The organism is Aminobacter sp. UC22_36, from assembly GCF_044056035.1.
GTDB lineage: Bacteria > Pseudomonadota > Alphaproteobacteria > Rhizobiales > Rhizobiaceae > Aminobacter.
Window position 1 is genome coordinate 1566307 of record NZ_CP171996.1, and the last position, 56819, is coordinate 1623125.

General features: G+C 63.0%; 51 protein-coding genes, 2 pseudogenes and 1 riboswitch (2 of these 54 only partly in view). Of the genes and pseudogenes, 20 read left to right on the forward strand and 33 right to left on the reverse strand.

Going from position 1 to position 56819, the window contains the following annotated elements:
• Positions 1–30 carry the 5' end (the start) of an alpha/beta fold hydrolase gene (locus tag ACHMW7_RS10845; protein ID WP_395451309.1) on the reverse strand. Its footprint begins 930 nt before the window's first position, so only the first 30 of its 960 coding nucleotides appear in the window; it begins with the start codon at positions 28–30; the stop codon falls past the left edge of the window.
• A 453-nt stretch (positions 31–483) separates the two neighbouring features.
• Here ACHMW7_RS10845 and ACHMW7_RS10850 point away from each other — a divergent pair, with 453 nt between their 5' ends.
• On the forward strand, positions 484–954 hold the full coding sequence (locus ACHMW7_RS10850; protein ID WP_395450245.1) for an Hsp20 family protein: 471 nt from the start codon (positions 484–486) through the stop codon (positions 952–954).
• 75 nt (positions 955–1029) lie between these two features.
• Here the strand turns inward: ACHMW7_RS10850 and ACHMW7_RS10855 are convergent, their stop codons facing one another.
• Entirely contained in the window at positions 1030–2079 is a 1050-nt protein-coding gene (locus ACHMW7_RS10855) for a threonine aldolase family protein (RefSeq protein ID WP_395450246.1), read from the reverse strand.
• A 501-nt stretch (positions 2080–2580) separates the two neighbouring features.
• Here ACHMW7_RS10855 and gltB point away from each other — a divergent pair.
• Complete coding sequence (gltB, locus tag ACHMW7_RS10860; RefSeq protein ID WP_395450247.1) at positions 2581–7311, forward strand: glutamate synthase large subunit; 4731 nt, start codon at positions 2581–2583, stop codon at positions 7309–7311.
• Positions 7312–7432: 121 nt separating this feature from the next.
• The gene (locus ACHMW7_RS10865) at positions 7433–8887 is read left to right on the forward strand and encodes a glutamate synthase subunit beta (RefSeq protein WP_395450248.1); all 1455 of its coding nucleotides are present in this window, start codon (positions 7433–7435) and stop codon (positions 8885–8887) included.
• A gap of 64 nt (positions 8888–8951) precedes the next feature.
• On the opposite strand, the gene ACHMW7_RS10870 is transcribed toward ACHMW7_RS10865, so the two are convergent.
• Together ACHMW7_RS10870 and ACHMW7_RS10875 are read right to left on the reverse strand one after the other, a co-directional pair.
• Positions 8952–10193 carry a DUF459 domain-containing protein gene (locus ACHMW7_RS10870; RefSeq protein WP_395450249.1) on the reverse strand — a complete coding sequence of 414 codons (1242 nt, stop codon included), beginning with the start codon at positions 10191–10193 and terminating at the stop codon, positions 8952–8954.
• A gap of 16 nt (positions 10194–10209) precedes the next feature.
• The gene (locus ACHMW7_RS10875) at positions 10210–11436 is read right to left on the reverse strand and encodes a lytic murein transglycosylase (protein WP_395450250.1); all 1227 of its coding nucleotides are present in this window, start codon (positions 11434–11436) and stop codon (positions 10210–10212) included.
• 250 nt (positions 11437–11686) lie between these two features.
• Here ACHMW7_RS10875 and galU point away from each other — a divergent pair, with 250 nt between their 5' ends.
• Complete coding sequence (galU, locus tag ACHMW7_RS10880; protein WP_395450251.1) at positions 11687–12574, forward strand: UTP--glucose-1-phosphate uridylyltransferase GalU; 888 nt, start codon at positions 11687–11689, stop codon at positions 12572–12574.
• 64 nt (positions 12575–12638) lie between these two features.
• Positions 12639–12824: riboswitch (cobalamin riboswitch) on the forward strand.
• Between the two features lie 46 nt (positions 12825–12870).
• Entirely contained in the window at positions 12871–13605 is a 735-nt protein-coding gene (gene bluB / locus ACHMW7_RS10885; RefSeq protein WP_395450252.1) for a 5,6-dimethylbenzimidazole synthase, read from the forward strand.
• Here the strand turns inward: bluB and ACHMW7_RS10890 are convergent.
• Complete coding sequence (locus ACHMW7_RS10890; RefSeq protein WP_395450253.1) at positions 13602–15287, reverse strand: outer membrane beta-barrel protein; 1686 nt, start codon at positions 15285–15287, stop codon at positions 13602–13604. The two genes, bluB and ACHMW7_RS10890, sit on opposite strands and share 4 nt — an antisense overlap.
• Before the next feature lie 150 nt (positions 15288–15437).
• Between ACHMW7_RS10890 and ACHMW7_RS10895 the strand changes: the two genes are divergently transcribed.
• A complete protein-coding gene (locus ACHMW7_RS10895; protein WP_395450254.1) occupies positions 15438–16436 on the forward strand; it encodes an SIS domain-containing protein in 999 nt (332 codons plus the stop codon).
• Here ACHMW7_RS10895 and ACHMW7_RS10900 read toward each other — a convergent pair.
• The 8 genes and pseudogenes from ACHMW7_RS10900 to ACHMW7_RS10935 form a co-directional block, all read right to left on the reverse strand.
• Positions 16417–17691, reverse strand: a complete 1275-nt coding sequence (locus ACHMW7_RS10900) for an MFS transporter (protein WP_395450255.1) — start codon at positions 17689–17691, stop codon at positions 16417–16419. The two genes, ACHMW7_RS10895 and ACHMW7_RS10900, sit on opposite strands and share 20 nt — an antisense overlap.
• A 56-nt stretch (positions 17692–17747) precedes the next feature.
• Positions 17748–18389, reverse strand: coding sequence for a TetR/AcrR family transcriptional regulator (locus tag ACHMW7_RS10905; protein WP_395450256.1), 642 nt, complete (start codon positions 18387–18389; stop codon positions 17748–17750).
• Between the two features lie 131 nt (positions 18390–18520).
• Positions 18521–18984: pseudogene (locus ACHMW7_RS10910) on the reverse strand (NfeD family protein).
• Between the two features lie 30 nt (positions 18985–19014).
• Positions 19015–19965, reverse strand: a complete 951-nt coding sequence (locus tag ACHMW7_RS10915) for an SPFH domain-containing protein (RefSeq protein WP_395450257.1) — start codon at positions 19963–19965, stop codon at positions 19015–19017.
• A 116-nt stretch (positions 19966–20081) separates the two neighbouring features.
• On the reverse strand, positions 20082–21296 hold the full coding sequence (locus ACHMW7_RS10920; protein WP_395450258.1) for an NAD(P)/FAD-dependent oxidoreductase: 1215 nt from the start codon (positions 21294–21296) through the stop codon (positions 20082–20084).
• 65 nt (positions 21297–21361) lie between these two features.
• Positions 21362–22426 (reverse strand): ferrochelatase, encoded by a 1065-nt coding sequence (hemH, locus tag ACHMW7_RS10925; RefSeq protein WP_395450259.1) that lies wholly within the window; start codon positions 22424–22426, stop codon positions 21362–21364.
• Positions 22427–22551: 125 nt separating this feature from the next.
• Entirely contained in the window at positions 22552–24546 is a 1995-nt protein-coding gene (locus ACHMW7_RS10930; protein WP_395450260.1) for a 5'-nucleotidase C-terminal domain-containing protein, read from the reverse strand.
• A gap of 232 nt (positions 24547–24778) precedes the next feature.
• Positions 24779–25165, reverse strand: coding sequence for a hypothetical protein (locus ACHMW7_RS10935; RefSeq protein WP_395450261.1), 387 nt, complete (start codon positions 25163–25165; stop codon positions 24779–24781).
• A gap of 260 nt (positions 25166–25425) precedes the next feature.
• Here ACHMW7_RS10935 and ACHMW7_RS10940 point away from each other — a divergent pair, with 260 nt between their 5' ends.
• The 3 genes from ACHMW7_RS10940 to ACHMW7_RS10950 are packed head-to-tail and all read left to right on the forward strand — an operon-like array spanning position 25426 to position 27691.
• The gene (locus tag ACHMW7_RS10940; RefSeq protein ID WP_395450262.1) at positions 25426–26862 is read left to right on the forward strand and encodes a PTS galactitol transporter subunit IIC; all 1437 of its coding nucleotides are present in this window, start codon (positions 25426–25428) and stop codon (positions 26860–26862) included.
• Positions 26863–26920: 58 nt separating this feature from the next.
• Entirely contained in the window at positions 26921–27382 is a 462-nt protein-coding gene (locus tag ACHMW7_RS10945; RefSeq protein ID WP_395450263.1) for a PTS sugar transporter subunit IIA, read from the forward strand.
• A 21-nt stretch (positions 27383–27403) separates the two neighbouring features.
• Entirely contained in the window at positions 27404–27691 is a 288-nt protein-coding gene (locus ACHMW7_RS10950) for a PTS sugar transporter subunit IIB (RefSeq protein WP_395450264.1), read from the forward strand.
• A gap of 71 nt (positions 27692–27762) precedes the next feature.
• Here ACHMW7_RS10950 and ACHMW7_RS10955 read toward each other — a convergent pair whose 3' ends face one another.
• The 8 genes from ACHMW7_RS10955 to ACHMW7_RS10990 form a co-directional block, all read right to left on the reverse strand.
• The gene (locus tag ACHMW7_RS10955; RefSeq protein ID WP_395450265.1) at positions 27763–29208 is read right to left on the reverse strand and encodes a homospermidine synthase; all 1446 of its coding nucleotides are present in this window, start codon (positions 29206–29208) and stop codon (positions 27763–27765) included.
• 140 nt (positions 29209–29348) lie between these two features.
• Positions 29349–30281, reverse strand: coding sequence for a heme-dependent oxidative N-demethylase family protein (locus tag ACHMW7_RS10960; RefSeq protein ID WP_395450266.1), 933 nt, complete (start codon positions 30279–30281; stop codon positions 29349–29351).
• A complete protein-coding gene (locus ACHMW7_RS10965; RefSeq protein WP_395450267.1) occupies positions 30278–30778 on the reverse strand; it encodes a hypothetical protein in 501 nt (166 codons plus the stop codon). Before ACHMW7_RS10965 ends, ACHMW7_RS10960 begins: the two co-directional genes overlap by 4 nt.
• 59 nt (positions 30779–30837) lie before the next feature.
• Entirely contained in the window at positions 30838–31137 is a 300-nt protein-coding gene (locus tag ACHMW7_RS10970; RefSeq protein WP_395450268.1) for a type II toxin-antitoxin system RelE/ParE family toxin, read from the reverse strand.
• Positions 31134–31415 carry a CopG family ribbon-helix-helix protein gene (locus ACHMW7_RS10975; RefSeq protein WP_395450269.1) on the reverse strand — a complete coding sequence of 94 codons (282 nt, stop codon included), beginning with the start codon at positions 31413–31415 and terminating at the stop codon, positions 31134–31136. The genes ACHMW7_RS10970 and ACHMW7_RS10975 overlap by 4 nt, the downstream gene beginning before the upstream one ends.
• A 59-nt stretch (positions 31416–31474) precedes the next feature.
• Entirely contained in the window at positions 31475–32143 is a 669-nt protein-coding gene (locus ACHMW7_RS10980) for an aminotransferase class IV family protein (RefSeq protein ID WP_395450270.1), read from the reverse strand.
• Positions 32092–33246 carry an aminodeoxychorismate synthase component I gene (locus tag ACHMW7_RS10985; RefSeq protein WP_395450271.1) on the reverse strand — a complete coding sequence of 385 codons (1155 nt, stop codon included), beginning with the start codon at positions 33244–33246 and terminating at the stop codon, positions 32092–32094. The genes ACHMW7_RS10980 and ACHMW7_RS10985 overlap by 52 nt, the downstream gene beginning before the upstream one ends.
• Before the next feature lie 30 nt (positions 33247–33276).
• Entirely contained in the window at positions 33277–35112 is a 1836-nt protein-coding gene (locus ACHMW7_RS10990) for a M3 family oligoendopeptidase (RefSeq protein ID WP_395450272.1), read from the reverse strand.
• A 143-nt stretch (positions 35113–35255) separates the two neighbouring features.
• On the opposite strand from ACHMW7_RS10990, the gene ACHMW7_RS10995 reads away from it, so the two are divergent.
• Both ACHMW7_RS10995 and ACHMW7_RS11000 read left to right on the forward strand, forming a co-directional pair.
• Positions 35256–36761: a sigma-54-dependent transcriptional regulator gene (locus tag ACHMW7_RS10995; protein WP_395450273.1), complete on the forward strand. Its 1506-nt coding sequence runs from the start codon at positions 35256–35258 to the stop codon at positions 36759–36761.
• Between the two features lie 356 nt (positions 36762–37117).
• Positions 37118–38839, forward strand: a complete 1722-nt coding sequence (locus tag ACHMW7_RS11000; protein WP_395451310.1) for a DUF882 domain-containing protein — start codon at positions 37118–37120, stop codon at positions 38837–38839.
• A 109-nt stretch (positions 38840–38948) separates the two neighbouring features.
• Here ACHMW7_RS11000 and ACHMW7_RS11005 read toward each other — a convergent pair whose 3' ends face one another.
• The gene (locus ACHMW7_RS11005; RefSeq protein WP_395450274.1) at positions 38949–39590 is read right to left on the reverse strand and encodes a 2-dehydro-3-deoxy-phosphogluconate aldolase; all 642 of its coding nucleotides are present in this window, start codon (positions 39588–39590) and stop codon (positions 38949–38951) included.
• Between the two features lie 135 nt (positions 39591–39725).
• Positions 39726–40604 (reverse strand): N-acetylmuramidase domain-containing protein, encoded by an 879-nt coding sequence (locus ACHMW7_RS11010; protein ID WP_395450275.1) that lies wholly within the window; start codon positions 40602–40604, stop codon positions 39726–39728.
• Between the two features lie 174 nt (positions 40605–40778).
• Here ACHMW7_RS11010 and ACHMW7_RS11015 point away from each other — a divergent pair, with 174 nt between their 5' ends.
• From ACHMW7_RS11015 to ACHMW7_RS11035, 5 genes are all read left to right on the forward strand, one after another.
• Positions 40779–41705: a rhodanese-related sulfurtransferase gene (locus tag ACHMW7_RS11015; RefSeq protein WP_395450276.1), complete on the forward strand. Its 927-nt coding sequence runs from the start codon at positions 40779–40781 to the stop codon at positions 41703–41705.
• A gap of 103 nt (positions 41706–41808) precedes the next feature.
• Positions 41809–42558, forward strand: a complete 750-nt coding sequence (locus tag ACHMW7_RS11020; protein ID WP_395450277.1) for a tellurite resistance TerB family protein — start codon at positions 41809–41811, stop codon at positions 42556–42558.
• Between the two features lie 325 nt (positions 42559–42883).
• Positions 42884–43639, forward strand: coding sequence for an SDR family oxidoreductase (locus ACHMW7_RS11025; protein WP_395450278.1), 756 nt, complete (start codon positions 42884–42886; stop codon positions 43637–43639).
• A gap of 111 nt (positions 43640–43750) precedes the next feature.
• A complete protein-coding gene (locus ACHMW7_RS11030) occupies positions 43751–44569 on the forward strand; it encodes a sterol desaturase family protein (protein WP_395450279.1) in 819 nt (272 codons plus the stop codon).
• A 17-nt stretch (positions 44570–44586) separates the two neighbouring features.
• A complete protein-coding gene (locus ACHMW7_RS11035; protein WP_395450280.1) occupies positions 44587–45264 on the forward strand; it encodes a methyltransferase family protein in 678 nt (225 codons plus the stop codon).
• 16 nt (positions 45265–45280) lie between these two features.
• Here the strand turns inward: ACHMW7_RS11035 and ACHMW7_RS11040 are convergent, their stop codons facing one another.
• Positions 45281–46468 carry a pyridoxal phosphate-dependent aminotransferase gene (locus tag ACHMW7_RS11040; protein ID WP_395450281.1) on the reverse strand — a complete coding sequence of 396 codons (1188 nt, stop codon included), beginning with the start codon at positions 46466–46468 and terminating at the stop codon, positions 45281–45283.
• Positions 46469–46527: 59 nt separating this feature from the next.
• On the opposite strand from ACHMW7_RS11040, the pseudogene ACHMW7_RS11045 reads away from it, so the two are divergent.
• Positions 46528–47236: pseudogene (locus tag ACHMW7_RS11045) on the forward strand (GNAT family N-acetyltransferase).
• Positions 47237–47389: 153 nt separating this feature from the next.
• Complete coding sequence (locus tag ACHMW7_RS11050) at positions 47390–47596, forward strand: hypothetical protein (RefSeq protein ID WP_395450282.1); 207 nt, start codon at positions 47390–47392, stop codon at positions 47594–47596.
• Between the two features lie 10 nt (positions 47597–47606).
• On the opposite strand, the gene ACHMW7_RS11055 is transcribed toward ACHMW7_RS11050, so the two are convergent.
• On the reverse strand, positions 47607–49037 hold the full coding sequence (locus ACHMW7_RS11055; protein ID WP_395450283.1) for an ATP-binding protein: 1431 nt from the start codon (positions 49035–49037) through the stop codon (positions 47607–47609).
• On the reverse strand, positions 49034–49750 hold the full coding sequence (locus ACHMW7_RS11060; RefSeq protein WP_395450284.1) for a response regulator: 717 nt from the start codon (positions 49748–49750) through the stop codon (positions 49034–49036). The genes ACHMW7_RS11055 and ACHMW7_RS11060 overlap by 4 nt, the downstream gene beginning before the upstream one ends.
• A 235-nt stretch (positions 49751–49985) precedes the next feature.
• On the opposite strand from ACHMW7_RS11060, the gene ACHMW7_RS11065 reads away from it, so the two are divergent.
• Positions 49986–50255, forward strand: a complete 270-nt coding sequence (locus ACHMW7_RS11065; RefSeq protein WP_395450285.1) for a hypothetical protein — start codon at positions 49986–49988, stop codon at positions 50253–50255.
• A gap of 55 nt (positions 50256–50310) precedes the next feature.
• Positions 50311–50568 carry a hypothetical protein gene (locus tag ACHMW7_RS11070; protein WP_395450286.1) on the forward strand — a complete coding sequence of 86 codons (258 nt, stop codon included), beginning with the start codon at positions 50311–50313 and terminating at the stop codon, positions 50566–50568.
• 221 nt (positions 50569–50789) lie between these two features.
• Here the strand turns inward: ACHMW7_RS11070 and ACHMW7_RS11075 are convergent, their stop codons facing one another.
• The 7 genes from ACHMW7_RS11075 to ACHMW7_RS11105 form a co-directional block, all read right to left on the reverse strand.
• On the reverse strand, positions 50790–51260 hold the full coding sequence (locus ACHMW7_RS11075) for a nucleoside deaminase (RefSeq protein ID WP_395450287.1): 471 nt from the start codon (positions 51258–51260) through the stop codon (positions 50790–50792).
• Positions 51261–51423: 163 nt separating this feature from the next.
• Entirely contained in the window at positions 51424–52533 is a 1110-nt protein-coding gene (locus ACHMW7_RS11080; protein WP_395450288.1) for a nickel/cobalt transporter, read from the reverse strand.
• 4 nt (positions 52534–52537) lie between these two features.
• Positions 52538–53203: a DUF1007 family protein gene (locus ACHMW7_RS11085; RefSeq protein ID WP_395450289.1), complete on the reverse strand. Its 666-nt coding sequence runs from the start codon at positions 53201–53203 to the stop codon at positions 52538–52540.
• Between the two features lie 75 nt (positions 53204–53278).
• Positions 53279–54187: a LysR family transcriptional regulator gene (locus tag ACHMW7_RS11090; RefSeq protein ID WP_395450290.1), complete on the reverse strand. Its 909-nt coding sequence runs from the start codon at positions 54185–54187 to the stop codon at positions 53279–53281.
• 104 nt (positions 54188–54291) lie between these two features.
• Positions 54292–54456, reverse strand: coding sequence for a DUF1963 domain-containing protein (locus ACHMW7_RS11095; RefSeq protein ID WP_395450291.1), 165 nt, complete (start codon positions 54454–54456; stop codon positions 54292–54294).
• Complete coding sequence (locus ACHMW7_RS11100; protein ID WP_395450292.1) at positions 54426–55931, reverse strand: DUF1963 domain-containing protein; 1506 nt, start codon at positions 55929–55931, stop codon at positions 54426–54428. The genes ACHMW7_RS11095 and ACHMW7_RS11100 overlap by 31 nt, the downstream gene beginning before the upstream one ends.
• Positions 55932–56084: 153 nt before the next feature.
• Positions 56085–56819: the 3' portion of an amidase gene (locus ACHMW7_RS11105; RefSeq protein ID WP_395450293.1), read on the reverse strand. The gene runs 456 nt beyond the window's last position; 735 of the gene's 1191 nt are visible here — the last part of the coding sequence; its start codon lies off the right edge, out of view — the gene reads right to left on this strand; it ends in the stop codon at positions 56085–56087.

The window sequence follows — 56819 nt, forward strand, 5'->3', positions numbered from 1 at the left end:
GCCGGGGATTTCGTGGAACACGTCCGTCATCTGGCGCTTCGGCTTGGCACTCGCTGCCGTGGGATCTGGCGATGCCAAGGTGATAGAAAGCCGCATCGAGAAAATCAAAGGAAATTCGTGCGAAGCTCAAACGAATGAGGCCGAAGGCAGCTTGCGGGATGCCTTCGGCCTCTGTCGTTCCGGGAGGAAGGGACGTTGCAACCCGGTTCGGCCTCGTCGGCGGCATTCTGTGGTGCCGCCTGTTCGTCAACTTGAGTGCACTTTAGGCGGGGCGACCTGAACGGATACCGAAGGGCCGGTTCATCTTCGGTTCATCCTGGGGGGCACGAAAAAGCTGTTGCGAAGATGTCTTGAAATGGCTTTGGGCGGCACCCAAATGTCTCCTGCGGCGCCCAGTATCGGGGCCGCTGATCACCGCCGGAACGCCAGAAGGGTTCCGGCACAGGTCATGCGCAAAACCTTGTTGCTCACTGGAGAACACCCATGCGTCACGTTGATTTTTCCTCGCTCCACCGCTCGACCGTCGGCTTTGACCGGCTGTTCAACATGCTTGACGGCCTTGGCCAGCCCGAAGGCGGCCAGACGACCTATCCGCCCTACAATATCGAGCGCACCGGTGAAGACGCCTATCGCATCAGCATGGCGGTCGCAGGCTTCTCGGAGACCGAGATTTCGATCGAAGCCCATCGCAACGTGCTGACGATCAAGGGCGACCGCAGCAACGAAGCCGCCGGCGAAGGTTCGGAGCTGCTTTATCGCGGCATCGCTTCGCGCGCTTTCGAGCGTCGCTTCCAGCTCGCCGATCACGTCGAGGTCGTAGGCGCTGCCCTCAAGAACGGCCTGCTCCACATCGATCTCAAGCGCAACATTCCCGAAGAGCACAAGCCTCGCAAGATCGAGATCGCCGCTGCTCCGGCGAGCGCCAAGCAGATCGAAGCCAACACCGTCAACTAAGACTGCTCCTCCCAAGCAGCAAAGGCGGCGCTCATCAGCGCCGCCTTTTTGTTATCCAGGTATCGGGAACCAGGCTTAACGCAGCAAGTCGCTGAAGCGGCCGATGTCGTCAGATGTCGTGGCAAAGGAGGTGACGAAGCGATACAGCGCCTCGTCGTCGCCGATCTGGCCCAAGAGTGATGCCGGGGTCGGCCATGTGTAGAAGGCCGCGCCGGCCGACTGGGCCTTTTCGGCGACATCTTTCCTGATGATGGCGAAGACTTCGTTGGCCTCGGGTTGCCAGCCGAGGCGCGCGACGGACGAGCTTTCGATCGCCTGGGCCAGCCTGGCCGACATCGCATTGGCGTGACGGGCCGTCTCCAGCCACAGGCCGCCGTCGAAATAGGCTGCGAATTGCGCCGAGATGAAGCGCGCCTTGGAGAAGAGCTGGGCCGAACGCTTGCGCAGGAAAGCCATTTCCCTGGCGCGGTCGAGATCGAACATGACGATCGCTTCGGCGCACCAGCAGCCGTTCTTGGTGCCGCCGAAGGAGACAATGTCGACACCGCGCTTCCAGGTCATTTCGGCCGGCGAGACGTCGAGCGACACAAGCGCGTTGGCAAAACGCGCGCCATCCATGTGCAGCGGCATGCCATGGCGTTTTGCAACCGCCGCAATCGCCGAGATGTCGTCGAGGCCATAGACGGTCCCGACCTCGCTCGCCTGGGTGATGGAGATCGCCGCGGGGCGTCCGCCATGCACGTTTTCCCCAGCGAAGCGAGCAACGGCGCGCTCGAGATTGCCGATGTCGATGCGCCCGAGCGGGCCATCGACCGGGTGAAGCCGTGAACCATGGGAAAAATACTCCGGCGCACCGCATTCATCTTCAAGAATGTGCGCTTCGCGATGCGCGAAGGAAATGCCACCCGGCTTGCCGTAAGCGGCGAGCGACAGCGAATTTGCCGCCGTACCGGTGGCGACAAAGAACACGGCCACGTCGCGCTCGAAAATCTCGGAGAACCTGGCATAGACCGCCTTGTCGAGATCGCCGTCGCCATAGGCGCGGCTGAAGCCTGCGGCGCTGGCGTGCAAACGCTCGGCGACCTTGGGGTGAGCGCCGGCCCAATTGTCTGATGCGAAGAACATTTTCGTCCGTCCGTAATATGGCTGCGGGAGGCTGTGTGGCAGGATAGCCGCGAGCTAGAGCGGATTTGGCGATCTTCGGCAAGTCCGGGGCCGGGAAATCGATTGAGGCAGACGTGGAGCTGATTTGACCGGGTGTTCAAAAATTACGCGGGAAGCCGGTCCAGCGAAACTTTCGGTCTTCATGGGGGCGGAAAATTCGTGAATCGGTCTTGTGCGTATTCAAGAATTCTGTCATACAAAATTTAGGACAGCAGTGCTGTCTTATTTATCTGCCCAAAGCGACCCGGATTTGGCGTATGATGACGCTGCGTCCGGCTTCCGCCGCGAGCTAGGGTCAGAGGCTGGGCTGGAGCAATCCGTTCACGTCTGTCCCGACGGGCGGTTCGGTGCCGGCGAACGGCGCCGTGCCGCTGCATATCGAGCATATCTGAAGGTGAACGGATCGGCATATTGCCGTCCCAAAGCAAATTGCCCGGATCGGGCCGGAATGGAGACAGAACGATGACGGAGTTGACGCCATCTGTGACGACGGATTTTGCACCGGCCGCGCAGACGAAAGCGGCCAACAATAAAACCGATCATCTCCGAACCCCCACCGGCTATGCAGCGCATGGCCTTTACGATCCGCGCAACGAGCATGATGCCTGCGGCGTCGGCTTCATCGCCCAGATGAAGGGCGTAAAGTCGCACCAGATCGTCAAGGACGGCCTGTTCATGCTCAACAACCTGACGCATCGCGGTGCGGTGGGCGCCGATCCGCTGATGGGCGATGGTGCCGGCGTTCTGGTGCAGATCCCCGACACGTTCTTCCGCGAAGAGATGGCCAAGCAGGACATCGAGTTGCCGCCGGTCGGCCAGTACGGCGTCGGCCACTGGTTCATGCCCAGGGATCAGGCCCTTCGCGATCACATCGACGATATCATCCGCGAGTCGGCGCAGTCCGAAGGCCTGCCGCTGATCGGCTTCCGCGACGTGCCTGTCGACAACTCCTCGCTGTCGAAGGCGCCAGAGATCGTCGCCTCCGAGCCGTTCCACCGCCAGGTGTTCATCGGCCGCACGCCCGAAATCGACGATGATGAGGAATATGAGGCGCGGCTTTACCTGCTGCGCAAGGTCATCTCGGGCCGCATCTATGCCGAAAACAACAACCGGGACATCGGCGCCTACTGTGTGTCGCTGTCGGCGCGGACCATCGTCTACAAGGGCATGTTCCTGGCCTTCCAGGTCGGTTCTTATTACAAGGACCTGTCCGATCCGCGCTTCGAGACGGCGCTGATCCTGGTTCACCAGCGTTTTTCGACCAACACCTTCCCGTCGTGGAAGCTGGCTCACCCCTACCGCATGGTCGCGCACAATGGCGAGATCAACACCGTGCGCGGCAACAACAACTGGATGGCGGCGCGCCAGGCCTCGGTCGACTCCGAGCTGTTTGGCAACGACATCTCCAAGCTGTGGCCGATCTCCTATGAAGGGCAGTCGGACACCGCCTGCTTCGACAACGCGCTCGAATTCCTGTTCCAGGGTGGCTATTCGCTGGCACACGCCATGATGATGCTGATCCCGGAAGCCTGGGCCGGCAACAAGCTCATGGATGGCAACCGCAAGGCGTTCTACGAATATCATGCGGCGTTGATGGAGCCGTGGGACGGTCCGGCGGCGGTGGCGTTCACCGACGGCCGCCAGATCGGCGCGACGCTCGACCGCAACGGCCTGCGCCCGGCGCGCTACATCGTCACCGACGACGACAGGGTGATCCTGGCGTCGGAGGCTGGCGTGCTGCCGGTCGACGAAAAGAGCATCGTCAAGAAGTGGCGCCTGCAGCCGGGCAAGATGCTGCTGATCGATCTGGTCAAGGGCCGCATCATCTCGGACGAGGAGATCAAGTCCGAGATCGCTACCAAGCATCCCTACAAGACCTGGCTGTCCAACACCCAGCTGATCCTCGAAGACCTCAAGCCGGTCGAGCCACGGGCGCTGCGCAAGGACGTCTCTTTGCTCGATCGCCAGCAGGCCTTCGGCTACACCCAGGAAGACACCAAGCTTCTGATGTCGCCGATGGCGACGACCGGCCAGGAAGCCGTGGGTTCGATGGGCACCGATACGCCGATCTCGGCGATGTCGGACAAGTCGAAGCTGCTCTACACCTACTTCAAGCAGAACTTCGCCCAGGTCACCAACCCGCCGATCGATCCGATCCGCGAGGAACTGGTGATGAGTTTGGTGTCGTTCATCGGCCCGCGCCCGAACATCTTCGACCTGGTCGGGTCGTCGCGGCGCAAGCGGCTTGAGGTGCGCCAGCCGATCCTGACCAATGGCGATCTCGAGAAGATCCGTTCCATCGGCCACACCGAGGACCGCTTCGACACCAAGACGATCGACATCACCTATGGCGTGCAGGAAGGTGCCGCGGGCATGCAGGGCGCCATCGAGCGCCTGTGCGAGCGCGCCGAGGCGGCCGTCGCCGGCGGCTACAACATCATCATCCTGTCCGACCGCCAGCTCGGCTCCGACCGCATCGCCATTCCGGTGCTGCTGGCGACCGCTGCGGTCCATCACCACCTGATCCGCAAGGGCCTGCGTACGTCGGTCGGCCTGGTCGTGGAATCGGGCGAACCGCGCGAGGTGCATCATTTCTGCTGCCTCGCAGGTTATGGTGCCGAAGCGATCAACCCGTATCTCGCCTTCGATACGCTGCTCGACATGCACAAGCGCGGCGAGCTGCCGGAAGAGGTCGACGCCTACGAGGTTGTCTCGCGCTACATCAAGTCGCTCGGCAAGGGCATCCTCAAGGTGATGTCCAAGATGGGCATCTCGACCTACCAGTCCTATTGCGGTGCGCAGATTTTCGATGCGATCGGCCTCAAGACCGACTTCGTCGAGAAGTACTTCACCGGCACGGCGACCAATATCGAGGGCGTCGGGCTGGAAGAGGTGGCGACCGAGACCGTCAGCCGTCACGCATCGGCATTCGGCGAAGACCCGGTGCTGCGCAACGCGCTCGAAGTCGGCGGCGAGTACATGTACCGCATGCGCGGCGAGGCCCACATCTGGTCTCCGGATGCCGTCGCTTCGCTCCAGCATGCCGTGCGCTCGGGCTCGTGGTCGACCTTCAAGGAGTTCTCGGCCCAGATCGACAGCGAAACCGCACGTGCCCAGTCCATCCGTGGCCTGTTCCGCATCAAGCTGGCGGAGGAGGGCGGCCGCAAGAAGGTCGCGCTCGACGACGTCATGCCCGCCGCCGAGATCGTCAAGCGCTTCTCGACCGGTGCCATGTCCTTCGGCTCGATCAGCCGCGAGGCGCATTCGACGCTCGCCGTTGCCATGAACCGGATCGGCGGCAAGTCGAACACCGGCGAGGGCGGCGAGGAACCGGATCGTTACCTGCCGTTGCCTGGCGGCGGGGCAAACCCGGAACGTTCGGCAATCAAGCAGGTGGCTTCCGGCCGCTTCGGCGTGACGACGGAATATCTCGTCAATTCCGACATGATGCAGATCAAGGTCGCCCAGGGCGCCAAGCCCGGCGAGGGCGGCCAGCTGCCCGGCCACAAGGTCGACGCGACCATCGCCAAGACCCGCCATTCGACGCAAGGCGTTGGCCTGATTTCGCCGCCGCCGCACCACGACATCTATTCGATCGAAGATCTGGCGCAGCTGATCTACGACCTGAAGAACGTCAACCCGGCGGCCGACGTGTCGGTCAAGCTGGTGTCGGAAGTCGGTGTCGGCACGGTCGCAGCGGGTGTCGCCAAGGCGCGCGCCGACCACATCACCATCTCCGGCTATGATGGCGGCACCGGTGCTTCGCCGCTGACGTCGCTCAAGCATGCCGGCAGCCCATGGGAAATGGGCCTCGCCGAGACGCACCAGACGCTGGTGCTGAACGGCTTGCGCAGCCGCGTTGCGCTTCAGGTCGACGGTGGCCTGCGCACCGGTCGCGATGTCGTCATCGGTGCACTTCTGGGCGCCGACGAGTTCGGCTTCTCGACCGCGCCGCTGATCGCGGCGGGCTGCATCATGATGCGCAAGTGCCACCTCAACACCTGCCCGGTTGGCGTCGCCACCCAGGATCCGGTGCTGCGCAAGCGCTTCAAGGGCACGCCCGAGCACGTCATCAACTACTTCTTCTACGTTGCCGAAGAGGTACGCGAGCTGCTGGTCGAAATGGGCTATACCCATCTCGACCAGATCATCGGCGACGCCGACCTGCTGGAGAAGCGCGAGCTGATCAGCCACTGGAAGGCGCGCGGGCTCGACTTCTCGAAGGTGTTCTACAAGCCCGATGCGCCGCGCGAAGCGATGCACTGGACCGAACGCCAGAAGCATCCGATCGACGACGTGCTCGACCGGACGCTGATCGCCGAGGCAAAGGCTGCGCTCGAATCCCGCCAGCCGGTGAAGATCGAAGCGACGATCCGCAACGTCGACCGTTCCACTGGTGCGATGCTGTCGGGCGAGGTCGCCAAGCGCTTCAGGCACAAGGGCCTGCGCGACGGCACCATCTCGGTCAAGTTGACGGGTACTGCTGGCCAGTCCTTCGGCGCGTTCCTGGCACGCGGCGTCTCGTTCGAGCTCGTCGGCGATGGCAACGACTATGTCGGCAAGGGCCTGTCGGGTGGCCGCATCGTCATCCGCCCGCCCGAGGACTCCAAGATCCTCGCCGAGGAATCGATCATCGTCGGCAACACCGTGCTTTACGGCGCAACGGAAGGTGAATGCTACTTCCGCGGCGTGGCCGGCGAGCGTTTCGCCGTCCGCAACTCGGGTGCCGTCACCGTTGTCGAGGGCGTTGGCGACCATGGCTGCGAATACATGACCGGCGGCGTTGTCGTCGTCATCGGCAAGACCGGGCGCAACTTCGCGGCTGGCATGTCCGGCGGCGTGGCCTATGTGCTCGACGAGGACGGTAACTTCGCCGAACGCTGCAACATGGCGATGGTCGAACTCGAGCCGGTCCCCGAAGAGGACGACATGCTCGAGAAGTTGCACCATCATGGCGGTGACATCGCCCATATGGGCCGCGTCGACGTGTCGGGTGACATGACCCGCCACGACGAGGAGCGCCTGGTGCAGCTGATCTCGAACCACATGCACTACACCGGTTCGACACGCGCCAAACAGATCCTCGACGACTGGGCGACCTATCGTCCGAAATTCCGCAAGGTCATGCCGGTGGAGTACCGCCGCGCGCTGATCGAGATGGAGCGCATGAGGATGGGGGTCGCGGCGGAGTAGCCGCGACTTTACCTGCCGGCGCGGCGCCCAGCTGGACGCGCGCCATCGCATGCTTCATTGGAAGTGGTGGAACGATACGCCCGCGAGGTTCCCGCGAGGCTAGACTGACGAAAGTTAGACGATGGGCAAGGTTACAGGTTTTCTCGAAATCGACAGGCAGGTGCACAAGTACCAGCCGGCTTCCGACCGCATCCGGCATTTCCGCGAATTCACGCTGCCGATGTCGGACAAGGAAGTCGAAAAGCAGGCCGCGCGCTGCATGGATTGCGGCATTCCGTTCTGTCATGGGCCGACGGGCTGCCCGGTGCACAACCAGATCCCGGACTGGAACGATCTCGTCTACAATGGCGACTGGGACAACGCGATCCGCAACCTGCATTCGACCAACAATTTCCCCGAATTCACCGGCCGCATCTGCCCCGCACCTTGCGAGGAAGCCTGCACGCTGAACCTCGAGGACATTCCGGTCGCCATCAAGACCGTCGAGCAGGCGATCGCCGACAAGGCCTACGAGACCGGCTACATCAGGCCGTATCCGCCGGAGAAGAAGACCGGCAAGAAGGTGGCGATCATCGGTTCGGGTCCCGCCGGCATGGCAGCCGCGCAGCAGCTCGGTCGCGCCGGCCACGACGTTCATGTCTTTGAACGCGAGAGCCGTCCTGGCGGCCTGCTGCGTTTCGGCATCCCCGACTTCAAGATGGAAAAGCACTACATCGACCGCCGCGTCGAGCAGATGAGCGGTGAGGGCGTGACCTTCCATTGCGGCGTCAATGTCGGCGTCGACAAGCCGGTCACCGAACTTCTGGCCGAGCATGACGCCGTGCTTTATTGCGGCGGCTCCGAGACACCGCGTCCCGCCGGCATTCCGGGCGACGATCTCGAAGGCGTGCACGACGCGATGCCTTATCTGGTCCAGCAGAACAAGCGGGTCGGCGGTGAAGACATCCAGTCGGTTGCCTGGCCCGCCGAGCCGATCGTCGCCAGCGGCCTGCACATTGTCGTTGTCGGTGGTGGCGACACCGCGTCCGACTGCGTCGGCACGGCGTTCCGCCAGGGTGCCGTGCGCGTCACCCAGCTCGACATCCGCCCGCAGCCGCCGGAAAAGGAAAACAAGCTCGCCGTGTGGCCCTATTGGGCGACCAAGATGCGCACCTCGTCGTCGCAGGCCGAAGGCGCGCAGCGCGAGTTCCAGGTGGCGACGCTGGAGTTCATCGGCGAAGAAGGCCAGCTGACCGGCGTGAAGTGCTGCGAAGTCGACGACAAGCGCAAGCCGATCCCGGGCACCGAGTTCGTCATCCGCGCCGATCTTGCCTTCATCGCCATCGGCTTTGCCGGCCCGCTCGCCAACGGCATGGTCAAGGAACTCGAAGGCAAGCTGGAGATCACCACCGACAACCGCCGTTCGACCAATGTCGCCGCCAACGAGCGCGACTACAAGACCAATGTCGACAAGCTCTACGTCGCTGGCGACGTACGCCGTGGCCAGTCGCTGGTCGTCTGGGCGATCCGCGAAGGCCGCCAGGCCGCGCATTCGATCGACACCGATCTGATGGGTTCGAGCGTCCTGCCGCGCTGAGGTTTCAGCAATCCACAAAAACAAAAAGGCGCCGCAAGGCGCCTTTTTTCATTCCCGGTCTGAACTATCGCCTGATGATGGCGGTGGTGGTTTCGGTGCTCTGCGTCGCTGGCAGCGGCTTCGGCGGCCAGGAGAAATCGTCGACACGTCCGGGTGCTGCCGCAGGCGCGATGCCTTGCACGACAAGTTTTTCGCCGGGCGAGCGCGGGTCGCCCTTGGGCGAGGCTTGCGCGCCGAGCAATTCGGTGCCGCCGTCGAGTTCGGGGTCCGACAGCGAGACCGGCACCGTCCGGTCGATATTGACCGGCACGTTGAGTTCGCCTGGCGTCGCCTGCGGCAGGCTCGCCGGCACCACGGTTTCGGTGCCTTGCGGGGTGATGCCGAGCAACTTGTTCAGTGGTTTTTCGGCAAAGAAGGCGAGCTTGCGCTTGCCGGCGCGGGTGACGTTGATGCCGTCGTCGGAACGCAGCCGCACCGGCTGGCCGTTGATGTCGGGGCCGCTGGTAACGAAAGCGCCGGCCTCATCGACAAAACCGTCCCAGACATCGACGAATTCGCTGCCGGCGGCTTCGGTGGCGGCGCGGTAGATGTCGTTGAAGGCGAGCATGTCGGTGCTCATCTTCGGCGACTTGAAGGCCGGCATGCCGACCCACAGGAACGGCACCTTGGTGTCGGAAATGGTCTTGGCCAGGGCCTCGGTGCGCGCGGTGTATTCCTTGGTCCAGGCAGCGCTCATCGACGGCTCGCGGGCGTCGCCAACACGCATCTGCTGGCGGTCATTGGAGCCCATCATGACGATGACGGCGGCCGGCTTTTCCTGCTCGATCAGCAGCTTGGCCTTCTCGGACCAGTTGTAATAGTCCTCGCGCACCAGGCCCGACGAGCCGTTGGTCTTGTCGACGATGCGGATCTTGGCGTTCTCGGCAAAGACGGTGCCCAAGCCTTCGGCGATGCCGCCGCCAAGGAAGTCGCCGATGACCAGCACGACGCGTGCGTCAGGCAGCTTTTCGACAACCGGCACGGCGGGGTCGGCGGCCCTGCCGACATTGCCGGCAGTGGCCTTGGGCTTGCGCGGGGTCTTGCGGATCTTTTTCCTGGTCTGCGGCTGCTCCAGGATGAAGGGGTCGACGCGTGGTTCGCGCCGCGGCATGAACAGGTCGCGCAAGGACCACTTGCGCAAGATGCCTTCCTGGGCGACTGCCGGCGTTGGCATCGTCGACGAAATGGCGGTCAAGGCGACCGCCACCGCGACCAGTGGCATCGTCAGGCGCAACAGCGAAAACCTTGACCGACGCGTCGATGCCAAATGCAGCCTCCGGTTGCTAATTGCGCCGCAGCGAATTGAGCACTTCCATGCTCGGATGGCCGTCCGGCGTCAAGCCCAGCTGTGCCTGGAACGCCTTGATCGCCGAGCGCGAACCTTCGCCGATCTTGCCATCGCTCTTGCCGTCATAATAGCCATGCGCCGACAGCCGCTTCTGCAACTCCTGCTTTTCTTCGAAGCTGAGCTTGGTGAACGGCCGCTTCCAGTCCTGCACCAGGCCACCGTAGCCGGCGATCTCGTCGGCAAGTAGACCGACGGCAAGCGCGTATTTGTCGGCATTGTTGTAGCGCTTGATGACCGAAAAATTCTTGGTCATCAGGAATGCCGGTCCGCCGCGGCCGTCCGGCACCTTGAGGGTGGCCACGTCTGAGCCGCGCTTGAACGCCTTGCCATTGGCGCGTTCGACGCCGAGAGACGCCCATTTGTCGAGCGTCAGCGATCCCGTGGGGAATTTCTGGCCCTGAGGCAGCACGACTTCGTAGCCCCAGGTCTTGCCTGCCTGCCAGCCGTTCTTTTTCAAAAGATTGGCGGCGGTGGCGAGCGCGTCGGGCACGGAGTTCCAGATATCGCGCTTGCCATTGCCGTCGGCGTCGACGGCATAGGCCTGGTAACTGGTCGGGATGAACTGGGTGTGGCCCATCGCACCGGCCCAGGAGCCGACAAGATGGCTTTCATCGATGTCGCCGCGCTGCAGGATCTTGAGCGCTGCGATCAGCTGGGTGCGGGCAAATTTCGCCCGGCGCTGGTCGCCATAGGCAAGCGTTGCCAGCGAGCGCACCACGTTGCGCATCACCTTGTCGTTCTTGAGAATCTCGCCGTAGTTCGATTCCATCGACCAGATGGCCAGCAGGATATAGCGGTCGACGCCGAACTTGGCCTCGATGCGGTCGAGCCAGGGCTTCCATTTGCGCGCCATCTCGCGGCCGACTGCGATCGACTGGTCGTGCACGCGATTGTCGAAATAATCCCACACAGGCGCGGTGAATTCGGGCTGGAAGCGGGCCTTTTCCAGCACCTCGGGATCGGCCGAGGTGACGCCTCGGAAGGCGCGATCATAGGTCGAGCCGGAGATTCCGTTGTCGGCAGCGACGGAACGGAAGCTTGAGACCCAGCGTTGGAAGCCAGCCTCGGCCGCCGCCGGGCCAGCAGGCAACAGCAGCGCGAGCGAAAGACCAGCTATCGCGGCGACGCCTGCGAGACTTTTGGCGGTTTTGCGAAGGGGCATTCTTTCCTCCTTGGAGAGATCAGAAAGTCGATTCATCGCCGAAGCCGGTTAGCAATCAGTTTACCATAGACCCCTTGGGGAACGAAAAGCGGTTTGGGGCATTGTCCACCTGGCGGTTTGGACAATCAAGATCGCGTGATCAATGTCTTGCCCGCTGTCACCGAATATGTGAACGCATTCAGTATTCATCAATTCGGGCGTGGCAATGTCTGCGTCCGATACCCGTATTCCTCGATCGGACGACCATGCAATGAAAAGAGTTCGCAAGGCAGTTTTTCCCGTCGCCGGCTTGGGCACGCGTTTTCTGCCTGCCACCAAGTCGATTCCCAAGGAAATGCTGACGGTCGTTGACCGTCCGGTGATTCAATATGTGGTCGACGAGGCGCGCGAGGCGGGCATCGAGCACTTCATCTTCGTCACCGGCCGCAACAAGGCGGTTATCGAAGACCATTTCGACGTCCAGTTCGAACTCTATGACACGCTGGCCCAGCGCGGCAAAATTGAACAGCTCGAACGTCTGCAGCGGCTGCAGCCGGGACCGGGCCAGACCTCGTTCACCCGCCAGCAGGTGCCGCTTGGCCTCGGCCACGCAGTGTGGTGCGCGCGCGAACTGGTCGGCGACGAGCCTTTCGCGCTGCTTTTGCCCGACATGATCATGCAGTCGGAAAAGAGCTGCATGCGCGAGATGGTCGAGCTCTATGCCGAGACCGGCAACAACATCATTGCGGTTCAGGAATGCGATCCGGCCGAGGCGCACAAATACGGCATCGTCGGACAAGGCAAGGCGATCCACACCGGCTTTGAGATCGAAGGCATGGTGGAAAAGCCGAAGCAGGGCACCGCACCCTCCAATCTGTTCATCAACGGCCGCTACATCCTGCAGCCGGAGATCTTCAACATACTGGCTAGCCAGGAGCGTGGCGCCGGCGACGAGATCCAGCTCACCGACGCGATGCTGAAGCTCGAGAAGATGCAGTCCTTCTACGGCTACCATTATCGCGGCCGCACCTTCGACTGCGGATCACCGGAGGGTTTCGTCGAGGCCAATGTCGCCTTCGCACTGTCGCGTTCCGATCTCAGCAAGAGCATGGCCGGCGTCATCGAAGGGCTGCTCGGCGAGATGAAGTCCGGCAAATAACCGGGAATGTCGCCCGTGCGTCAGGATTGGACGCACGGTACGATGGCTTTCGGCACCCGCTGCCGATAGAGATATCCTGCCAGGTGCCCGCAGCGATGCGGGAGAATCGGGAACACGGTGCAAATCCGTGGCGTGCCCAACGCTGTAAGAGGGACCGTATCGGCACAAGCCACTGTTCATGTTGAACGGGAAGGCGCCGACGACGGGTTGAACTCGAGCCAGAAGACCGGCCCGGCAGAAATCGTCCACCGCATGGTCAGGCGGTGGCAACCGATTTGCTCGCCAGGGGACACGCGATGCTTGTTGACCAGATCAATGCCATTTCAGGCTGTTTCGACCTTGCCGCGCAGGATGCCGTCTACCGCGCCATCTTCACGCGCCGCGACGTGCGCAGCCATTTCCTGCCCGATCCGATTGGCGACGAAGTGCTGGTGCGGCTTTTGCTTGCGGCCCATCACGCGCCGTCGGTCGGCTTCATGCAGCCGTGGAATTTCATCGTCATCCGCGATCGTCAACGACGCGAGCACGTCCGCGATCTGTTCTTTGCCGCGCGGCAACAGGAACTGCCTGAGATCGCCGAGGAGCGGCGCGAGCTGTACCGCAAGCTCAAGCTGGAAGGCATCTGCGAGAGCCCGCTCAACCTTGTCGTCACCTGCGATCGCAGCCGCTCGGCGAACTCGCCGCTCGGGCGCTGGCACAACCCGGAAATGGATCTCTACAGCACGGTTTGCGCCGTGCAGAATTTCTGGCTGGCGGCGCGTGCGGAGGGCGTCGGCGTCGGCTGGGTCAGCATCCTCGACCGCGAGGCGTTGAAGCAGTTGCTCGGTATTCCCGATCACGTCGTGCCGGTGGCCTATCTCTGCGTCGGCCATGTCAGTGAGTTCGCGCAAAAGCCCGATCTGGAGCGGCACGGCTGGGGCAGCCGCCTGCCGCTCGCCGATCTCATCATGAGCGAGGTGTTTTCCGGACAAGGCGAGGATGCGCTGAAGGCGGTTGCCGCCGACATGGGGGGTTTCCCGGCTGGACGCTAACGCTGGATCTTCAGCCCGACGAACACGCTGTTGGTCTTGCTGTCGCGGGACGGCAGGGTGCTGTCGAAGGTCTCGTGGCGCAGCTTGCCGGTAAGGCCGGCGTAACGATTGAGCCACCAGGTCAGGCCCGCTTCGGCGCTCAGCCTGAGTTCGTGGTTGTTGGAGCTGGCATAGTCACGATAGCCGACGCCGCCGGCAAGGAATGCGGTCAGGTTGGAGCGGATCTGCCGCTCGACGCTGAGACGGCCATTGTAGAGCACCGAGCCGCTGTCGCCGGCGGTGGTCGAACCTTCGACAAAGGTCTCGCCGGTCAGGCCGACGATCGTGCCGCGCATCGGTGACCATTTGAGGTCGGCGGCAATGGTTGCAGCGGAAACCGTCTTCAGCCGGTCGTCGTCGAAATCCTCCGATATCCAGCCGGCCGAGACTTCGCCACCGAATTTTTCGCCCATGTCGATTTCGACACCGGCGCGGGCGCCGGTGCGCTTGGACGAACGCTCGAAGCCTGCTGTGTCGAAGCGCAGGTCATAGACCCTTCGCCCGAACTCGATCTCGCCGAAAGGCGTAAGCGCCGGCGAGACCTCGTAGCCGACGCGGACCTTGCCGGAGTACAGCGTCGAATTGCGGTCCTCTTGCGAGAGCGTGGTGCCGTCAGTGAGTTCGGCATCGCTGTAGCTTTCGTTGACCGCTTCGCCGGTGATACCGAAGCGGAACTTGCCGACATCCTTTTCGACACCGAGCGAGCCGTTGAGGCTATGCAGGGTCGGCCGTTCGGCAGTGCCCGAGATGACCACGGGCGACGAGGTCGATTCCGGGCGCATGTTGTAGCCGAGCCGCGCCAGTGCGCGCAGGTCGTCGGCGAAGTCGAGCTGCAAGCGCCCGTCGATGCCGCCGCTGAGATCCTTGACCTCCTGGCCGGAGATGGATTTGCGGTAATTGCCATAGGCGTCGATGGTTGCCGAATGGTTCTCCCAGTCGGATGCGGCATTCAGCCTGAGCGTCGTCTCGGACAGGACCGCCGACTTTCCATCCGAGCTTGAATCGGCGTTGGACGTGGCGGTAACGCCTTGTTCCAGGCTTGGCTTGAGCACGAAGGTGCCGAAGCGAATGCCGGTCGGCTCGAACGGGTTTTGGTCCGGCAGCGGCCTGCGGCCTTCGATGGCGCGTTGGCGCTCGGCTTCGGGACCGCTTTCGACCTCCGTTTCGGAATCAACCGTATCCTGGCGCACCGTGCCGGTGGTCAGTTCGTCATCTGTCTCGGGCGCAGCCGGCCTGGCATCCGGCACCTCGGTGGTGCCGGCCAGCTTCTCCCGCGCTTCCTTGGCGCGCTGGCGTGCGGTTGTCGGCGGGCGGGCGGATGTGGGCGTGCCGGTCGTTGCGTCCTCTGCGTTGGGTGGTTCGCTGAACAAGTCCGTGGCGTCGGCGTCGGCCGGCTCGGGAACCGCACCGGGGCTGATCGGCTGATAGATCGGGGACTGCTCCTGCGTTGCGGTCTGCGGCGCTGTCGGGCGCCTCTTGTTGAGCAGCAGCGAGTTGTTGATGTCGTCGCTGACTGCGCCGCGCAGACCGACTTCCTGGGCATGCAGGGGGAGGACGCACAGCAACGTTGCCACACTTGCTGTCGCCAGCAAGACGCGGAGCCCCGCATCGTGTTTCCTTTGCTCCGGCCTGATCTGCGCCATCTTTCCCACTGCTTCGCCGACGCAAGGGCGTCGCACTTACCAACTGGTAAATGGCCATGGTTAACGGAGCGTTTCGCCCGAGCCCGTGGACGCCTCGTTTTGGGCGGATAATCATGGACAGGCGCGCGCCGACGCGCTAACGCATGCGCCATGCACGCTGGATCGTTGAAAAAAGAGCCGGACGGGCAGGCATCGATCGCCTCCGCGCTCCGTACCGTCGCCATCGAGCAGGCCGGCGTCGCCGCGCTTGTGACAGCGCTGGAAGGCCCACTCGCCGAGCCATTCGCCAAGGCAGTCTCGACCCTCGGCCAGCTCAGCGGCCGGGCGATCATCACCGGCGTCGGCAAGAGCGGCCATATCGGCTCCAAGCTGGCGGCAACCTTCGCCTCGACGGGAACGCCGGCCTATTTTGTCCACCCGTCGGAAGCCATTCATGGCGATCTCGGCATGATCACCAAGGAAGACGCGATCGTTGCTCTTTCCTGGTCGGGCGAAACGGCCGAGCTCAAGGGCATCGTTGCCTATTCCAGGCGCTTTTCGATCCCGCTGATTGCCATTACGGCTGGCGACTCGTCGGCGCTGGCACGTCAGGCAGACATCGTGCTGTCATTGCCACGCGCTCCGGAAGCCTGTCCGCATGGGCTCGCGCCGACGACCTCGACACTGCTGCAGCTTGTCGTGGGCGATGCGCTGGCGGTGGCCTTGCTCGAAGCGCGCGGCTTCACTGCCGATCACTTCCGCACCTTCCATCCCGGCGGCCAGCTTGGCGCGAGCCTGATGCCGGTCGGCGATCTGATGCACAAGGGCGAAGAGATGCCGATCGTCACGATCGGCACCAAGATGCCGGAAGCGGTCAAGACGCTGTCCAAGAAGCGTTTTGGCTGCGTCGTCGTCGTCGACGAACAGGGCAGGCTCGCCGGTATCGTCACCGACGGCGACCTGGCGCGCAATCTCGACCGGAATCTCGCCGAGACCAATGTCGAAGACATCATGACCCGGCAGCCCAAGACCGTGCCGCCGCAGATGCTGGCAGGCACGGCAACCGCGATGCTCAACGAGCACAACATCAGCGCCATCCCCGTGGTCGAAGATGACCGGCCGGTCGGGATCATCCACTTCCACGACCTGCTCAGGGTTGGCGCGGCCTGAACGAACTCGCAGGCTGGTCGTTGAGCTGGCGCCGTTTGCCTTTGTTGCCGTCCGCACCGTCTTGACCCAGCGCCAGCGCGGCTATGGCAGCACAGGCCGCCAGCACTGTTGCGCATGAGCTGAGCACCGCCGTTGTGCCGAACAGATCGAGTGCGGCGCCGACAACCAGAGCAGCGATTGGCGCAGTGGCCAGGATCAGGCTCATCGATGCCCCGATGACGTGAGCGCGCAGGCTCTTCGGCGCGCTGGTCTGCAACAGCGTGGTGAAAACAGGCGAGAGCGGCCCCGCAGCAATGCCCAGGATGGCCCCTGAGGCAATGAGCATGGGCATCGAGCGATCGATCGTCAGCATGACAACGCCAGCGGCAAGCCCGACGAATGCGGCAACGAAGACGCCGCGCAGACCGGGGATTTTGCCGATCATCGCCATGGCAAGGTTGACCGCTATCGCGCCTGCCGCGGCGGCGGTGAGGTAAATTCCCAGCATCGAGGCCGGTTGACCTTCGGCGCGCAGTATCGCTGGTAGCGCGACCGCTTCGAGCGCCACAAAGGTGCCGGTACCCAGGCTGGCCAGCAGCAAGGCCGTCCGCAACTGGACCGATCCGAAGATGATGCGCATGGCCGCGGCAAACTCGGTCTTTGCCGCGGACGATACCGGCCGCAAGCGGAAGTGCGGCAGGCTCAGCATGACCAGAACCGCCGCCGCCGCATTGATCGCCGCGATGACCCAAAGCAAGGTCGAGGTATCGACCATTGCCACCAGAACGGCGGCGATCGCCGGCCCGGCAATGGCTGCGCCGCTGTCGACAAGGTCGTCGATGGCGTTGGCGCGCAGCAGCGGCATGCGCGCCAGGCGCGCGATTTCCGGAACGCGGGCCTCGATCGCCACGCCACCGGGGCCGTCCAGGAAAGCGCCGCAAAATGCGAGGGCGACCAGCAGGCCGATCGTCAGCGTGCCCAGGCTGTAGAGCAGCGCGGCTGCGATGGCGGCGGCGGCACCAAAACCGACGGAGAGCACGGCTATGCGGCGAATGCCAAGTCGCTCGGCGACGAGTCCGCCAAAGGCGCTGCCGACGATCGCCGGAGCCAGCGTGATGAAGGCAACGACGCCCATCCAGCTTGCGCTGCCGGTGAGGTCATAGACCAGCCAGGGGTAGACGATCGCGGTGATCGCATTGCCGAGGTTGAAGACAATGCTGGCCAGTTGCAGCCCGGCAAACGGTCCGCGCGTTCTGGCAAGTCGCAAGGTGTTCATGATTGCTCCGCTGCTTGTCGCAGCTTGCTTCGGTATTTGCTTTTCTGCTTGCTGCTTCAGGCCTTGGCGATCACTTCCCGATCTGCCTTGGCGGGCACTTTTGCGCCCGGCCGGAGAAAGCGGGTCAGCAGCAGGTGCAAATTCTTTCGTTGTTCGAGCGGCCGGAAGCCAGGATCGACAGCGATGCGGCCGAATATCCCGTCAATCAGCGCCGCGATCCAGCGAGCGGTTTCGACAGGATCGAGCGACGCATCGATTTGCCCGCGCGAGGCGGCATCGCGCAGCATCAGGCTGAGTGCAGCTTGCATATCAGCATCGTGGGCGGAGACCAGTGCTGCGATCTGCTTGTCACGCATCGCCTCGGCGGAGATCTCCAGGGCGAGGCTCGAATAGGCGGGATCGGCGGCCAGTTCGAGCACGATGTCCATGAATTTGAGGATTTCGTCGAACAGGTCCTGGCTTTGATCGATCTGCGCGAAGTAGGCGGCCGTCTCCCTGCGGTCCTGCTCGACGATCGCAGCGATGATCGCCTGCTTGGTCGAATAGTAGTGGAACAGGTTGCCGGGGCTCATCCCCGCTTCGGCGCAGATTTCGGCGGTCGAGGTGCCGTGAAAGCCTTTCCTGGCAAAACAGGTGATGGCTGCAGCCAGGATCTGCTGCTTGCGCGCCTCGAACTTTTCAGGGTCGACCTTGCGCATCCGCGCTCTCTTCTATTATTAGAGTAATCAGTCTAATAATCAAGCGCAGCTGTCTGGTCAAGTGTAGGCCAAATGCGACGCGCAGACGGGTCGCAGTTGACCTGCCGATCAAACCAGCATGGCAGTTCGCCTCAGACCGGCTCGACAACCAGCTCCAGATCGGTGTCCGCGGCGCCGACAACACGCACCTGCGCGCCGGCGGGCAGGTCGGGGCCTAGACGCGCCATGTCGTGTCGCCGAGCTTGATGCGGCCACGGCCTTCCTTGATCGGCTCGGACAGCGTTGCCGTGCGTCCGACCATCTGGGCGCCACGGCGGTTCAGCAGCGGCTGGTCGGACGCCGTGTCGCGGTCGCGGACGATCTTCTTGCCGACATAGGCCGAGGCAAGCGCGAGCACGAGGAAGACCAGGACCTGCACCTGCCAGCTCCAGAACGCGGCGTCCCAGAGCAGCAGCGAAGCCGAGCCGACGATCAGCGCGGCGATGCCGATCCACAGCAGGAAGACACCGGGTGCGAAGATCTCCAGGCACAACAGGATGAAGCCGAGCAGCATCCAGTTCCAGGGACCGAGTTCAGCAACGATACGCGCGATCATCTGCGGTTCCTCAATTCAGTCCACGCCGGCTCAGTTCTGCTCGGGCGGAATCCGCGGCGTGCGTGAAGCCAGGCGCTGCGCGCCGGCGGTGCCGCCATCGCGGAACACCTCCTTGGCGATCTCGCCGATACCGCCAAGCGTGCCGATCAGCGCCGAGGCTTCCATCGGCATCAGCACGACCTTGCTGTTGCTGGCGGAACCGATCTTGGCCAGCGCCTCGGTGTATTTCTGGGCGACGAAGTAGTTGATGGCCTGGACGTCGCCCTTGGCGATAGCTTCTGACACCACCTGGGTGGCGCGGGCTTCGGCCTCGGCGGCACGCTCGCGGGCCTCGGCGTCGCGGAAGGCGGCTTCCTTGCGGCCCTCGGCTTCCAGCACCTGGGCCTGCTTCATGCCTTCGGCCTCGAGGATCTGGGCACGCTTGTTGCGTTCGGCCATCATCTGGCGGCCCATCGACTCGATGAGGTTTGCCGGCGGGTTGATGTCCTTGATCTCGACGCGCGTGATCTTGATGCCCCATGGGTGCGCCGCTTCGTCGACGACACGCAGCAGCCGCTCGTTGATGGCGTCGCGATTGGACAGCAACTCGTCGAGATCCATCGAGCCCATCACGGTGCGGATGTTGGTCATGGTCAGGTTGAGGATGGCGTTTTGCAGCCCGGCAACCTGATAGGCGGCCTGCGGCGCGTTCAGCACCTGATAAAAGGCGACCCCGTCGACGGCGACCATCGCGTTGTCCTTGGTGATGATCTCTTGCGTCGGGACATCAAGCACCTGCTCCATCATGTTCATCTTGGCGCCGATGCGGTCGATGAAGGGGATGATCAGGTTGAGACCGGGCGTCAGCGTCCTGGTGTAGCGGCCGAAACGCTCGACGGTGTAGTTGAAGCCTTGCGGGATTGTCTTGATGCCGGCGAACAGCACCAAAAGCACGAGAACGACAAGTACCGGGATGACAATGTCGAATCCGCTGAAGTTCATTCGGCTATCCCCCAAAATTGAACGCAGCGATGCAAGTCACCGCACCGCTCGATGATGAAGACTTAAGGGTCTTTGAGGGCCGTTACAATCGTGTGTCGGTGGATTGTCGACTGTTCTCAACGGTCAAAGCTGAACAACTCGGCGTCCCGGTCTTCATGGCCTGAAATGGCGGCGCTGACGATCTCGGCGGCGATGCGCGAATAGGTGATGCCGTTGCCGCCATAGCCCATCACCGCATGGATGCGGGGATGGCGAGGCAGTTTGCCGATGAAGGGCAGGCCGGTGGCGGTGGTGCCGAACGAGCCGGCCCAGGCGAATTCGGGTGTCGTGTCGAGCTGGGGCAAGAGACGCAGCAGCTTCTGCGAAATGCGATCCGATTTTTCGGCGATCAGGGCGTCGCGACGTGGCTCGTCGGTGAAATCCTCGTCCTCGCCACCGCAGATGACCCGGCCATCGGCGGTGGCGCGCAGATAAAGATAAGGGTCGGAGGCCTCCCAGATGAAGCCCGCACCCGGCCAAAGCGCCTGCTTGTGCGGTCGCGTGGCGATCGCCCAGGTCGAGATGATCTTGTGATCGGTCGCGGGCACGAGATCGGCGACGAGTTCATAGCCGGTGGCCAAAACGACGTGGCTGGCTGCGATCGTCGGGCCGTCAGCGGTCGCCACCACCACTTCGTCGCGGTGGGACTTGATCGCAGTTGCCTCGCTGGGCGCGTAGAAACGCGCCTTGCGTTCCAGCACCTTGCGCAACAGCCCAGCGGTCAGTTTTCGCGGATCGAGCGCCAGATTGTCGTGGCTGAGGATCGCGCCGTCGCGCTGGATGCCGAATTTTTCGCTCAACTCAGCCTTTGGCAGATAGGTGGCGTGGATGCCGGCAAGACGCCGCGCCTCGGCCTCGGCGCGCAATGCGCCTGCGCCCAGCGCGTCGCCGGCAAGATAAAGCGACTGCTTCGTCTCGGCGTTGCAGCGGATGCCGAGTTCGTCGATGCGCGCCTTGAGGTTCATCACCGCAAGCCGCGACCGTCGCCAGGCGCGCCCGGCGTCTTGCCCGCCGATCTGGCGCGACAGCACCGAAAGTGGCTGGTCGATCTCGAACTGGACAAGGGCCGTGGTCGCCGAGGTCGAACCAAGGAGCGGGCCGCGCCGGTCGATGCAGACGACCGAATGGCCTGTTTCGGTCAGCGCTTCGGCGATCATGGCGCCGCTGATGCCCATGCCGATGATGGCGACGTCGGCCTTGATATCGCGGGTGAGCCTGCCGGTAGGGACGGACGGCGCGCGATAGGCGTACCAGACCGGGCGTCCGGTCCTGAGGTCGAGCTTGCGGGTCATGAACGGGCGGGTCTCCCTGGCCCGCGTTCAACGTTGCGCGCCGGTGGAGGTTCCGCCCGCGGCGGCTAGACCCAACCCATCAGTTCGCGGCGGGTGATGGTCTCGATCACCGCCATGCCTTCCGGGCTGTCGTTTAGGCAGGGGATGTGGGAGAAATTCTTGCCGCCGGCATGGTGGAAGATCTCGGCGTTTTCGCCGGCGATCTCCTCCAGCGTCTCGATACAGTCGGACGAAAAGCCCGGATTGACGATGGCGATCGACTTGACGCCTTCCTTGGCCAGCCGTTCCACCGTCTTGTCGGTGTAGGGCTGCAGCCACTCCTGGGCGCCGAAGCGCGACTGGAAGGTGGTCATCAGCTTCTTGTCGCTCATACCGAGCCGCTCACGCAAAAGCCGTGTCGTCTTCACGCAATGGCAATGATAGGGGTCGCCCTTTTCGAAATAGGGCTTCGGGATGCCGTGATAGGAGGCGAGGATCACCTCCGGCTCGAAATCGAGCTTGGCCAGATGCTGCTCGATCGAGCGCGCCAGGGCTTCGATATAGACCGGCTCGTCGTAATAGGCTGGCACGCTGCGGATCGATGGCTGGGCGCGCAGCTTCATCAGTGCGCGGAACAGCTGGTCGTTGGCGGTTGCGGTCGTCGTTGCCGAATATTGCGGATAGAGCGGGAACAGGACGATGCGGTCGCAGCCCTGGGCGATCAGCTTCTTCGTCACGCTTTCGGTCGAGGGATTGCCATAACGCATAGCCCAGTCGACGACGACGTCGGGCAGGTCGCGCAGCGCTTCGGCGAGCTTTTCGCCCTGGGCGCGGGTGTAGGTGCGCAGCGGCGACTCGTCACGCTCGGTGTTCCAGATCTTCTTGTAGTTTTCGCCCGACTTCTTCGGCCGCGTGTTGAGCACGATGCCGTAGAGGATCGGATACCACAGCAGCTTCGGCATCTCGATGACGCGCGGGTCGGACAGGAATTCGCGGAGATAACGCCACATCGACTTCTGGTCGGTGCCGTCGGGCGTGCCGAGATTGACCAGGAGAACGCCGACCTTGCCCTTGCGCACGGCGGGGTGAGCGTTGGGGAATGGGCCGAGCGCCTTGGCCGATTTCTCATCGATTGTGGTCGTCAGGTTCATTCGGTGTCTCCGTTACGCGGGATACCTAATTGAAAGGCGCCGGTGTTCAATGTCGCGTCTGGCCGCACCCAAAAACAAAGCCCGCCCGGTTGGCCGGGCGGGCCTGTTGGGACCGAAAAGCCCTATCAGTTTGCCGACGGGATCGAAAGCGTTCCGCCGATGGTCAGGTCCTCGGCCTTGGCGTCCGGATTGGCCGCGGCGATGGCCTGCCATTTGGTGGCGTCGCCAAGATAGGTCTTGGCGAGATCCCAGAAGGTATCGCCGCGCACAATGGTATGCGACTTGCCGCCGGCGGCCGGCGTGGCTGCCGGCTCGGCCGTTGCGGGTGCCGCCGCCTCGGCAGGCTTGGCCGGTTCGACGGTCGGGGGCGTGTTGGCGATCTCGCCCGAGGCGCTCGGCAGTGCTGGCGTTGCCGGTGCAGCCTCAGTGGGCTTGGCAGCTTCTGCCGCTGCAGGGGCGGCATCGGCCGGCTTTGCCGGTTCAGCCGGGGCAGGGGCCGCAGCTACGGTCGCTGCGATCTCGGTGATGCGGCCGTCGAGCTTGGGCGTGAAGGGCCGGTTCTTGGCGAGATAGTCGGCGACGACCTGTTCGAGGCTCGGACCGTAGTCGTAGGCGTTGGTGGCGTTCGAGGCGAACAACTTGTAGCCGTCGCCGCCCTGGCGGACATAGTTGTTGGTCGCAACCGTGTAGACCTTGGCTTCATCGATCGGCTTCCAGGCGCCGCCGTCCATCACCTCGACCGACTTGACCCGGCCGGCGTTGGCGGCGACCGACTTGTCGAAGGAATATTTCAGGCCGGAGACCTGCGGGAACTTGCCCTTGCCTTCCTCGATTTCGCTGACGCCGGCCTCGAGCGAAGCGACGATGTCCTTGCCGGAGAGCTGGAAGGTGGCGAGCGTGTTCTGGAACGGCAGCACGGTCAGCACTTCGCCCATGGTGACGACGCCCTGGTCGATCGAAGCGCGGATGCCGCCGCCATTCTGGAAGACGATGGTCACGCCCTGATCCTTGACCCGGTCGAGGATGGCGTCGGAGATCAGGTTGCCCATCTCGCATTCGCGCGCGCGGCAGCTTTCGCGGCTGCCGTCGATCATCGCGGTGGTCTCGGAGACTTCCTTGTTCTTGAGCTCCTCGATCGGCGCGCCGAGTTCCTTGATGCGGGCGAGCACAGCCTCGTCGGGCTTGATCGAGTTGTCGAGATAGATCGGGTCGCCCTTGGCTTCCTTGACGACGCCGTTGTCGTCGAAGGTCACGGTGAATTCGCCGAGATATTTCGAGTAGGACGCGGCCTGGGTGACCGGCACCTTGTAGCCGTCGGGGTTGTCGATCATCGTCGGGTAGGGCCCTTCGGCCTTGGCGTCGGTGTTCGACAGCAGTGAATGCGAGTGGCCGCCGACGACAACGTCGACGCCGGGGATCTTGGCGATCAGTTCCTTGTCGCGGGGGTAGCCGACATGGGTCAGCGCGATGATCTTGTTGACGCCCGCGGCCTTGAGCTTCTCGACTTCAGCCGTGATCGTCTTGATGTCGTCTTCGATGGCGATGTTGGGGCCGGGCGAGGCGACTTCGGGGGTGTCGTTGGTGACCGCGCCGACGATGCCGACCTTCTGGCCGCCGACCTCGAGCACCAGCGACGGCTTGATGCGGTCGCCGACTTTCGACTGGGCATTGGGGTGCACGTTGGCCGACAGCACCGGGAACTGGATCTTCTCCAGGAACGGCACCAGCGCGTCCTCGCCATCGTCGAACTCGTGGTTGCCCACGGTCATGGCGTCGAACTTCATCTGGTTGAGGAATTCGGCTTCAACCGCGCCCTTGTAGGTGGTGTAGAACAGCGAGCCCTGGAAGTTGTCGCCGCCATTCAGCAGCAGGACGTTCTGGCCTTCGAGCTTCTTGCGCTGGTCGGCAATCGCCGTCACCAGGCGCGCAGCACCGCCGATGCACTCGCCCTTGCCCTCTTCTTCGGCAGAACAGGTCGATTCGAACTTATTGTTGCTCTCAATGCGGCTGTGCCAGTCATTGATGTGCATGATGGTCAAGGTATAGTCGGCGAATGACGGCACGGCCGAATAGCCGAATGCCGAAGCCGACAAAGCCGCAATGGCAGCCAATCTCTTCATGATTAAATCTCCCGAATGACCCCCGCGAGACGTTTAGCGTCTTCGCTTGACCGGAATGTTACACATTCCTTAGGGCCATGTTCACATCCAGAATTTCTGGATGCAAGGGAGAATCGGAAGCTTGTAGCCGTCTTACTTAATGGCCAGAAGCCGACCCGTCAGCTGCAACCTCCGGCCCGTGCCGGAGGCTTGATGGGGTCAAAGTGCCCGCCGTGGCGGGCACAAGCCGGCGTCAGGCAGAACGCCTGGTCAAGGTGAATTGCTGGTTGGTGCCGCTGGTGCAATTCAGCTGGTTGGCCGAGATCAGCAGGCAGTTGAAGCTGATCGGCGATTGGCGGATCAGCGAGGTGCCGTTGATCTGCACCGAATTGGCGCCGGTCAGGATGTAGGTGCCGTCCGAAAGCTTCTGGCCGGTGTCGGTTGCGACCGTCTGGAACGAACCGCCCGTGAAGGTCGACAGGCCGGTGCCCTTGGCGTCGAGCCATGCACCTTCGACACCCGAGGGGGCAGGCCTGACACCGCCGCCCGAAGATCCGCCGCCGCTGGTCGAGCAGCCGGCAATGGCGGCCGCAAGCAAGGCAAGCACTCCGGCCGAAGCAATTTTGCGCGAAGTCGTCATGAAAGAATCCTCTCCTCAGTCCGCCTGCCTTCAATCGCCCGATTTGGCTTTGAAGGCAAGGCTTTGCGTGCCGTCATCACCGATCAAACAATTGCGAATTGGCTGGTGCCGTGGCCGGTTCGATCGTCGGTTTGCTGTGGCGGCGCAGCGGTGGCCGATTGACAGGCTTCGCAATCGATGCAACTTTCGTATATCTTCAAACACAAATGTTCTCGACGAGGGATGCGTCGACAACAGCTAGATGTCTCGGGGGAGGCGACATGGATACGTTCTTGACCGGCTTGAAATCGGCCGTGGATACACTTGGGGCAACGGTTCTGCTGCCCATCGTCATTTTCATCATCGCTCTGGTTCTCGGCGCCAAGGTCGGCAAGGCGTTCCGCGCCGCCATCACCATCGGCGTCGCTTTCATCGGCATCAACCTGGTGCTTGGGCTGATGCTCGGCTCGATCGGCGACGTCGCCCAGGCGATCGTCACCAACACCGGCATCAAACGCGACATCGTCGATGTCGGCTGGCCGTCGGCCGCAGCCATCGCCTTCGGCTCGTCGGTCGGCCTGTGGGTCATTCCGATCGGCATCGCGGTCAACATCGCGCTGCTCTTGCTGCGCTGGACGCGCACGCTCAACGTCGACGTCTGGAACTTCTGGCACTTCGCCTTTGTCGGTTCGCTGGCCACGGCGGCCACGGGCAGCCTCGGCTACGGCCTGGTGGTCGCGGCACTTGTCGCTGCTCTCGCACTGCTCTTCGCCGATTGGTCGGCACGCGCGGTGCAGCAGTTCTATGGCATTCCCGGCGTGTCGGTGCCGCATCTGGCTTCGGCGCAGATCCTGCCCATCGCCATCGTGCTGAACTGGGTCATGGACCGCATTCCCGGCATCAACAAGATCAACATCTCCACCGAGACCATCGAGAAGCGCTTCGGCGTCTTCGGCGAACCTGTCGTGCTCGGCCTGATCATCGGTCTCGTGCTCGGCCTGATCGCCTACTACAACGCCGGCGATTTCGGCACGGTGCTGTCCAAGGTGCTGACCACCGGCATGACCTTGGCTGCGGTGATGCTGCTGCTGCCGCGCATGGTCAAGGTGCTGATGGAAGGCCTGCTGCCGGTCTCCGATGCGGCCCAGGAATTCGTGCGGAAGCGCACCGGTGACCGCGAACTGCTCGTCGGCCTCGACTCGGCGATCCTGATCGGGCATCCGGCTGCGATCTCGTCGTCGCTGATCCTGGTGCCGATCGCCATCGTGCTGTCGATCATCCTGCCTGGCAACCGTGTCATCCTGTTTGCCGACCTTGCCGTCATTCCCTTCATCGTCGCAATGACCGCGCCGCTGCTCAAGGGCAATGTCTTCCGCATGGTCATCGTCGGTACGGTCACGCTGGCGCTCGGCTTCTACGTCGCCAACGCACTGGCGCCGCTGTTCACCAGCGCGGCCATCTCGTCGGGCTTCCAGATGCCGGCCAATGCGGTGCAGATCACCTCGGTCGTCGACGGCTTCCTGTGGATCCCCTACGTGATCATCGAAGCGATCCAGGGCCTTGCCATCGCCGGCCTGGTACTGCTCGCTGTCGTGATCGCGCTGCTGTTCGTCCTCTACCGCCGCAACAGCGCGGCATGGGAACGCGCGGCGGGCGCCGAGGACGAGGCCGAAGCGGTAGCCCCTGCCGTCCGCGCCAAGGCTTCGGCCAGCGCCTGATACTGAAAACCCCGAACCGGCGGCGCGTGCCGCCGGTTTCGGATACTGGAGCATTTGAATGGCGCGAGCCCTGATGAACTTTCTCGACCCCCAAGCCATTGCCCTGGGGGTCGAGGCACAAGACAGCGAAGCGGTCATTCGCCTGCTCGCCGGCAAGCTCGAGACACTCGGCTACGTCAAGAATTCCTATGCCGACGCGGTGGTGAAGCGCGAGGCGACGATGCCGACCGGGCTGCCGCTCGGCTATGCCCTCAATGTCGCCATTCCGCACACCGACCCCGAACATGTGTTCAAGCCGGGCATCGCACTTGCGGTGCTGCAAAAGCCGGTGGACTTCGCCAACATGGAAGACCCCGACGAGGCGGTGCCGGTCGGGTTCGTGTTTCTCCTTGCCATCAATGACAAGGACAAGCAGATAGACATGCTTCAGGAAATCATGGACACGATCCAGAGCGAGGCAGCACTTGCCAGCCTCGGCAGCGCCAGGACCATCGAAGATGTCGCCTCGGTGCTCGGCTAGCCACAGGAAGGAATATTCTCGATGGCCAAACAAAAGACCATTCTCTTTGCCTGCGGTACCGGTGTCGCCACGTCCACCGCCGTCAACGCCAAGGTGACCGAGGCGATGAAGGAGCGCGGCCTGAGCTTCAACGCCATGCAGTGCAAGGCGACCGAAGTGCCTGCCATGGCCGACAATGTCGACCTGGTCGTGTCGACCACGCCGATCTCTTCGTCGGTGACGGTTCCCGTCATCAAGGGGCTCGCCTTCCTCACCGGCATCGGCAAGGACAAGGTGCTCGACGAGATCGAGGCCGAGCTGCGCAAGTAATCGCAGCCTTCTATCCGTCAAACAAAAAGGGCGCCCGGTTGGGCGCCCTTTTCTTATTCAGCCTCTGATGCTCAACGCACCAGGATATTGCGGAACTGCCAGGGATCGTCCTTGTCGAGATCCTCCTCGAACAGGCCGGGGCGGCCGTCAAGCGGCGTCCAGTCGGTGTAATAGCCCTTGACCGGTCCGAGATAAGGCATCTGCACTTCGAGGCAGCGCTTGTAGTCGACCTCGTCGCATTCGACGATGCCGGCTTCCGGGTTTTCGAGCGCCCAGACCATGCCGGCGAGTACGGCCGAGGTTACCTGCAAGCCGGTTGCGTTCTGGTAAGGCGCGAGCTTGCGCGCCTGTTCGAGCGTCAGCTGCGAACCAAACCAGTAGGCGTTCTTGTCGTGGCCATAAAGCAGCACGCCGAGCTCGTCGGAACCATCGACCAGCTCGGTCTCGTCGAGCACGTGTTGGACCGGCTGTGCCTTGCCGGCAGCGCCGAACATCTCATGCAGCGACAGCACCGCGTCGTTGCAAGGATGGTAAGCGTAATGGCAGGTCGGGCGGTAGGTCACCTTGCCCTTCTTCGAGCGCACGGTGAAGAAGTCGGAGATCGAGATCGCCTCGTTGTGGGTGACCAGGAAGCCGTATTGCGGGCCAGGGGTCGGGCACCAGGTACGGACACGCGTGTTGGCGCCGGGCTGTTCGAGATAGATCGCCGCCTTGTTGCCGTGCTTGAACTTCTTGGCGTTCTTGGGCTTCCAGTTTTCGTGCGTGCCCCAGCCAAGTTCAGCCGGCTGCAGGCCTTCGGAGATGAAGCCTTCGACCGACCAGGTGTTCCAGAACACGTTCATCGGCTTGGGGTTCTTGGTGCGCTGGGTGTCGCGCTCGGCGATGTGGATGCCCTTGACGCCGGCCTTCTTCATCAGTGCGGCCCAACCCTCGCGGTCGTTGGTCGCGGGCTCCTCGAATTCGATGCCGAGATCCCTGGACAGGTTGACCAGCGCCTGCTTGACGAACCACGAGACCATGCCCGGATTGGCGCCGCAGGTCGAAACGGCAGTGGTGCCGCCGGGATGCTTGCGCCGTTCTTCCAGGAGCGTTTCGCGCAGGGCATAGTTGGTGCGCTCGTCATTGCCGGCATCGCTGTTGAAATAGAAGCCGAGCCATGGCTCGATGACGGTGTCGACATAGAGCGTGCCGAGCTTGCGGCACAGATGCATGAGCTCGACCGAGCCGGTGTCGACCGACAGGTTGACGCAGAAGCCCTGGCCGCCGCCATTGGTCAGCAGGGGCGTCAGAAGCTCCTTGAAATTGTCCTTGGTTACCGCCTCCTGGATGAATTTGATGCCACGCTCATCCGCGAGCTTACGGTTCTCGTCGCTGGGATCGATAATCACCATACGCGACTTGTCGAACTTGAAATGGCGTTCAATGAGGGGGAGTGTTCCGCGACCGATCGAGCCGAAGCCGATCATCACAACAGGACCAGTAATCTCACCGTAAACAGGCCATTTTTCATTCGCCATTTTTTATGGCACTCCTTCTCACACTAAAAGAGCCGGGCCCCAATTGACCCGGCTTCAACGGCTAAACCATACATGCTTGTCACAATAAAGCGAATCCGGCTTCCCATATACTGTAGGAACCGGACGTTATGCCGCTATTGTTAGCTGGCAGGCGCGATGCCGTTGAGGAAAGCGACCAGTCGGTCGCGGTCGGCGGCAAGGCCCTTGTAGTCGAGCTGGTCGTGGTCGAGGCCCGTCAATTGCTCGGCGAAGGAGGTGGCCAGCCGCGCCCTATCAGGGTTGCGCGCAAGCACTGCCAGCGGGTCGAGATAAATGCGGATGGTGAACAGGATGTCGCCCGAGACGGGCAGTTTTCTCAAGGTCTGCCGCTCGACGCGGATGAAGGCGTGGGCAGCGACGTCGGCGCCGGGAAAGGTCGAATCCGCCGCTGCCGAGCGGGCGAGGCGCTGGCGGTCGGAGAGCGGGTGGTAGAGCGAGCCGTCGGCCTGGATCGACCAGTTGAAGCGCTCGACCAGCACCGCGAGCTTGTCGAACATGCGCGAGATCAGCTCGGCCATGCGCGTGCCGGGGCCGAAGCCGGGCACCGGTCCATGGATGTCATGGATCGCCTTGCCGAACTTCTCGGTGAGCCGCCACGATGAAGGAAAACACAGCGAGCCGGCTGCCAGCCGCCAGCCATTTTCGCCCTGGCGCATCAGGATCAGGTCTTCCTGAACGAGCTTGGAGGCGGCAATGAGCGGATTGTCGCCGGCATTGGCGATGTCGACGGAGCGGCCGGAGCCGGCGATCAGGCAGCGGCCGCCCTCGAGGCGATAGGTCTCGGGGTAGCGCGCGATAAGATGCGCGACCAGAAGGTCGAGCACTTCCTGCTGGGTGGCGCGCGTGTCCGGCTCGGCGACGAAGACCCTGTCCGGGATTTCTCCGTAGAGCCGGTCTTTTTCCGCCAGATAGGCCTCGAGATGGCCGTCGAGCTCGATCCAGTCGCGTGGCTCGGCCTGCTTCAGTCCGATGGCGAAAGGTTTTGAGGTGCCGTCATAGGGTGTGTGGGTGGGCAGGCTTGGGGTGACGTTCACGACAGCTCGAGTCTGGGGTTAGTGCTCGTGGTGCATTGTTTGAGATGCTGCCCGTTCGGGCCAAACCCGTAGCCGATATGGATGAAGTGCGCTTCGTTTGACTTGTCGACATAGGCGACCATCGCTTCGAATTCTTCGACTTGGGACAACCTAAAATCTCTGTTTGCAAGCTCGGTCAGTCGCGCTCTATTTGCCGAGCTGACAGTAGCACCTCGACCAATCATCTCGTCCAAAGGGTTGCCATACCCTCCATAGATGCAGGCGATGGTCCAGTTTCCGTCATTCAACAGGGCTAAGTCGACCGCACTACGACGATGGTCGCCTTTCGACCATCGATCGGCGATCTCCCCGATCTGCTCAGTGAGAAATCGGTACTTCGGATTTGCGTCGTCGTAGGGCGGCTTCCAGGTCGTCGCAAAAATGAACGCTGTGCATGCCAGGACAATGGCCGCTGCTCCAAGAAGCGTGATGGCCGCGAATTTGGTGGTTCCACCCAAGACTTTCAGTCCGATGGCGAAAGGTTTCGACGAGCCGTCATAAGGTGTGTGGGTAGGGATCACAGAGTGGTCGGCCACTGCGGCGGGCGGTTGCGCCTTGTGTGATAGACGCGCAGCACTTCGATGTTGCCATCCTTGATGCGGTAGGGGATGAAATAGGGCAGGTCGGGCACAGCACACTCGCGGACCGATTCACGACCGGCTGTCGGGCGGCCGATGTCAGGCCGTTCCTCGATCAGTCTGAGCGCCTTGATCAGGCGTTCGCCGACTTTCTGCGCCATCGCGGGATCATCAGCGGCGATGGTGGTGCGGAGCTCGGCGAGATAGCGGACGGCGCGGGGCAGGATGCGTAGCGTCATGGCTGTGCGGCACCGGCTTCGGGGGCTGGCAGTTCACTGTCCGATCCCCATGATGCGAGCCAACCCGTCACGATCTCGCCCTGCACGAAAGTGCCTTCATCGGCTTCGCGTTCAGCCTCGCGCACGCTCGCAAGATAGGCCTGCTGATCGCCGACATATGCGGCCACTGCTTCCTTGATGATGAAGGCGCGCGAGCGTCTTGTCAGCGTCGCATAATCGTCTACTTCGCTGCGCAGATCGTCGGGCAGGCTGATAGAGAATTTGGATTCGCTGGCCATGTTCAGGCTCTACAAATGCACCTGAAGACAATGTAGTCGACTGTGGCGGTGAGTCAAACCTAACCTTGCGTCAGCTTTGCCGCGATCAACCCGCGCAGCGAGTTGCCGAGCCACAGTTTTGATGCGCCACGAAGGTCGTCTAAGCTCAAAGTTGTCTCGACCGCTTCGCCTCGCTCAAGCATCTCGGCGCGCAAAACCCCGGCGAGCAGACCACAGGCAAGTGTAGGCGTTTTGAGCGGACCGCCGTCGCCGGGATCGATAAAAATGTTGGTAATGGTGCCTTCGCAGGCGTTTTTCGCCTCGTTGAGCAGGATCACTTCGTCCGCCTCTTCGCGGGAAAACTCGGCGCGCGCGCGGTCATAGGCGTCGCGGCGCGTGGTCTTGTGGCAAAGCAGCGGATTCGAAGAATCGAGCCGCGTTTGGGCGATGCGAACCGTCCAGACGGCATCAGGCGCAAGTGGCGCGAAGGGCTGGGTGGTGACATCTGCGTTGCCACCCTGTGACAGCACAAGCCGAACCCGCAAGGCGGTGTCGCCACCGACCGCGCGCTGCAATGTCTCTTCGACACGGCTCCGGTCGCAGGCAAAGCCAAGTGCTTCCGCCGACGCCTTGAGCCGCGCCAGGTGCCGCTCGCCGCGCAGGAACCCGGCTTGCGGCTCCCAGCGCATCGTTTCGATCAGCTCGAAGCCGGCACCGTGCCGGTGGCGAAGCGCGCTTTCAGAAGACATTCCGCATACTCCGCTTCGGCGGTCGAATCGAAGACAACGCCGCCGCCGACATTGTAGACGGCCTCGCCGTCGGGGTGCAGCGTGATAGTCCGGATCGCCACGGAAAAACGCATCGTACCACCAGGCGCTATCCAGCCGATCGCACCGCAATAGACGTCGCGCGGCGTGCTTTCCAGCTCGCGCAGGATCTCCATCGCCCGGATCTTCGGCGCGCCTGTTATCGAGCCGCAAGGAAACAGCGCCGCGAAGACCTGTTCGATGGAAAGCCCCGGTAAAAGTTTCGCCCGCACACGGCTGACCATCTGGTGCACGGTCGGGTAGCTCTCGATGCGGAACAGCTCGGGCACGTCGAGCGTGCCGACCTCGCTGATCAGCGAGATGTCGTTGCGCAGCAGGTCGACGATCATGCGGTTTTCCGCCTGGTTCTTCTCGTCGTTGCGCAGGAAGTCGCGGAGTTCTGCGTCCTCCTTGGGTGTCTTGCCGCGGGGCGCGGTACCCTTCATCGGATGGGTTTCGATCCAGCCTTGGCTGTCGATCTCGAAAAACAGCTCCGGCGAGCGCGACAGCACCACCGGTCCGCCAAGCGAGACCAGCGCGCCATACTTCACCGGCTGGCGCGCGATGAGTGCGTCGAAGGCGTCGAGCGCATCGCCGGACCATTGCGCATGGACCGGAAATGTCAGGTTGGCCTGATAGCAGTCGCCCTGGCGCAGATGCTGGTGCAGGCGCTTGAAGCGGCGCTCGTAGTCCGCTTCCGACCATGTCGCCCGCGCGTCGAAGATCGGCCCGTTGGTGGCAGGCTCGCGCGATGCTGGACGGTCGTTGTCCGAGGGCTGGTCGAACACGCCAAGGCAGACGAGCGGCGTACGCCGCCCGTTCGGCAAGAGCGGCCGCAGCTTGGGTTCGAGCAGATAGCCGGCCTCGTAGGAGAAATAGCCGGCAAGCCATTTGCCTTGCTCATGCGCCTTCTGGGCTGCCTGCAATGCCGGGAAGAAATCCGCTGCGTCATGCGCGACGATGATCTCGCGCGGCGCTTCAAACAGCACCTCGCGGCCGGCGGGGTCGTCCCTGAACAGGACGAATGGGGATGAGGGACCAGTCATGATTTCAGTTGCCTGGGAAAGGGCTGGAACTCAGTCCAGCGCTTCCAGTTCGTCGATGAGGCTGCTGATGACGGCAAGCCCCTTCTGCCAGAAAGCGGGATCGGTGGCGTCGAGCCCGAACGGTTTCAGGAGTTCCGAATGATGCTTGGTGCCGCCGGCGCGCAGCATCTCGAAATACTTGTCCTGAAAGCCGCGCTCGGCGTTCTGGTAGACCGCGTAGAGCGAATTCACCAGGCAGTCGCCGAAGGCATAGGCGTAGACGTAGAAGGGCGAGTGGATGAAGTGCGGGATGTAGGACCAGAACACCTCGTAGCCGTCGCGCAACTTGATCGCCGGCCCCAGGCTCTCGGCCTGCACCTCGAGCCAGAACTGCCCGAGCTGGTCGGAGGTCAGTTCGCCGTTTTTGCGCTCTGAGTGCACCTTGCGCTCGAACTCGTAGAAGGCGATCTGGCGCACGACCGTGTTGATCATGTCCTCGACCTTCTGGGCCAGCATCGCCTTGCGCTCGCGCTTGTCGGTGGTGCGGTCGAGCAGCGAGCGGAAGGTCAGCATCTCGCCGAACACGCTTGCCGTCTCGGCCAGCGTCAGCGGCGTCGAGGCCATCAGCGCGCCCTGGCCGGCGGCCAGCACTTGGTGCACGCCGTGGCCGAGCTCATGGGCAAGCGTCATGACATCGCGCGGCTTGCCCATGTAGTTGAGCAGAACGTAAGGGTGCGCAGACGGCACTGTCGGGTGGGCGAAGGCGCCAGGTGCCTTGCCCGGGCGCACCGGCGCGTCGATCCAGCGGCGATCGAAGAAGTCGCGCGCGATCTCGGCCATCTCAGGCGAGAAGCGCTGATAGGCGGTCAGCACCGTATCCTTGGCCTCGTCCCAGCCGATCATCGCCTGCGGTGTTTCGGGCAGCGGCGCGTTGCGGTCCCAGTGGTTCATCACCTCCATGCCGAGCCATTTGGCCTTCATTTTGTAATAGCGGTGCGACAGGCGCGGATAGGCCTCGCGGACGGCGGCGGCCAGCGCATCGACAACGGCGCGCTCGACCCGGTTGGCGAGGTGGCGCGAGTCGGCGATGTCTTCGAAGCCGCGCCAGCGGTCGGAAATCTCCTTGTCCTTGGACAAGGTGTTGGTGATCAGCGTGAAGACCCGCTGGTTCTTGCGGAAGGTCGCGGCAAGCGCGTCGGACGCTGCCTTGCGGACCTCGCCATCGGGGTCCTGAAGCATGTTCAGCGCCGGTTCGAGCGCCAGTTCCTCGCCGCCGATGCTGAAGCGCAGGTCGGTCATGGTCTCGTCGAACAGCCGGTTCCAGGCGCCGCGCCCGGTGATCGACTTTTCGTGGAACAACTGCTCGACCCGGTCCTCGAGCTGGTAAGGCTTGTCCTTGCGCAGGTCGAGCACCCACGGCCGGTAATGGCCGAAGGCCGGATCGGTATCGAGTGCCTTGAGGATCAGTTCGTCGTCGACAAGGTTCAGTTCGAGCGCGAAAAACAGCATGTGCGCGCTGGCGTCCGTCATCTTTTCCTGGACGTCGCCATAAAGCTTGGAGCGCTTGGGATCGGATGTGTCGCCGGCATAGACAAGCCCGGCGTAAGAGACCACGCGGCCGACCAGCTCTTCCAGCGCTTCGTAGGTGCGCATCGCCTCGCCAAGCTTGCCAGCGGCACCGCGCGCAGCCTCGATGGCAAGCGTGCCTTTCCAGCGTGCTTCGAAGGCAACGGCGTCCGCAGAGGCCTTGTCGAGGTCGCGGGCCAGCTCCGGCGCATCCATGCCGGAGTAAAGGTCGCCAAGATCCCATTCGGGCAGCTCGCCAAGCCCTGCCGCGCTTCCGGCGGAGGCGGTGGCCGACATCTGTTGCCCGGAATTCCAACGCATTGCGTCTTCCTTTTCACTGCTCATTTGCCGGTTTGATTCAATCCTAAGGGATTCGTTCACCGGCTTTCTTGAAACCTTATTTAGAACCCTGTGCCAGGATGATCCACATCCAATCAGCAGCTGCGGGCATATTGCGGACATTCATGGCAGGTTCGATTCTCATAGTCGATGACGATCCCGTCCAACGTCGCCTTGTCGACGCGGCGGTGACGAAATTTGGCCACACCGCAATAGCTGTCGATGGCGGCGAGGCCGCACTGCGCCTGCTCGACGGGCCGCGTGGCGGCGAAGTCGGCGTGATCATTCTCGACCTCTCCATGCCCGGGCTCGACGGCATCGGCGTGCTCAAGGCGATGCGCGAGCGCGGTATCGCACTTCCCGTCATCGTCCAGACCGCACAAGGCGGCATCGAGACCGTGGTCTCGGCGATGCGCAACGGCGCCTTCGACTTTGTCGTCAAGCCGGCCTCGCCGGACAGGCTGCTGGCGGCGATCACCAACGCGCTCAAGGTCGAGGCGGTCGAGGATCAGGTGCGGCGCACCGCGCGTCGTGGCAGCGGGCTTTTGACCTTCCGCGACATGGTGACCCGGAGCCCGGCCATGGACCGCGTCATCCGGCTCGGCCAGAAGGCTTCGGCATCCAACATTCCGATCCTGATCGAGGGCGAGTCCGGTGTCGGCAAGGAACTCGTCGCCCGCGCCATCCAGGGCTCCGGCGACCGCCGGTCGAAGCCCTTCGTCACCGTCAATTGCGGCGCCATTCCCGACAATCTTGTCGAGAGCATCCTGTTTGGCCATGAGAAGGGCTCGTTCACCGGTGCAACCGACAAGCATGCGGGCAAGTTCGTCGAAGCCAACAACGGCACGCTGTTCCTCGACGAGATCGGCGACTTGCCGCTCGACGTGCAGGTCAAGCTGTTGCGCGCGGTACAAGAAGGCGAGGTCGACCCGGTCGGTGGTCGCTCGACGGTCAAGGTCGACATCAGGCTGATTTCGGCGACGCACCGCAACCTTCTGCAGCAGGTCAAGGACGGCAAGTTCCGCGAGGACCTGTTCTACCGCCTCAATGTCTACCCGATCTTCGTGCCGCCGCTGCGCGAGCGCCGCGACGACATTCCGCTTTTGGTCAGCCATTTCATTTCCCGCGTCGCTCCGGCAAGCCCGCATGGCCGTATCCCGATGATTTCGGAAAATGCGCTGGCGTTGCTTCAGGCCTATGACTGGCCGGGCAATATCCGGCAGCTGGAAAACGCCGTGTTCCGCGCCTGCGTTCTGTCTGAAGGCGATGTGCTCACCGAAGACGAATTCCCGCAGATCCGCGCCCAGGTCGAAGGCGTTGTCGACCTTGGTGGCGATGCCGCGCCTGTGGTTGCAGATGCCGGTGCTGACAAGCTCGTGCCGACGCCGGTGCTGTCGTCGGCGCCGGAGCGCGCCCGACCGGGAACGCTGCGGGCGCTCGACGAGCGCGGCAATGTCCGTCCCCTGGCCGATGTCGAGTTCGAGATGATCCGCCTCGCCATCGACCATTACAATGGCCAGATGAGCGAGGTCGCGCGGCGGCTGGGAATCGGCCGCTCGACGTTGTACCGTAAGCTCAAGGAATACGGCATCGATCCTGAAACCGGCCGCAGCGAGCGACTCGCCTCGTGATATTTTCTTCAGCCGGATTTTGATTTAAAGCTTGCGTGTCGCTTGCGGGCCGCAGCAATCTACAGTCGCGAGCATATTTGTTCAGTGTCGTTTTTGTGGTTTAAACCAGTAGTTTACCATAAAAAAGCGCGATTCCTTTTTGCTGGGATATCGCCATGGTGTTACCGCATTTCGGCTTCAATAAGCAGTGATTAACCATTAGGATCGATATTCGGACGCGAATCCGTAAGCGTGTCCGGGCTTCAAATCCGGGGACAGATGGCAGCCTAACAGGGCCTTTTGATTTGAACAGGATCGAGAACACCGAAGGGCGTCACTCGAAATCGAACGTCTGGCAAAAGTGGCTTACCGCCGCGATGCTGGCCTTTGGTTTCCTGACAGCTTCCCAGGCAACTGCCTCCGCCGAGACGCGGACACTCAAGCTTTATTACACCCACACGGGCGAAAGAGCCGAGATCACGTTCAAGCGCAACGGCAGGTACGACGCCGCCGGGCTCAAGAAACTCAACCAATTCCTGCGCGACTGGCGCCGCAACGAGCCGACCAAGATGGATCCGCGTCTGTTCGACGTGGTCTGGGAGGCTTATCGCTCCGCTGGTGCTCGCGACTACATCCACGTTGTGTCTGCCTATCGTTCGCCGGCGACCAATTCGCTGCTGCGCAGCCGTTCGAGCGGCGTTGCCGAAAAGAGCCAGCACATGCTCGGCAAGGCGATGGACTTCTTCATTCCCGGCGTGCCGCTCAAGAAACTGCGGGACGCGGGCCTGCGCGTGCAGGCCGGCGGCGTCGGCTATTATCCACGCTCGGGTTCGCCCTTCGTCCACATGGACGTCGGCAATGTGCGGCACTGGCCGCGCATGAGCCGCAGCGAACTCGTCGCCGTGTTCCCATCCGGCAAGACGTTGCATGTGCCGAGCGACGGCAAGCCATTGCCTGGTTTCGAGCAGGCGCTCGCCTCCTATCAGTCGCGCAAAAAGAGCGGTGACCTCGTGCTCGCCAGTGCACCTGCCAAGCGCAGCGGTGGCCTGTTTGCCGCGCTGTTTGGCGGCGGCGGTGCCGACGACGAAGAAGATAGCGGTGAAATCGCCGTTGCAGCCGTCGCGCCCAAGCGTGCGCCGACCAAGGCTATCGCCGAGGCGCCGGCCGCCAAGTCGCTGCCCGGCATCCAGATCGTAGCGCCTGAGAATGCCCAGCGTGCCGAGCTGCCGCAGGTCGCCGACGAGGCGCCCGCAGAGCAGGCGCCTGAAACCATCATCGCTGCCCTTCCGGCGCGCAGCGTGCCGCTGCCTGGCATGGCCCCGCGGCCGCAGGCCGAAGTTGGTTTGGCGGCCGCCGAAACCGTGCCGTTCGGCGCGGCTTCTGCACCGCTGGCCGAAGGTGCGCAGCCCACTGCCGTCGAGCAGCAGATCGCCGCCAATGTGCCGCTGCCGACCTGGCGTCCGAACTACAATCCGCCGGCCGAGCTCAAGCCCGAGAACCAGAGCGTACTGATGGCGCTGGCCGCGACGGACGATGCGCCGGCGACCGCCAGCGACGCCACGGCGCCGCTGCCGTCGGCCCGCCCGCAGGATATGACTGTCGAAGCCGCCCTGGCTGCTGCGAACGACATTCCGGCCGAAGACGAGTCTGCCCAGGACGTGCTCGAAGTTGCAGCACTTGCACCGGAACCGGCACCCCGTTCCGTTTTCGATCAGCCTGAGACGGTTGCTACAGCCACGCCCAAGAATGCGATCGCGACCGCCTCGGTCGGCATCGATCCTGCTGCGGCCATCGGTGGCAACGTCAAGACCACGCGCAAGTCGGCACGGCCGGTCGCTCAGGAAGCCAAGCCGGAGCCCAAGGCTGTCGTTGTCGCCGCCGCACCCGACGCTGCCCGCTGGGCGCTGCGCAGCGGCGAGCAGGTGACCACCGTCACGACCAACACCAAGGCGCCGGGCTTTGCTTACAACCTGGTCCGCACCGCGCCGAAGGAGGTCTATACGGCCGGCTTCCAGCAGGGCAATCAGGCCGCCGATGCCCACCGCTTCTCGGGCAGCGCCGTCAAGTTCCTGTCGGTGGCGCGCTTCGCGACGAACTGATCGACGAACCGAACGACAAAAAGCCGCGCTGGCAACCAGCGCGGCTTTTTGCTTTTGGAAGCATGCCGTGGGGGCCGACCTTCTGCCACAGGGGAGAAGGAAGGGTTCCTCAGCTCTTGCGCAGCTTGTTCGCCTCGGCGGCTAGCGCCTCGATGCCGGCCCAGTCGCCCGATTTGACCATGTCGTCGGGCGCGACCCACGAGCCACCAACACACACGACATTCGGCAGGCTGAGATAGTCCATCGCGTTCTTGGCGGAGATGCCGCCGGTGGGGCAGAATTTCACGCCGGCGATCGGCGAAGCCAGTGCCTTGAGGAAGGGCGCGCCGCCGGCCTGCTCGGCCGGGAAGAATTTCAGGAAGTCGAGGCCGGCTTCAAGTGCGGCCATGATCTCGCCCGGCGTGATGGTGCCCGGCAGCAGCGGCACATCGCTGCCGGCGGCATGGGCGGCCAACTCGCGTGTCAGGCCGGGACTGACGATGAACTTGGAGCCGGCGCCAACGGCTTCGTCGAAGTGACGCGCGTTCAGGATGGTGCCGGCACCGACGATGCAGTCCTCGACCTCGGCGGCGACGCGGCGGATGCATTCCAGCGCCTCGTCGGTCCGCAGCGTGATTTCGATTGCCCTGAGGCCGCCACGTGCCAGCGCACGGGCCAGCGGCACGGCATCGGCCGCACGCTCGATCTTCAGCACCGGAATGACTGGCTGGCCATCGAGCAGCGCAAGGAGTTTTTGGGTTTTGCTGGTCATGGCATTCCGCTCCACTTCAATTTTCAACCGATTTAACAGACCAGGCTTTCTGAGTCCACGAACCCGGCAGCGACATGCTGTCGTGCAGACCGTTCCAGCCAGGAACCAGAACGGATCGCCCGCGCCCGCATGGGGTCAGGCGCTCCAGGATCTACCGAAAAGCCCGGCGAGCCAAGCTTTCAGGGTTGACCACAGATCGTCGCCGCCAGGCCGCAACGCTTTGCTGATGGCAGCCTGGGTATGCTCGCCGGCGATGCCATCAGTGGCAAGGCCGTGATCGGTCTGGAATTTCTTGACCGCGGCAGCGGTGCCGGGTCCAAAGATGCCGTCGGTGTCGACCGAATAGCCCAATGCGACGAGCGCTTCCTGAAGCTCGGTGACAGGCTCGCCGCGCGAGCCAACCGTCATCGTGCGGTCGCCGGGGGCAGGGCCGGCGATCTGCCTGTTGTAGGCTTCCGCCAGCTTGAGGTGGTAGCCGTTCTTGCGGAAACCGGGTCCGTTGTAGCCGTGCCCGACGGATTCCCAGTCGTGCCCGTTGAGCGCTTTGGCAAGGTCGGCCTTTTCCATATAGCGCGCCATCAGCCGCGCCTGTCCGGCGGCCCCGGAACGGGCCTCGCTCACGAGCGCGTCGACATTGTCGAAACCGAGCCACTGCCAATGCGCGCCCATGACCTGGCCGAGGCCCCAGGATGTCGATTCATAGGCGGCCTGGTGATCGATCTCAGCGGCCTGTTCGAGCATCTGCCAGCGTGCCGCCTGAGCGCGTGGGTTGGCGACCGTACCCGCTGTTGGCGCGGCCAGACCGGCGGCACGTGCCTTGTCCTGCTTGGCGCCGGAAAGCCTGCGGTCGAAATAATGACCCTCGAAGCGGATCAGCGGCTCGTTGCGGCCGTCGACCTTGGCGAACACCTGCCCAGCACTTTCGATCTCGGCAATGGCGAGCAGCGCTGCCGGTTCGAGCCCGAACTCTGTGGCCGCCTTTTCGATTTCGGCTGCCGTTTGTTTGCTGAACATGCGCGACATTCTCCATTTCGCAGCGGCCATTGTCGCCCCGTTTCGGCAGGCGAGGAAAAAGCGAGCCACGAAGTAGTTGGGTACGAGGCGAGGCCCGAATCAGGAACTGCCTGTAATCATTCCATTTTCAGCTCCACGTTGAAAAAAATGAGGCGAAGCGCTAGTGGCTCCGCCATGAATCGTTCCACACCAGCCCCCCTCTGTGTCGCCGCCCTCTACCGCTTCTGCCGGCTCGAGGCGTTCGAGGCCTTGCGCGCACCGCTTGCCGCCTTCTGCTGCGGCCGCGGCATCAAGGGTACGCTGCTGCTCGCCCGCGAGGGCATCAACGGCACCGTTGCCGGCACCGAACAGGCGATCGGCGAACTGATTGCCCATCTCGAAGCCATGCCGGAGTTCACAGGGATCGAGGTCAAGTACAGCGCTGCCGAAGAGATGCCGTTCCACCGCATGAAGGTGCGCCTCAAAAGCGAAATCGTCACCATGGGTATCGACGGCATCGATCCGCTCGCCAGCGTCGGCGCCTATGTCGAGGCGAACGACTGGAATGCACTGATCTCCGACCCCGACACCATCGTTGTCGACACCCGCAACGACTATGAAGTGTCGATTGGCACGTTCTCCGGCGCGGTTGACCCGCAGACCAAGAGCTTCCGCGAGTTCCCGGCCTGGGTCGAAAAACACCGCAGCGAGCTCGAAGGCCGCAAGGTGGCGATGTTCTGCACCGGCGGCATTCGCTGCGAAAAGGCGACTGCCTATGTGAAGTCGCTCGGCATCGACGACGTCTTCCACCTCAAGGGCGGCATCCTCAAATATCTCGAAGAAGTGCCGGCTGAGGAAAGCCTGTGGCAGGGCGAGTGCTTTGTCTTCGACGAACGTGTGTCGGTGTCGCACGGCCTTGCCGTGGGCGACGCCGAGCTGTGCCGCGCCTGCCGGCATCCACTGATGCCCGAGGAGCTTTTGTCGCCCAAGTTCGAGGCTGGCGTTTCCTGTCCGCATTGCCATGACGCCCGCTCCGACGAGGACCGTGCCCGCTATGCCGAACGCAACCGCCAAGTAGAGCTGGCAGAAAAGCGCGGCTCTGGGCCCCATATCGGCAGTTGACCTCTCTGTATCCGGCCGGCCTCGCCAAATTGGCTGATGTCATTGTAATGTCTTGATCGTCCGCCTACCTCACGGCGACCGACATTCCTAACCGGAGGCATCCATGTTCGACCCCAAGAAGCTGCTCGACGATCTCCTCGGCTCCAAGATCCCAGGTACCGGCTCCACCGTGCGCGACAAGGCCGGGCAGGCGACGCAACTCGCCAAGGACAATCCGCTCGCTGCCGGCGCGCTGGTTGCCGTGCTGCTTGGCACCGGTGCCGGCCGTCAGGTCGCCGGCACGGCACTGAAGGTCGGTGGCCTCGCCGCCATCGGTGGCCTCGCCTACAAGGCCTACCAGAACTACAAGGCCGGCAATGCCCCTGAGCAGACTGCGGCTGCCCCCAACGCCGAGCCGCAGCTTCTGCCGCCGCCGGCCGACAACTCTTTCCATCCCTCGCAGGCGCCCCAGGGCGAGACCGAGTTCGCACTGACGCTGATCCGCGCGATGATTGCCGCCGCCAAGGCCGATGGCCATATCGACGACGAAGAACGCAAGAAGATCGGCGACCGGCTCAGCCTGTCGGGCATCGGCTCTGATGCCGAGCAGTTCCTGATGGAAGAACTCAATTCGCCGCTCGATCTCGACTCGATCGTCGCGGCCGCCCAGACCGAAGCGCAGAAGGTCGAGCTCTACACCGCCTCGCGCCTGGCGATCGATCCCGACACCCGCGCCGAGCGCGGTTATCTCGACCTGCTCGCCGGTCGGCTTCAGCTGCCGGACGCACTTATCGATCATGTCGAGGCGACTGTGTCGAGTGTCAAGGTTCCGGTCGAGGCGTCCGCCGCGCCGTCGGTCAATCCGCGCTGGTAAAAGCTTGCGGGGAGGTGGCCTGGAAGCGTCTAAAAGGCGGCTTTTCGCGTTAAGGATTTGTTAACCGCCCAAGCGCATCATTTTCTTACTCGGATCGGCTCTCCTCCTCCCAAGCACGGTTCGATCAAAAACTGGGCGGTCGCCAATGACCGCCCTTTTTGTGTGTCTCCCCCTTGTGTGTCTTCCCTCGCAGCTTCCGGGAACTAAAGCCGGGCCGGCTTTACTGCCCTATTTCGATTCCGATTTGAGCAGCCATGCACTAGACTGCCGACGCTACCAATGATCTGCCGCCGGCGATTGGTCATGCGCAGGGAGAAGCTTCATCATGGCAAGCAACAGGGTCGCGGTGGTCACCGGCGCCGGCAAGGGCATCGGCAAGGCGGTGGCGACCGCATTGCTCCAGGACGGTTGGAACACGGTGTTCTGCGGCCGCGGCAAGCATTCGCTGGATGAGGCGATCCGCGACGCGGGCAGGACCGACGCCAGCGCGCTGGCCATCGTCTGCGACGTGACCAAGCCCGATCAGGTCGACGATATGTTCGAGACCATCACCGAGGCGTTCGGCCGGGTCGACCTGCTCTTCAACAATGCCGGCATGGGCTACAAGGCGTCCACCATCGACGAGATCCCGGTCGAGGCCTGGAACGATGTCGTTTCGGTCAATCTCACCGGCACGTTCCTGTGTTCGCGAGCCGCCTTTGCCGCCATGCGCAGGCAGGATCCGATGGGCGGCCGCATCATCAACAATGGCTCGGTCTCGGCGCATGCGCCACGCCCGGGCTCCGTGCCCTACACCGCCACCAAGCACGCCATCACCGGCCTGACCAAGACGCTAGCGCTTGACGGTCGACCCTTCGACATCGCCTGCGGCCAGATCGACATCGGCAATGCACTGACCGAGATGGCCGTGCCGATGACCGTCGGGGTCCAGCAGGCCGACGGCTCGATTTCAGCTGAAGCCGTGATGGATGTCGCGCGCGTCGCCGAGGCCGTTGTCTACATGGCCGGCCTGCCGCTCGACGCCAATGTGCTGTTCATGACGGTCATGGCGACCAAGATGCCTTATGTCGGGCGCGGGTGAGACCGAGACAATCTCGCAATTGTCCCTGCCGGTAGCAAACAGCCGTTAACCCACAAGTAGTACACAACGATGCTTACGCGTCGAGGTGGCCTCTGGAAGGCGGGTTTTGGCATGCAATTGAGCGATTTGATCGATCTGAAGGCGCTTCTCATCGTCGCCCTCATTTTCATCCCGCTTGAGCAACTGCTTCCGCATCATCACGAGCAGAAGACGTTGCGCCGCCATTGGCTCAACGATGCCTTCTACCTCCTGTTCAATGGCATTCTGATCAAGATGGGCCTGCTGGCCCTGGTGGGCACATTGATGGTCGGCATCGGCATGTTCATGCCTGAGCGCGTGGGGGCCGCCATTCGCAGCCAGCCTGTCTGGCTGCAGGCCATCGAGGTGATCGTTCTCGCTGACGTCGGCTTCTACCTCGCCCATCGCGCCTTCCACGCCGTGCCGTTCCTGTGGCGGTTTCACGCCGTGCATCACAGCATCGAGGAAATGGACTGGCTTGCCGCCCACCGGGTCCATCCGGTCGACCAGATACTGACCAAATCCGCATCCTACCTGCCGATTTTCGCACTCGGCTTTTCGCCCGCTGCCATCGCTGTCTATGTGGTGATCTACCAGTGGCAGTCGGTGCTGATCCATTCGAATACGCGCATCGGCTTTGGCCCGTTCAAGTGGATTTTCGCGTCGCCGAAGTTCCATCACTGGCACCATGCCAATGAGCGCCAGGCCTATGACAAGAATTTCGCCGCCCAGTTGCCGTTCCTCGATGCGATTGGCGGCACGCTGTATATGCCCGACCGCATGCCTGCGAAGTATGGCACCGACGATCCTGTTCCCAACGTCTATCACGAGCAACTAACTTACCCGTTCACGGCCACAAAGCCGCTCGACGGTGCCGGCCTGCCTTCTGCAATCGGGGAAAGCCAGAAATGACCAGTCGCCTGGAAGACTTGGCCGGCAAGGGCCTGATGATTGCGACATTCCTCTATCTGGCGATCATGCAGGCGGGGTCCATCGCCGCAACGGTCCAGTTGCGGGACCAGATCGACCTCTGGCAGTTCGTGCTCGCATCGCGCGTATCGGGTCTGATCTTCCTGGCGCTGGTGGTGTTCCTCACCGTGGTCCGGCATGCACCGAAGAACGTGTCATCAGGCATCGAACCACGCCTGACTGCCATTGCCGGCACGTTCTGCCTGATGTTTCTCGTCGTCTTGCCGACTGGCACCCCCGGGACCGGCTTGCGGGTTTTCGCCGCGTGCCTGATGGTTGCAGGCACGGTCTTGTCGATCTGGTGCGTGATCTATCTTGGCCGGTCGTTTTCGATCATGGCCGCGGCCCGACAACTGGTGATCCAGGGACCCTACGCAATTGTCCGGCATCCGCTTTATGCTGCTGAAGCTGTCACTACGCTTGGGGCCGTGATCGCCGGCTGGTCGATCTGGTCAGCTCTGCTCTTCGTTTTGTGGTGCGCATTGCAGTATCGGCGCATGCTCAACGAGGAGCAAATCCTTCGCGCGACGTTCCACGAATACGACGACTACGCCCGCCACGTCCCGATGATTATCCCGACGCTGACGCCTTACCGGCCGGGCATGGCGGTATCGACCAGCACCTCGCCGGCCGAATAGCACGTTCGCGGGCGTATCAGGTCTTTGCCAGGAACGCCTCGATGCGTTCCAGGGCACGCAGGATGTTCTCTTCCGAGTTGGCGTAGGACAGCCTGATGTAGCCTTCGCCGAGAATGCCGAAATCCGGTCCGCCGATCAGGGCGACGCCGGCTTCCTCCAGCAGGGCCGAGGCCAACTTCTTCGCCTTCCAGCCGGTCTGGGTGATGTTCGGGAAGGCATAGAAGGCGCCCTTGGGCGTGATGCAGGAAACACCAGGGATCGCGTTCAACCCTTCGACGACGATCCTGCGCCTGTTGTCGAAGGCGCGCATCATCTTGTCGACGTCGTCCTGGGGGCCGTCAATGGCGGCGATGCCGGCAAACTGGCTCGGCGCGTTGACACAGGACCAGCAATTGACTGCGAGCTTGCGCACCTTGTCGTAAAGCTGGCCGGTTTCCGCTGCGTTCGGCCAGATCGACCAGCCCATGCGCCAGCCGGTCATCGCCCAGGTCTTGGACCAGCCATTGAGGATGATCAGCCGGTCGCGGATTTCCGGAAAGGTCAGCAGCGAGGTGTGGCTTTCGCCGTCATAGGTCATGACGTCGTAGATCTCGTCCGACATGATGGCGACATGCGGATGGGCTTCGAGCCCCTTGACCAGCTTGGCGATCTCGACGCGCGGCGTTACCCCGCCAGTGGGGTTGGCTGGCGAATTGAGGATCAGGAGGCGTGTCCTTGGCGTGATCAGCGACAGCGTCTCTTCTGCCGAAAAGGCAAAGCCGTTGGCTTCGCGCATCGGCACCGGCACCGGCGTTGCCCCGGTGAACTCGATCATCGAGCGGTAGATCGGAAAACCCGGGTCTGGATAGAGGATCTCGGCGCCAGGTTCGCCGAACATCAGGATCGCGGCGAACATCGTCGGCTTGCCGCCCGGCATGATCATGATGTTTTCCGGCGAGACCTCGACGCCGGTTGTCGCAAGCGTGCGCCGCACCACCGCCTCGCGCGTCGCCAGCAGGCCGTTGGCCGGGGTGTAGCCGTGGTGGCCGTCGCGCAGTGCCTTGATGGCGGCGTCGACGATATGTTCAGGCGTACGGAAGTCGGGTTGGCCGATGCCCAGATTGACGATATCGCGCCCCTCGTGGAGCAGGGCCGTGGCGCGTGCCAATACGGCGAAGGCATTTTCTTCGCCGAGGCGATCGAAGGCGGCAATCGTGTGGAGCATTCCGGCTATCCGTCTGGTTCTGTCGCGGGTATGAGATTTTTGCGAGACTAGAGGCGACCATGTCAAACGAATTGGAGACGTCCTTGTCCGAGAACCTGCAGGGCTGGCAGCCGCGGCCGCGCCCCGAGCGCATCAACCTCGACGGACGCTATGTCCGGCTCGAACCGCTCGACGTGGCAAAGCACGGCGAACGCCTGTACGAAATGGCGACCGCGCAGGATGCCGAAGGCCGGTTTCGCTGGCTGTTCGACAACAAGCCGCAGACCCGCGCCGACTTCCAGCCCTGGCTCGACAAATCGGCGGCGAGCGAAGATCCGCTGTTTTTCGTTGTCATCGACAAGGCGACTGGCAAGATGGCCGGGCGCCAGACCTTGATGCGTATCGACCCGAATTTCGGCGTCATCGAGATCGGCAACATCTACTGGAGCGACATCGTCTCGCGCAAACCGGCGGCGACCGAGGCGCAGTTCCTGTTTGCACGCTACATCTTCGAACTCGGCTATCGCCGCTACGAGTGGAAGTGCAACAACCGCAACGATCCCCTCCAAGCGCGCGGCCGAGCGCTTCGGCTTCAAGTTCGAGGGCATCTTCCGCCAGCACATGGTGACCAAGGGCGAGAACCGCGACACGGCCTGGTACTCGATCATTGACAAGGAGTGGCCGGCGCTAGAGCAGGCCTATGAGGCCTGGCTCGATCCGTCCAATTTCGATGCGGCAGGCCAGCAGAAGCGCAAGCTTGAGGATTTCCGCGCCGAATTTGGTGCCTAGGCCAACGGGCTGATGGCTGCTACGGGCGCCGGTTGGATCGCGCATGCGACAAAGGAACCGGCGCTGGTGCGTTGGCTGATGCGCCAACGAACGCTATGAAGCACAGCTGCACCGGGCACCGTCCGGACGCAACCGCAATCTGGGGCCTCGCCGATGGACACCAAGACCCGCCATGCCGCCGTCGCTGCCGCATGGATCATGATCATCTTCGGCGTGGCGGCGTTCTTCCTGCCGAAGGTCATGCTGGCCGTCGGCAATTATTCGACTGTCGCTGCCGGCGTTGTCGCGGTGCTTTTCGTGCTCGCCTTCTTCGGCGTGTTCTGGCTGCGCGGACGCAACCAGCGCAGGAACGGCAACTGACCTGATTTGGCTATTTGGCCACAGCGGCTTTCGTCGTTTCGGCCAGCGGTATCTTAAGCTCGGCACGCAAACCGCCGCCGCTGCGGTTCTTGAGCGTAACGTCGCCGCCAAAGCGGCGGGCAATGTTGCGGGCGATCGTCAGCCCTAGGCCAAAGCCGCCGGTCTGCCGGTTGCGCGAACCTTCGATGCGGATAAACGGCCGGAAGATCGTTTCCATCTTTGCCTCGGGAATTCCCGGCCCGGAATCGTCGATGGCGAGCAGCAGGTATCCGTCGTTCTGCGACAAGGCCAGGCGGGCCTTGCCGCCATACTTCACCGCATTGTCGACGAGATTGGTCACGCATCGGCGCAGCGCGATCGCCTGGCCATGGCAGACCAGGTCGCGGGCATGATGGCGGGCGCCGTCGAAGACGACGTGCGGATTGCCGTCGGCGATCGAATCGACAAGCGACCAGAAGTCGATCCTTTCCGAGGCCTCGTCCTTGGCCTCGTAGGTGGCGAAGTCGAGCACCGAAGCCGAGATCGCCTCGATGTCGGCTAGGTTGTGCATCAGCGCAGTACGCAGCGGCGAATTGCGCAGCAGTTCGAGACGCAGGCGAATGCGCGTCAGCGGTGTCCTGAGGTCGTGCGCCAGGGCGGCGGCGAGCAGTTCGCGGTCTTCGACATACTCCCGCAAGCGCGCCTGCATGGTGTTTACCGCCCTTGCTGCGGATTTGTATTCGCTGCTGCCGCGTTCATCCAAAGGCGGACTTTTCAGGTCTTCGCCGATGCGCCGGACGGCACTTTCGAGCGCGCGATATGGTGCTGTCAGCCGGCGCAGCGACCAGATCGAAAGCGCCACCACCAGGGCTGCGACCGAACCGTAGAGCGGCAAGCTATCGCTGTTGAGAACGGGACTGGGCGGTGTCGCCTGCATGGTGAAGTTGAGCCACTGGCCGTCCTTGAACTCGATCGATGCCACGAGCGTGTCGCTGTTGGTGATGTCGGATGACAGGTCGAGCAGCTCGCGTTCGACGCTGCCCACGCTCTGGTCGGGTTCCGCCGAATTCTGGCTCGGCCTTGCCTTTGGCATTTCGCGGCGCACCCGGGCTTCCTGAACGCCGTATTTCGACAGACGGCCGACGATGATGTCTTCGAGTTCGGCCATCTCGTCATCTGCCGGAATGACCGAGCTTACGGCAGGTACGTCAGAGGTGGTCAGCACATGCGGCGCCACCGACAGGCCGGCGGCGATGCGGGTGCGGTCAAACGGCTGTTCCGCATACATCAGCTTCGCCAGCGACAGCGCCCGGTCGTTGAGGCGAAACAGGTCGAGGATGTTGTTGGAGGCGACGCGCTCGCGCGAGACGATGGAGAGCGTCGAGACCTGAATGGAAAGCAGCCCGGCGATGACGATCAACAGCACCCAGGCCGGCAGCGACCGTGGCAGGAGCCATCTCATTCGGCAACAACCTCTGGCACGAACTGATAGCCGCCGCCGCGCACCGTCAGCACCAGCTTCGGCGCGCGCGGATTGTCCTCCATCTTGCGGCGCAGACGACTCACCAGGATATCGACGCTGCGGTCATAGCTGTAGTCGCCGTTCTGGTTGGACAGTTCGACGAGCTGCTCGCGGCTCAGCACGCGCTGGGCGCTGCGCGCCAGCGTGTGCAGCAGGTTGAACTCGGCGGTCGTCAGCTCGACCCTGATATCGTCCGGCCTAAGCAGCTTGCGGCGGGCGACATCGAGCGTCCAGCCGGCAAATTTGTAGACCTGCGGCACCGGCCGGTGCGCCGTTCCGGCAGCGCTCGGCCGGCGCAACACGGCGCGCGCCCGGGCCAGCAGCTCGCGCGGGTCGAAGGGTTTGGGCACGTAGTCGTCGGCGCCCATCTCCAGCCCAACGACGCGGTCGATGGTCTCGGTGACCGCCGTCAGCATGATGATCGGAATCCTGGAGTGCGTGCGCAGGTCGCGGCAGATGTCGAGACCGCTTTTGCCGGGCAGCATGACGTCGAGGATGATCAGGTCGACAGGGGCGCGGCGCAGGGCTGCCTGCATCTCGTCGTCGTCGCGCGCGCCCGAAACGCGCATGCCGTGCTTGACGAAGAATTCCTGGAGCAGGTCGCGGATTTCCTTGTCGTCGTCGACGATCAGGACATGGGCATCGGTTTTCACTTTTTTCGCACCTCGGGTCGCTTCGAAGGGGATCGGCGCGGACCTTGGCGAAATGAGGTCAAACTAAGGTTTTGACCAGAAAACACGAGAACTTGAGCGCCTGAGGCGGCAGTTACAATCCAGAAACAAAACACTGCAAACCGGAAAGAAACCCGACAAGTCGGTCCGCGATAACAACCGTGCTGCTTCAACCACGGGTGCTGGAACCGATATGCGAAAGTTAGTGACCAGTTCGATGATCGTCCTGCTCGCTGCTTTTTCAATTGGCGCAGCCAGTACCCAGCCGCAGGCGAAGGGAACAGTTACGAGGATCGATCGCTGCAACAGGCTGCAGCAGCAATTCACCGACGAGATCACTGAACACGCCGAGGCGAAACGGGCCGCCGAAGCGAAAGCTCTTCAGAAAAAGGCGATGAAATTCTGTGCCGGCAACCAGCAGGCCCAGGGCATCCGCGCCTATGCGACAGCATTGAAGATGCTTGGAGTGCAACCGATCGAACCCTGATCGGCGAGCTCAAACAAGGCCCCTCAACAATGCACTTGTGCAAAGGAAACTGATCATGAACGTCAACAAGACCCTGCTGACCGCTCTCGGAATGACCGTCGCCATGGCCTTCTCGGCCCCGGTCCTGACCGCCAGCGCCGCCAATGCCGCCGGTTACACGGCAGCACCCGCCGCAGCCGCGACGACGACGACCAAGGCGGCCACTCCGCTGGTGAAGAAGGTCGCGAGCAAGAAGCCGGTGCATCACAAGAAGGTCAAGAAGCACAAGAAGCACTCTGCTGCGCCCGTCACGACCAAGAAGACCACGATGTAAGCACTCAACGCCACGCAGGACGTGGTTCAACCAACTCCGCCCTGGCAGCCGCAACTCCAGGGCGGATTTCTTTTGCGCGCAGCCAAGATAGCAGGTCGGCGTCGTTGCAGGCCCGAGTGGCGTGGCCGCGAGCCCGTCTGGTGGCCAGACTAGTGGGATGAATGTGTCGGCTGAGGCCGAATGGATCTGGAAGCAATTGTCTCGGACCGCATGGCCCTCAGTTACCAGAAATCCTTGTGGTCGTTGACGATCTCTTCTTCGAGTTCAGGGAACGGACCACGGATCGCTACATGGCGCCGTCCAGCGGCGAACACTTGCTGACAGCTCAGATCGAGGGTCAGATTTTCCGGGTTGTCTCCGGTCAGCTCGGCCAGCCGCTTTTCGCTCAGGCCGTAGACCACGGTGCCGATGCCAGCCCAGTAACAGGCTCCGGCGCACATGCAGCACGGCTCGACCGAGGTCACCAGCGTGCATCGCTCGAGAAAGGCCGGGTCGTATTGCTGCGCGGCCGCGCGGGCCACGTTTGCCTCTGCGTGGCCAATGCCGCGATCGCGTGCGTAGGTGTTACCAGAGGAAAGAAGCACGTCGCCCTCCGGCCCGACCAGAAGCGCCCCGAAGGGATGATTGCCACTGGCACGGCTCTCGGTGGCGATCGCCACGGCAAGACGCAGATAATCGGTATCGTTCCTCATGGCCGGCTCCTTGGGAGGCCCATTCGCAAGCACGCGCGTAAAGGCCGTTGGCCCGGCTTCTATATTCCTGGAGCGCTTGCGAGCTGTCTAGTCATGGGCATCAAGTTCATGACTAGACAGCGTGGCACCTGAACGCGGTGGAGGGTTCTTCGCCGTCGATCCGCTAGGCGTTCAGGCTGGCGGCCAGCAATGCCAGGCCAAGCAGCATGACGAGTGCCGCGCCACCGATCTCGATGACATTGTGGACGCGGTTGCCGGCGCGGCCGTCTCCGGCAATGGCGACAGCCCAGTTCTTGGCCGTCACGGCGAGTACCGCGAGTGTCGACACGGTGATTGCCGTTCCCAGCGCCATGGCGAAGACCGACAGGATGCCGCCGGCCCACAGGCCGTTGAGGAAGGCAAAGCTGAGCACGATCAGCGCACCGGAGCAGGGGCGGATGCCGACGGCGGCGACCGCCGACCAGGCCGTGCGCCAGTCGAAATGCTTGCCTTCGAGCATCTTCGGGTCGGGCGCATGCGAGTGGCCGCAGGTCGGGCAGACTTCGCCTGCAGCGTGATCGTTGTGGGAATGGCCGTGATGGCTGTGCCCATGGTCGTGATGCGCGTGGTTGTGACCGTGGTGATCGTGAGAGTGGTCATGGCCGCACGTGGCGTGGTCATGGTCGTGCGCATGCACGTGGGCGGCCGACAGGCTGTGCACGGGCGCTGCGCCGGCAAGGCCGAACGCCATCGGCTTGAGCTTCTTCCACAGCAGCCAGGCGCCGAAAGCGGCGATCAGCGCATAGCTCACCGTTTCCAGGAACCACGTCGCATTGGTCATCGACACCGAGGTGCCGCGCAAGACGAGGAAGACAAGCGTCATCAGCACGACCGCGGTGGCGCCCTGAAGAAAGGCCGAGACGAAAGACAGCATGATGCCGCGGCGCAGGGCCACTTCGTTGGCGAGCATGTAGGACGAGATCACCGCCTTGCCGTGGCCGGGACCGGCGGCGTGCAAGATGCCGTAGGCGAAGGACAAGCCAACCAGAAGCCATACACCGCCGCTCTGGCCGTCGCGCATCGCCTTCAGCGAGCCGGTCAGCGAACGGTAGAACTGCTGCTGGTGGACGTTGATCCAGTTGAGCAACTCGGAGAACAGGCCGGTCGAGGGCACCATCGCCTCGTTGGTGCCGATGCCAAGCGAGCTCTGGGCATGGGCCCGCACCGCGAAATGGCTGAGCACGTAGCTCAGCGCCAAAAGCGCGAAGATCACGCGGATGGTCGTCTTCTTCACTGCATCACCCCTTGGCTTGGCAGTTCAATTCCAGGCGCGTGGCAAAAATCTTGCTCATGTCGGTGCCTGACGGATCGTTGAAGAACGCGTCGGTCAACTTGGACTGGTTCTGCGCGATCGCTTCGTCCGGATCGGGGCGGATGACCTGTTTCGTGCAGGTTGCGGGCAGGTCGGCGACGGTGAGATTGGAGTCCTCGGTGAAGTCGATCGCCGTATAGAAGGTCGGGTCATAGACACCGAAATCGATCTTGCCGGTGAGCTTCAACGGCTCCCTCGGCTCGGTCTCGAACAGGATGATGAGCTGCTGATCCTCGAAATTGGCGACCAGATTGGCCGGCGGCTTCATCGCGATATCCTTGCCGTCGACGGTCACGACCTGGAAATAATTGTACTCGCCGATCGACTCGAACACCGTCTTGGACACCTCCGCCAGCTCGGTGTCGTCGAGCTTGAGGTCGGAATTCTTGTCGAACTCCATCAGCACTGTGCTGGAAAACAGATCGTCGAAACGCCACAGGTGCCTGAGCGACTTCACTGTCCTGTCGGGCGTGAGCACGACGTCGAGCCGGGCCTCGGCAAAGACGTGCGGATGGACGCTCGCCGGCACGGTCATCGCCAGCAATGTCGCTGCGGCTGTGGCCAGCATCGTCGTTGACGTTTTCAGAATCATTACACTGGCGGTCCCGGCGCTTCGGTCACCCCGAAGGTTATCAGAAACAGGGCAAAAGTGGGACGTGTCGGCCAATTATGTCGGATGGTTGCAAGGATTTGTCTTGAACCACTGCACCAGGAAATCGACGAAGACACGGATTTTCGCCGGCAGATAGCGGCGATGCGGGTAGACGGCGAAGATGCCGGCGCCGCTGAGCAGGCGATCATCGAGCACCGGCACGAGTCGGCCGGCCTCAATTTCGGGGGCGGCGATGAAATCCGGCAACATGGCGAAGCCGAGCCCTGCGACCGCGGCCGCACGCGCCGCCATCGGACTGTTGACCTCCATCGGCCCTGATACCGACACTGTCATCGCATCGCCGGTGTCGCCGGCGAATGGCCAGTTCGAGAGGTAGCGACCGTTAGTGTCGATGATGCAGGGCAAGCCGCCGAGGTCTGTCGGGCGCTTTGGTATGCCGTGCTTTTCGATCAGTTCCGGTGAGGCGCAGACCCTGATCCCGAACGGCGCCAGCCGGCGCGCGATCAAGGACGAGTTTTCCAGTCGCGAAATGCGGATGGCGAGGTCGAAACCCTCTTCGACCAGATCAACGAAACGATCATCGAGATGGATTTCGAGCACGATGTCGGGGTGTTCCTTGGCGAAGTCGATCAGCGACTGGCCGATGGGCGCGTCGGCGAAAGTGCGCGGCGCAGACAGCTTGACGCGGCCGCGCACGTCGCCAGACGACTCGCGCACCGCATCGGCCAGGCTGTCGACCTCGCGGATGATCTCGGAGGCGCGCCTGTAGTAGGTATGGCCGGCCTCGGTCAGCGAAAATTGCCTTGTCGTTCGGTTGAGCAACAACGCGCCGAGTTCGTCCTCGAGCTCGCGGACATATTTGGACAACAGCGCCTTCGAACGGCCGATCTTGCGCGCGGCAGCCGAAAAGCCTTCAGCTTCGACGACGTCGATGAAGGCGCGCATGCGGGTCAGAGTGTCCATGGTACCTGCGGTCTCGTTCAATAATTGGCTACAACGACGCTAGGATTGTTCACACCAAGGGGTCAAGGGCTATGGCGCGAAGCACGTCGGGCGGCGCTGCCGGTTTAGTTCGAGACCTGGACCCTGAGATCGTCGAACCTGCCGGCGGCAAGGTCTTGTTTCCTGATGGTCAGCACCAGATTGTCGACGTCGCCGAACATCCAGCCCATCAGGTTGCTGGTGGGCAGTTCGAGCAGCGTCACGTCGCTGTCGAGGTCGAATTCGTGCACGTATCCGAACGGCACGTGCCCCATGCCAGCCATTTCATGCGCGGCTTGATCCTGCCAGATGGGCTCGAATAGCCACGCATTGCCGGAGGTAGGGCATCGGGCGATTTCGAGTATGCGTGCCGCGCCCTGTCGAGCCGGAGGCACTCGAAATCCCAGACCCACAAGGATCCTTCCCCGTTGTGAACGGTCAGCGGCGCCTGCTGCTCCCGCGGATAGATGATCTCGCACTTGCCGAGTTCGACCATGATCGCGGCGATCTCATCTTGCGAAAGTGGCGTCTGGTCCGATGTTGCCCTGATCCGTTCGGCCAGCTTCCGCACCTGGGCCAGGGCGGCTTCGAACATCGGAAGCCCCTTCGTCCTCGCTTCGATCAGGACCGGCAAGGTGGCAGCACGTTCGCGCAGCTCGGCGAGATAGCTGGGCGGTTCCGGCGCGGCTTCCGCGGCGACGAGCCTGTCCGATGCCTGTTCAAGCTGCTGCCGGAGCGGCGTGATCATGTCCTTGGCCAGCCACTCGACGAGACGCGCCTCGGCAATCTCGAGCATTTCGAGTGTCGTGCTGCGATCGAAGGGGCGGTGTTCCGGCGACGCCAGGTCAAAACTTTGCTTGTAGATGTCGTGTGTGGCCTCGCTCCGCCCCTCCAGTCGGGGATCGGGTTCGCCCGGTCGCACTGAAACGAGGTCGACGGGCCAGCGCGGCCAGGTCCTGATCGGCTTCAGCCGCGACTTCGCGTAGGGCAAGGTGATGGACCAGCCATCTATGTCGAGGTCTTCGGGTCCCTGTCGCCACGGCCCCATTTCGCTGAGATGCAGCACCTGCACCGCGTAGTCGGTCGGATGGATGAAGATCGCGAGCCAGCCATCGCGCGGACCGTGTCCGCCCCACAGGTCGTCAGGCAGATCGGCGCAGCAGATCTGGGCGAGGAAGTTGGCGTTGCGACCGTCGATCTCGGGCCAGGGGATATGCTCGGCCATCGCCGGTGCGCCGCCGAGCCAGCTCCTGGGATGCTCGACGTCACGCGACGGAATCTGCGGCGCCAGCCTGACAACGACAGGCTCGGTGCCTTGGGCATCCACAAGCTTCTGATTGTGCACAAGCTGGCTGGCCATGCCGTCCAGAAGGTTGAGCAGGAGCTGGCGCTCAGGGTCGGTCAACGGGCGATCCTTCGCCTTGGGGGCGGGCCTTCCCAGAGCCTTGGCGATACGTTCCGGCGGTGGCGCCTGCACGGGAGGTCTGACGGCCCTGGCGACACGTTCCTGGGGAACGGCTTGCACGGCCGACTCCGGTTCGCGCTGCTGCCGGCGATAGGCCAGCACCGGGAAGACGATCGTCAAGATAGCGAGCACTGCCGCCGACGGCACGACGCCGATCCGCGACACCAGCACGAAATCAAGGAACGCATTGATGCCCTGGACACCGTTTGAGGCGGTACCGCCCGGCAAGCCGTCAAGGAAGCGCGTGAGCGTCTGTGCCACCAGCGTGGCCATCAAGATGAACACAAGTATTGGTCGAAGATATTGGCGCATCCACGCAGGCTAGCGACGATTGCCTAAACAATCGTGACTTCGCCATCGCCGCAGGTCGAAGTCTCCGACACCTCGTGTCGGTTCCGAACCTGGTCCTTAACTTCAGGATTTCGCTTGCAGGATTTTGCGTCCCATCTCGACCAGCGCTAGGTCGCTGCCGGCGGGGCCGAGCAGCGAGAGCCCGAATGGTGCGTCGTCGGCGGTGCCGATGGGCAGCGTGATCTGGGGGAAGCCCGACAGGCCGGACAGGCACAGCAGCATCAGGGCGCGCTCGCGATAGGCGAGAAGCTCGTCATGCGTACCGTTGGCCAGGGGTGCGGCTCCTGGTACCGTCGGCAGGACCAGAATGCCGTCCGCCCCGAGCAGCGCGCCGAGCTCCTGGCGAAACGCGTCGCGTTTTTCGATCTCCGCGGCATAGTCCGCCGCGGAAATGATGGCGCCGAATTCGAAGCGCTCCTTGACACCCGGCCCGAGGCCGCGATCGCCAGACGAGATCCATGCGCCATGCTGCTGCCAGGCCTCAAAGGCCTGGATCTTGCGGAAGCACCAGTAGAGTTCGTCGGGCGCAAAGGAGAGGGGGGCCGCATCGGCGACTGGGCCAATGGCCGCCTCTGCCTGCCGCCGCATCCGCTGGTATTCGGCGACTTCGCCAGGACCGGTCGGCAGTTGGTCGAGCCAGTCGAGCGCCAGCGGCCTGGTGAGTTGGCCGCGATAGGCGTCTTCGCCGATCAGCAACTGCGCCACCGTTTGGTAAACATCGATATCCCTGGCGAACCAGCCGAAGGTATCGAGGCTGGGCGCGAGCTTCATCGTGCCGTCGAGGGAAATCAACCCGTG

Excerpts from the sequence above, each read along its gene's own strand:
- ACHMW7_RS11090 (WP_395450290.1), bottom strand. The coding sequence starts at position 54,187 with ATGGACACTCTGACCCGCATGCGCGCCTTCATCGACGTCGTCGAAGCT.
- ACHMW7_RS10900 (WP_395450255.1), bottom strand. The coding sequence starts at position 17,691 with ATGAACACCTTGCGACTTGCCAGAACGCGCGGACCGTTTGCCGGGCTG.
- ACHMW7_RS10950 (WP_395450264.1), top strand. The coding sequence starts at position 27,404 with ATGGCCAAACAAAAGACCATTCTCTTTGCCTGCGGTACCGGTGTCGCC.
- ACHMW7_RS11005 (WP_395450274.1), bottom strand. The coding sequence starts at position 39,590 with ATGACCAGCAAAACCCAAAAACTCCTTGCGCTGCTCGATGGCCAGCCA.
- ACHMW7_RS11000 (WP_395451310.1), top strand. The coding sequence starts at position 37,118 with ATGCTGGCCTTTGGTTTCCTGACAGCTTCCCAGGCAACTGCCTCCGCC.
- gltB (WP_395450247.1), top strand. The coding sequence starts at position 2,581 with ATGACGGAGTTGACGCCATCTGTGACGACGGATTTTGCACCGGCCGCG.
- ACHMW7_RS11040 (WP_395450281.1), bottom strand. The coding sequence starts at position 46,468 with ATGCTCCACACGATTGCCGCCTTCGATCGCCTCGGCGAAGAAAATGCC.
- ACHMW7_RS10935 (WP_395450261.1), bottom strand. The coding sequence starts at position 25,165 with ATGACGACTTCGCGCAAAATTGCTTCGGCCGGAGTGCTTGCCTTGCTT.
- ACHMW7_RS11085 (WP_395450289.1), bottom strand. The coding sequence starts at position 53,203 with ATGATTCTGAAAACGTCAACGACGATGCTGGCCACAGCCGCAGCGACA.
- ACHMW7_RS11015 (WP_395450276.1), top strand. The coding sequence starts at position 40,779 with ATGAATCGTTCCACACCAGCCCCCCTCTGTGTCGCCGCCCTCTACCGC.
- ACHMW7_RS11010 (WP_395450275.1), bottom strand. The coding sequence starts at position 40,604 with ATGTTCAGCAAACAAACGGCAGCCGAAATCGAAAAGGCGGCCACAGAG.
- ACHMW7_RS10940 (WP_395450262.1), top strand. The coding sequence starts at position 25,426 with ATGGATACGTTCTTGACCGGCTTGAAATCGGCCGTGGATACACTTGGG.
- ACHMW7_RS10850 (WP_395450245.1), top strand. The coding sequence starts at position 484 with ATGCGTCACGTTGATTTTTCCTCGCTCCACCGCTCGACCGTCGGCTTT.
- ACHMW7_RS11025 (WP_395450278.1), top strand. The coding sequence starts at position 42,884 with ATGGCAAGCAACAGGGTCGCGGTGGTCACCGGCGCCGGCAAGGGCATC.
- ACHMW7_RS11020 (WP_395450277.1), top strand. The coding sequence starts at position 41,809 with ATGTTCGACCCCAAGAAGCTGCTCGACGATCTCCTCGGCTCCAAGATC.
- ACHMW7_RS10915 (WP_395450257.1), bottom strand. The coding sequence starts at position 19,965 with ATGAACTTCAGCGGATTCGACATTGTCATCCCGGTACTTGTCGTTCTC.
- ACHMW7_RS11055 (WP_395450283.1), bottom strand. The coding sequence starts at position 49,037 with ATGAGATGGCTCCTGCCACGGTCGCTGCCGGCCTGGGTGCTGTTGATC.
- ACHMW7_RS10865 (WP_395450248.1), top strand. The coding sequence starts at position 7,433 with ATGGGCAAGGTTACAGGTTTTCTCGAAATCGACAGGCAGGTGCACAAG.
- bluB (WP_395450252.1), top strand. The coding sequence starts at position 12,871 with ATGCTTGTTGACCAGATCAATGCCATTTCAGGCTGTTTCGACCTTGCC.
- ACHMW7_RS10985 (WP_395450271.1), bottom strand. The coding sequence starts at position 33,246 with ATGACTGGTCCCTCATCCCCATTCGTCCTGTTCAGGGACGACCCCGCC.
- ACHMW7_RS11075 (WP_395450287.1), bottom strand. The coding sequence starts at position 51,260 with ATGAGGAACGATACCGATTATCTGCGTCTTGCCGTGGCGATCGCCACC.
- ACHMW7_RS10980 (WP_395450270.1), bottom strand. The coding sequence starts at position 32,143 with ATGTCTTCTGAAAGCGCGCTTCGCCACCGGCACGGTGCCGGCTTCGAG.
- ACHMW7_RS11065 (WP_395450285.1), top strand. The coding sequence starts at position 49,986 with ATGATCGTCCTGCTCGCTGCTTTTTCAATTGGCGCAGCCAGTACCCAG.
- galU (WP_395450251.1), top strand. The coding sequence starts at position 11,687 with ATGAAAAGAGTTCGCAAGGCAGTTTTTCCCGTCGCCGGCTTGGGCACG.
- ACHMW7_RS10955 (WP_395450265.1), bottom strand. The coding sequence starts at position 29,208 with ATGGCGAATGAAAAATGGCCTGTTTACGGTGAGATTACTGGTCCTGTT.
- ACHMW7_RS11070 (WP_395450286.1), top strand. The coding sequence starts at position 50,311 with ATGAACGTCAACAAGACCCTGCTGACCGCTCTCGGAATGACCGTCGCC.
- ACHMW7_RS10930 (WP_395450260.1), bottom strand. The coding sequence starts at position 24,546 with ATGAAGAGATTGGCTGCCATTGCGGCTTTGTCGGCTTCGGCATTCGGC.
- ACHMW7_RS10890 (WP_395450253.1), bottom strand. The coding sequence starts at position 15,287 with ATGGCGCAGATCAGGCCGGAGCAAAGGAAACACGATGCGGGGCTCCGC.
- ACHMW7_RS10945 (WP_395450263.1), top strand. The coding sequence starts at position 26,921 with ATGGCGCGAGCCCTGATGAACTTTCTCGACCCCCAAGCCATTGCCCTG.
- ACHMW7_RS10875 (WP_395450250.1), bottom strand. The coding sequence starts at position 11,436 with ATGCCCCTTCGCAAAACCGCCAAAAGTCTCGCAGGCGTCGCCGCGATA.
- ACHMW7_RS10990 (WP_395450272.1), bottom strand. The coding sequence starts at position 35,112 with ATGCGTTGGAATTCCGGGCAACAGATGTCGGCCACCGCCTCCGCCGGA.
- ACHMW7_RS10995 (WP_395450273.1), top strand. The coding sequence starts at position 35,256 with ATGGCAGGTTCGATTCTCATAGTCGATGACGATCCCGTCCAACGTCGC.
- ACHMW7_RS10905 (WP_395450256.1), bottom strand. The coding sequence starts at position 18,389 with ATGCGCAAGGTCGACCCTGAAAAGTTCGAGGCGCGCAAGCAGCAGATC.
- ACHMW7_RS10970 (WP_395450268.1), bottom strand. The coding sequence starts at position 31,137 with ATGACGCTACGCATCCTGCCCCGCGCCGTCCGCTATCTCGCCGAGCTC.
- ACHMW7_RS10975 (WP_395450269.1), bottom strand. The coding sequence starts at position 31,415 with ATGGCCAGCGAATCCAAATTCTCTATCAGCCTGCCCGACGATCTGCGC.
- ACHMW7_RS10855 (WP_395450246.1), bottom strand. The coding sequence starts at position 2,079 with ATGTTCTTCGCATCAGACAATTGGGCCGGCGCTCACCCCAAGGTCGCC.
- ACHMW7_RS10895 (WP_395450254.1), top strand. The coding sequence starts at position 15,438 with ATGCACGCTGGATCGTTGAAAAAAGAGCCGGACGGGCAGGCATCGATC.
- hemH (WP_395450259.1), bottom strand. The coding sequence starts at position 22,426 with ATGAACCTGACGACCACAATCGATGAGAAATCGGCCAAGGCGCTCGGC.
- ACHMW7_RS11030 (WP_395450279.1), top strand. The coding sequence starts at position 43,751 with ATGCAATTGAGCGATTTGATCGATCTGAAGGCGCTTCTCATCGTCGCC.
- ACHMW7_RS11050 (WP_395450282.1), top strand. The coding sequence starts at position 47,390 with ATGGACACCAAGACCCGCCATGCCGCCGTCGCTGCCGCATGGATCATG.
- ACHMW7_RS10920 (WP_395450258.1), bottom strand. The coding sequence starts at position 21,296 with ATGACCCGCAAGCTCGACCTCAGGACCGGACGCCCGGTCTGGTACGCC.